At 68.2% G+C, this 56,810-nt stretch carries 50 protein-coding genes; 33 read left to right on the plus strand and 17 right to left on the minus strand.

Features of this window, described 5'->3' with window-relative positions; all coding sequences use genetic code 11:
• Positions 1 to 132 (minus strand): sugar phosphate nucleotidyltransferase (locus J2X36_RS16490; RefSeq protein ID WP_310351877.1); only part of this gene is annotated, 132 nt, incomplete at its 3' end.
• Between the two features lie 482 nt (positions 133 to 614).
• On the opposite strand from J2X36_RS16490, the gene J2X36_RS16495 reads away from it, so the two are divergent.
• The 10 genes from J2X36_RS16495 (at position 615) to J2X36_RS16540 (ending at position 13,571) form a co-directional block, all read left to right on the plus strand.
• Positions 615 to 1,310 carry a sugar transferase gene (locus tag J2X36_RS16495; protein ID WP_310351641.1) on the plus strand — a complete coding sequence of 232 codons (696 nt, stop codon included), beginning with the start codon at positions 615 to 617 and terminating at the stop codon, positions 1,308 to 1,310.
• Positions 1,311 to 1,522: 212 nt separating this feature from the next.
• Positions 1,523 to 2,929 (plus strand): Wzz/FepE/Etk N-terminal domain-containing protein, encoded by a 1,407-nt coding sequence (locus J2X36_RS16500; protein WP_310351642.1) that lies wholly within the window; start codon positions 1,523 to 1,525, stop codon positions 2,927 to 2,929.
• Positions 2,930 to 3,041: 112 nt separating this feature from the next.
• Positions 3,042 to 4,094 carry a glycosyltransferase family 2 protein gene (locus J2X36_RS16505; protein ID WP_310351645.1) on the plus strand — a complete coding sequence of 351 codons (1,053 nt, stop codon included), beginning with the start codon at positions 3,042 to 3,044 and terminating at the stop codon, positions 4,092 to 4,094.
• Positions 4,091 to 5,017, plus strand: a complete 927-nt coding sequence (locus J2X36_RS16510) for a glycosyltransferase family 2 protein (RefSeq protein ID WP_310351647.1) — start codon at positions 4,091 to 4,093, stop codon at positions 5,015 to 5,017. The genes J2X36_RS16505 and J2X36_RS16510 overlap by 4 nt, the downstream gene beginning before the upstream one ends.
• 100 nt (positions 5,018 to 5,117) lie before the next feature.
• On the plus strand, positions 5,118 to 6,395 hold the full coding sequence (locus J2X36_RS16515) for a hypothetical protein (protein ID WP_310351648.1): 1,278 nt from the start codon (positions 5,118 to 5,120) through the stop codon (positions 6,393 to 6,395).
• A 95-nt stretch (positions 6,396 to 6,490) separates the two neighbouring features.
• The gene (locus tag J2X36_RS16520; protein WP_310351651.1) at positions 6,491 to 7,966 is read left to right on the plus strand and encodes an oligosaccharide flippase family protein; all 1,476 of its coding nucleotides are present in this window, start codon (positions 6,491 to 6,493) and stop codon (positions 7,964 to 7,966) included.
• A 196-nt stretch (positions 7,967 to 8,162) separates the two neighbouring features.
• Positions 8,163 to 9,317, plus strand: a complete 1,155-nt coding sequence (locus tag J2X36_RS16525; protein ID WP_310351654.1) for a glycosyltransferase family 4 protein — start codon at positions 8,163 to 8,165, stop codon at positions 9,315 to 9,317.
• A 114-nt stretch (positions 9,318 to 9,431) separates the two neighbouring features.
• Complete coding sequence (locus J2X36_RS16530) at positions 9,432 to 10,553, plus strand: glycosyltransferase family 4 protein (RefSeq protein ID WP_310351655.1); 1,122 nt, start codon at positions 9,432 to 9,434, stop codon at positions 10,551 to 10,553.
• A 403-nt stretch (positions 10,554 to 10,956) separates the two neighbouring features.
• Positions 10,957 to 12,612, plus strand: a complete 1,656-nt coding sequence (locus tag J2X36_RS16535) for a DUF4214 domain-containing protein (protein WP_310351657.1) — start codon at positions 10,957 to 10,959, stop codon at positions 12,610 to 12,612.
• Between the two features lie 128 nt (positions 12,613 to 12,740).
• Positions 12,741 to 13,571 (plus strand): glycosyl hydrolase, encoded by an 831-nt coding sequence (locus tag J2X36_RS16540; protein WP_310351658.1) that lies wholly within the window; start codon positions 12,741 to 12,743, stop codon positions 13,569 to 13,571.
• A 252-nt stretch (positions 13,572 to 13,823) separates the two neighbouring features.
• On the opposite strand, the gene J2X36_RS16545 is transcribed toward J2X36_RS16540, so the two are convergent.
• Positions 13,824 to 14,252 (minus strand): hypothetical protein, encoded by a 429-nt coding sequence (locus J2X36_RS16545; RefSeq protein WP_310351661.1) that lies wholly within the window; start codon positions 14,250 to 14,252, stop codon positions 13,824 to 13,826.
• A 1,346-nt stretch (positions 14,253 to 15,598) separates the two neighbouring features.
• Between J2X36_RS16545 and J2X36_RS16550 the strand changes: the two genes are divergently transcribed.
• From J2X36_RS16550 to J2X36_RS16575, 6 genes are all read left to right on the plus strand, one after another.
• Positions 15,599 to 17,176 carry an HlyD family efflux transporter periplasmic adaptor subunit gene (locus tag J2X36_RS16550; RefSeq protein WP_310351663.1) on the plus strand — a complete coding sequence of 526 codons (1,578 nt, stop codon included), beginning with the start codon at positions 15,599 to 15,601 and terminating at the stop codon, positions 17,174 to 17,176.
• Positions 17,177 to 17,214: 38 nt separating this feature from the next.
• Positions 17,215 to 18,426 carry a hypothetical protein gene (locus J2X36_RS16555; protein ID WP_405029805.1) on the plus strand — a complete coding sequence of 404 codons (1,212 nt, stop codon included), beginning with the start codon at positions 17,215 to 17,217 and terminating at the stop codon, positions 18,424 to 18,426.
• Positions 18,427 to 18,431: 5 nt separating this feature from the next.
• The gene (locus J2X36_RS16560) at positions 18,432 to 20,405 is read left to right on the plus strand and encodes a glycosyltransferase (protein WP_132251212.1); all 1,974 of its coding nucleotides are present in this window, start codon (positions 18,432 to 18,434) and stop codon (positions 20,403 to 20,405) included.
• A gap of 805 nt (positions 20,406 to 21,210) precedes the next feature.
• Complete coding sequence (locus tag J2X36_RS16565) at positions 21,211 to 21,684, plus strand: GspH/FimT family pseudopilin (RefSeq protein WP_310351670.1); 474 nt, start codon at positions 21,211 to 21,213, stop codon at positions 21,682 to 21,684.
• On the plus strand, positions 21,681 to 22,058 hold the full coding sequence (locus tag J2X36_RS16570) for a prepilin-type N-terminal cleavage/methylation domain-containing protein (protein WP_310351672.1): 378 nt from the start codon (positions 21,681 to 21,683) through the stop codon (positions 22,056 to 22,058). Before J2X36_RS16565 ends, J2X36_RS16570 begins: the two co-directional genes overlap by 4 nt.
• Positions 22,051 to 22,683 (plus strand): prepilin-type N-terminal cleavage/methylation domain-containing protein, encoded by a 633-nt coding sequence (locus J2X36_RS16575; RefSeq protein ID WP_310351674.1) that lies wholly within the window; start codon positions 22,051 to 22,053, stop codon positions 22,681 to 22,683. The genes J2X36_RS16570 and J2X36_RS16575 overlap by 8 nt, the downstream gene beginning before the upstream one ends.
• Before the next feature lie 26 nt (positions 22,684 to 22,709).
• Here the strand turns inward: J2X36_RS16575 and J2X36_RS16580 are convergent, their stop codons facing one another.
• Positions 22,710 to 23,642, minus strand: coding sequence for a type II secretion system protein GspK (locus J2X36_RS16580; protein ID WP_310351677.1), 933 nt, complete (start codon positions 23,640 to 23,642; stop codon positions 22,710 to 22,712).
• Between the two features lie 87 nt (positions 23,643 to 23,729).
• On the opposite strand from J2X36_RS16580, the gene J2X36_RS16585 reads away from it, so the two are divergent.
• Positions 23,730 to 24,281, plus strand: a complete 552-nt coding sequence (locus J2X36_RS16585; RefSeq protein WP_310351679.1) for an SCO family protein — start codon at positions 23,730 to 23,732, stop codon at positions 24,279 to 24,281.
• Between the two features lie 27 nt (positions 24,282 to 24,308).
• Here J2X36_RS16585 and J2X36_RS16590 read toward each other — a convergent pair whose 3' ends face one another.
• Complete coding sequence (locus J2X36_RS16590; RefSeq protein WP_310351682.1) at positions 24,309 to 25,109, minus strand: hypothetical protein; 801 nt, start codon at positions 25,107 to 25,109, stop codon at positions 24,309 to 24,311.
• Positions 25,110 to 25,292: 183 nt separating this feature from the next.
• Here J2X36_RS16590 and gspG point away from each other — a divergent pair, with 183 nt between their 5' ends.
• From gspG to gspD, 3 genes are all read left to right on the plus strand, one after another.
• Positions 25,293 to 25,736, plus strand: a complete 444-nt coding sequence (gene gspG, locus J2X36_RS16595) for a type II secretion system major pseudopilin GspG (protein WP_310351685.1) — start codon at positions 25,293 to 25,295, stop codon at positions 25,734 to 25,736.
• A gap of 49 nt (positions 25,737 to 25,785) precedes the next feature.
• Positions 25,786 to 29,010, plus strand: a complete 3,225-nt coding sequence (locus J2X36_RS16600; RefSeq protein WP_310351687.1) for an AbfB domain-containing protein — start codon at positions 25,786 to 25,788, stop codon at positions 29,008 to 29,010.
• Between the two features lie 184 nt (positions 29,011 to 29,194).
• A complete protein-coding gene (gene gspD / locus J2X36_RS16605; protein ID WP_310351691.1) occupies positions 29,195 to 31,561 on the plus strand; it encodes a type II secretion system secretin GspD in 2,367 nt (788 codons plus the stop codon).
• Here the strand turns inward: gspD and J2X36_RS16610 are convergent.
• From J2X36_RS16610 to J2X36_RS16620, 3 genes are read right to left on the minus strand one after another with little or no spacing between them, the layout of a single operon-like run.
• Complete coding sequence (locus J2X36_RS16610) at positions 31,558 to 32,094, minus strand: hypothetical protein (protein WP_310351693.1); 537 nt, start codon at positions 32,092 to 32,094, stop codon at positions 31,558 to 31,560. The two genes, gspD and J2X36_RS16610, sit on opposite strands and share 4 nt — an antisense overlap.
• On the minus strand, positions 32,091 to 32,618 hold the full coding sequence (locus tag J2X36_RS16615; protein WP_310351696.1) for a hypothetical protein: 528 nt from the start codon (positions 32,616 to 32,618) through the stop codon (positions 32,091 to 32,093). The genes J2X36_RS16610 and J2X36_RS16615 overlap by 4 nt, the downstream gene beginning before the upstream one ends.
• Complete coding sequence (locus J2X36_RS16620) at positions 32,615 to 33,628, minus strand: hypothetical protein (RefSeq protein WP_310351698.1); 1,014 nt, start codon at positions 33,626 to 33,628, stop codon at positions 32,615 to 32,617. Before J2X36_RS16620 ends, J2X36_RS16615 begins: the two co-directional genes overlap by 4 nt.
• 193 nt (positions 33,629 to 33,821) lie before the next feature.
• Here J2X36_RS16620 and J2X36_RS16625 point away from each other — a divergent pair, with 193 nt between their 5' ends.
• The 7 genes from J2X36_RS16625 (at position 33,822) to J2X36_RS16655 (ending at position 40,030) form a co-directional block, all read left to right on the plus strand.
• Positions 33,822 to 35,555, plus strand: a complete 1,734-nt coding sequence (locus tag J2X36_RS16625) for a GspE/PulE family protein (RefSeq protein WP_310351700.1) — start codon at positions 33,822 to 33,824, stop codon at positions 35,553 to 35,555.
• Positions 35,555 to 36,766 (plus strand): type II secretion system F family protein, encoded by a 1,212-nt coding sequence (locus J2X36_RS16630; RefSeq protein ID WP_132251238.1) that lies wholly within the window; start codon positions 35,555 to 35,557, stop codon positions 36,764 to 36,766. Before J2X36_RS16625 ends, J2X36_RS16630 begins: the two co-directional genes overlap by 1 nt.
• 151 nt (positions 36,767 to 36,917) lie before the next feature.
• Positions 36,918 to 37,427 carry a DUF992 domain-containing protein gene (locus tag J2X36_RS16635; RefSeq protein ID WP_310351704.1) on the plus strand — a complete coding sequence of 170 codons (510 nt, stop codon included), beginning with the start codon at positions 36,918 to 36,920 and terminating at the stop codon, positions 37,425 to 37,427.
• A gap of 116 nt (positions 37,428 to 37,543) precedes the next feature.
• Entirely contained in the window at positions 37,544 to 37,837 is a 294-nt protein-coding gene (locus J2X36_RS16640; RefSeq protein ID WP_132251242.1) for a PilZ domain-containing protein, read from the plus strand.
• Positions 37,838 to 37,914: 77 nt separating this feature from the next.
• Positions 37,915 to 38,829 carry a collagen-like protein gene (locus tag J2X36_RS16645; protein WP_310351709.1) on the plus strand — a complete coding sequence of 305 codons (915 nt, stop codon included), beginning with the start codon at positions 37,915 to 37,917 and terminating at the stop codon, positions 38,827 to 38,829.
• Positions 38,830 to 39,041: 212 nt separating this feature from the next.
• Complete coding sequence (locus J2X36_RS16650) at positions 39,042 to 39,785, plus strand: Crp/Fnr family transcriptional regulator (protein WP_132249922.1); 744 nt, start codon at positions 39,042 to 39,044, stop codon at positions 39,783 to 39,785.
• Positions 39,782 to 40,030, plus strand: coding sequence for a hypothetical protein (locus tag J2X36_RS16655; protein WP_310351713.1), 249 nt, complete (start codon positions 39,782 to 39,784; stop codon positions 40,028 to 40,030). The genes J2X36_RS16650 and J2X36_RS16655 overlap by 4 nt, the downstream gene beginning before the upstream one ends.
• Positions 40,031 to 40,042: 12 nt before the next feature.
• Here J2X36_RS16655 and J2X36_RS16660 read toward each other — a convergent pair whose 3' ends face one another.
• Positions 40,043 to 42,385 (minus strand): Orn/Lys/Arg decarboxylase N-terminal domain-containing protein, encoded by a 2,343-nt coding sequence (locus tag J2X36_RS16660; RefSeq protein ID WP_132249918.1) that lies wholly within the window; start codon positions 42,383 to 42,385, stop codon positions 40,043 to 40,045.
• A 77-nt stretch (positions 42,386 to 42,462) separates the two neighbouring features.
• Positions 42,463 to 42,639, minus strand: coding sequence for a hypothetical protein (locus J2X36_RS16665; RefSeq protein WP_245516390.1), 177 nt, complete (start codon positions 42,637 to 42,639; stop codon positions 42,463 to 42,465).
• Positions 42,640 to 42,794: 155 nt separating this feature from the next.
• Here J2X36_RS16665 and J2X36_RS16670 point away from each other — a divergent pair, with 155 nt between their 5' ends.
• Positions 42,795 to 43,001 (plus strand): hypothetical protein, encoded by a 207-nt coding sequence (locus J2X36_RS16670; protein ID WP_132249914.1) that lies wholly within the window; start codon positions 42,795 to 42,797, stop codon positions 42,999 to 43,001.
• A 79-nt stretch (positions 43,002 to 43,080) separates the two neighbouring features.
• Here the strand turns inward: J2X36_RS16670 and J2X36_RS16675 are convergent, their stop codons facing one another.
• From J2X36_RS16675 to J2X36_RS16690, 4 genes are all read right to left on the minus strand, one after another.
• Positions 43,081 to 43,902, minus strand: coding sequence for a metallophosphoesterase (locus tag J2X36_RS16675; RefSeq protein ID WP_132249912.1), 822 nt, complete (start codon positions 43,900 to 43,902; stop codon positions 43,081 to 43,083).
• Between the two features lie 146 nt (positions 43,903 to 44,048).
• Positions 44,049 to 44,531 carry a DUF3016 domain-containing protein gene (locus J2X36_RS16680; protein ID WP_310351723.1) on the minus strand — a complete coding sequence of 161 codons (483 nt, stop codon included), beginning with the start codon at positions 44,529 to 44,531 and terminating at the stop codon, positions 44,049 to 44,051.
• On the minus strand, positions 44,528 to 44,743 hold the full coding sequence (locus tag J2X36_RS16685; protein ID WP_132249908.1) for a hypothetical protein: 216 nt from the start codon (positions 44,741 to 44,743) through the stop codon (positions 44,528 to 44,530). The genes J2X36_RS16680 and J2X36_RS16685 overlap by 4 nt, the downstream gene beginning before the upstream one ends.
• Positions 44,744 to 44,834: 91 nt before the next feature.
• A complete protein-coding gene (locus J2X36_RS16690; protein ID WP_310351726.1) occupies positions 44,835 to 45,458 on the minus strand; it encodes a helix-hairpin-helix domain-containing protein in 624 nt (207 codons plus the stop codon).
• Between the two features lie 147 nt (positions 45,459 to 45,605).
• On the opposite strand from J2X36_RS16690, the gene J2X36_RS16695 reads away from it, so the two are divergent.
• Together J2X36_RS16695 and J2X36_RS16700 are read left to right on the plus strand one after the other, a co-directional pair.
• The gene (locus tag J2X36_RS16695; protein WP_310351728.1) at positions 45,606 to 47,456 is read left to right on the plus strand and encodes an ABC transporter ATP-binding protein; all 1,851 of its coding nucleotides are present in this window, start codon (positions 45,606 to 45,608) and stop codon (positions 47,454 to 47,456) included.
• A 92-nt stretch (positions 47,457 to 47,548) separates the two neighbouring features.
• Positions 47,549 to 48,421, plus strand: coding sequence for a cell envelope integrity EipB family protein (locus tag J2X36_RS16700; protein WP_310351731.1), 873 nt, complete (start codon positions 47,549 to 47,551; stop codon positions 48,419 to 48,421).
• 34 nt (positions 48,422 to 48,455) lie between these two features.
• Here the strand turns inward: J2X36_RS16700 and J2X36_RS16705 are convergent, their stop codons facing one another.
• Together J2X36_RS16705 and J2X36_RS16710 are read right to left on the minus strand one after the other, a co-directional pair.
• Positions 48,456 to 49,793, minus strand: coding sequence for a DNA polymerase IV (locus J2X36_RS16705; RefSeq protein WP_310351733.1), 1,338 nt, complete (start codon positions 49,791 to 49,793; stop codon positions 48,456 to 48,458).
• Positions 49,793 to 50,086 carry a DUF3572 domain-containing protein gene (locus J2X36_RS16710; protein WP_132249898.1) on the minus strand — a complete coding sequence of 98 codons (294 nt, stop codon included), beginning with the start codon at positions 50,084 to 50,086 and terminating at the stop codon, positions 49,793 to 49,795. Before J2X36_RS16710 ends, J2X36_RS16705 begins: the two co-directional genes overlap by 1 nt.
• An 83-nt stretch (positions 50,087 to 50,169) precedes the next feature.
• Between J2X36_RS16710 and J2X36_RS16715 the strand changes: the two genes are divergently transcribed.
• Positions 50,170 to 50,544 (plus strand): response regulator, encoded by a 375-nt coding sequence (locus J2X36_RS16715; protein ID WP_132249896.1) that lies wholly within the window; start codon positions 50,170 to 50,172, stop codon positions 50,542 to 50,544.
• A 70-nt stretch (positions 50,545 to 50,614) separates the two neighbouring features.
• Positions 50,615 to 51,988 carry a PleD family two-component system response regulator gene (locus J2X36_RS16720; RefSeq protein WP_310351739.1) on the plus strand — a complete coding sequence of 458 codons (1,374 nt, stop codon included), beginning with the start codon at positions 50,615 to 50,617 and terminating at the stop codon, positions 51,986 to 51,988.
• 36 nt (positions 51,989 to 52,024) lie between these two features.
• On the opposite strand, the gene J2X36_RS16725 is transcribed toward J2X36_RS16720, so the two are convergent.
• On the minus strand, positions 52,025 to 53,320 hold the full coding sequence (locus J2X36_RS16725; protein ID WP_132249892.1) for an ammonium transporter: 1,296 nt from the start codon (positions 53,318 to 53,320) through the stop codon (positions 52,025 to 52,027).
• A 387-nt stretch (positions 53,321 to 53,707) separates the two neighbouring features.
• On the opposite strand from J2X36_RS16725, the gene J2X36_RS16730 reads away from it, so the two are divergent.
• Positions 53,708 to 55,555: a glycoside hydrolase family 15 protein gene (locus tag J2X36_RS16730; RefSeq protein ID WP_310351741.1), complete on the plus strand. Its 1,848-nt coding sequence runs from the start codon at positions 53,708 to 53,710 to the stop codon at positions 55,553 to 55,555.
• Between the two features lie 8 nt (positions 55,556 to 55,563).
• Here J2X36_RS16730 and J2X36_RS16735 read toward each other — a convergent pair whose 3' ends face one another.
• A complete protein-coding gene (locus tag J2X36_RS16735) occupies positions 55,564 to 56,562 on the minus strand; it encodes an HD domain-containing phosphohydrolase (protein WP_310351744.1) in 999 nt (332 codons plus the stop codon).
• Between the last annotated feature and the right edge of the window lie 248 nt (positions 56,563 to 56,810).

Consider the following 56,810-nt stretch of genomic DNA (forward strand, 5'->3'; position numbering starts at 1 on the left):
GGTGGAGGCGTGCTCGCTGACGAGGCGGGAGAACTGCTTGGGCATGCTCTCGCGCGAGGCCGGCCACAGGCGCGTGCCTGAGCCGCCGCACAGGATCACGGGGAGGATCGGAGCGCTCTGATCGAGGTCCATCACGTCCTTTCCCTCAACCGGAAACCGTCACCGCGCCGATGCCATGGCATCGAGACTGCCAGGACGAGACTGTCGCACAATGCGCCGGTCAAGGCGGCAGGCCTCCACCCTCGACCGAACACCCTCCCCGAATACCCGCTGCATTGCACACAGTCGAGCCGGCCAAGGCTCTCGAGTGAAGTCACCCGCCTGAGGCGGCGACCATGAATGGCAACGGGAATCGTGTTCGCGAGCGCGATCGGGCGCGTCGCACCACACGTCGGTAACAGATAAAGACCTCCCGCAGCTTACGCAAATGAAGTCCTCCATATTAGCCTTTCGTACGGAATCGAACATTGGTAATGAACAATAAAAATGCAATTTGCCAAAGGATTGTTCGTTATTGGTCATCTTTGGTACTTGAATGGTGCATTGCGACATGGAACGATGCCGGAAGTTAAGTGAGTGTTAACCAATAGGGTTCCTAGACCTGGGAGCGCTGCATGCTGGTGCCATCCAGAGTTGCGTCCGATGCCGAGTTGGACCGCAGCGACGTATCGCAGCACATGCCCGGTTCCGTCCGCTGCTGCGACAGTCGCTCGAAGAGGACGTTCGATATCATTGTTGCCGTGGCGGCATTGATTGTCTTACTGCCACTGTTTTTCTCGATCGCCATCCTGATCCGTTTCAGTGACGGGGGCTCCCCTTTTTACCGCCACCCGCGCTTGGGGCGCTCGAACACGCGCTTCGATTGCTTGAAGTTCCGAACCATGCATGTCGACAGTCAGGCGATACTGACGCGCTACCTGAGCGATAACCCGGCAGCCATGGATGAGTGGCGGCGGTCCCATAAGCTCAAGGACGACCCGCGTGTGACGTCCATCGGCTATCTTCTCCGGAAGACGAGCCTCGACGAACTCCCGCAGTTGATCAACGTCATCTCGGGGGAGATGAGCATCGTGGGACCACGTCCGATCGTCTCCAGCGAGATCGAGAAATATGGTCACGATGCAACGATCTACTTTTCCGTGCGACCGGGACTCACCGGTGCTTGGCAAGTGAGCGGACGCTCGGACACGACCTACGCCGAACGCGTCCGTCTGGATCGGGCCTATGTCGAAACATGGTCGCTCGCCAAGGACATGATCATCGTCGCGCGCACGATCCCAGCCGTGTTCTTCGCCAGAGGATCATACTGACGGAACCGCAGAACGCGATCTGAGCTGCCGGCGGCCGATCGAATATACCGAAGTCTTCGCGTTTCTACCGAGAGGTCGGATCATGGGCGCGTCTCCCAAGCGCGGGGAGGTTTGCCGGGTTGCGCCGCAAGCGCGACAGCTGATCCGAAACGAGGAACGATCACGCATGGCTACCGCGGCCAAGATGTGGTGGCGACCGAATGGGATCTCAGATGACTGCCGCTGACATCTTTCGAAGTGTATGGAGACACAAGCTTCTGTTCATCGTCGTCTTCTACGCCGTCGTCGTTGCGGGCGTCGCGGTCCAGAAGTTCGGAACGCGGATCTATGAAGCAGACCTCCTCATCTTCGTCGATCAGAGTCGATCCCTGAAGCAGCAGGCGGGCGATAGCTTCAGTGCGGGTACGCAGCAGGAGCGCTATCTGAAGTCGCAGGCCAAGATCGCGCAGAGCGACATCGTGCTCGTGAATGCACTCAAGCGCATGAAGACGCGTGAGACCGGGGATCCCAACCCTGCCATCCCGACGGGCGGCGAGGTGGTGGAGGCATCCAGCCTTTTCGACCAGATCACGAGCCTCTTCCAGCGCGCACCCCGCATCCATGCGAGCGACGAGAATCCTCTGGCGGTTCAGGCAAACCTGCGCGTTGATGCGGAAGCCAACACCGACTTGCTCAGGATATCCTATCGCAATCGCGACCCGGTTCGAGCGGCCGACATGGCCAATCAGATCGCGGGCAGCTTCATCGACCTTCACACAAAGCTCTCGAGCAATCCTCTCGCCTCCCAGTTTTTCCGTGAACAGGAGGACGAGTATCGCAAAAAGCTTGGCGCTGCGAATAAAAGCCTTGAAGAATTTTCCATCAACAACGGCGCCTATTCGATTGAAGCGCAGCGCAAGTTGTATCTGACGAGGCGTGACAAGATCATTACCGAGCTGTCCAACACGCGAAATCTGATTGGAAAAAATACCGGCGAGCTTCAATCGCTTCGCACGCAGCTTGCGAGCCTGAAAGCCAAAATCACGCTTCCGAGCGAGATTTTCGGCGATAACAACTTTAGCGGTCCTGCGGCCGCACCATCGGCCAGTTTCGGAGCCGATCCTCCTCTCCTCCATGTCAGGCTATATCAGGAGAGTGCGGTTCGGATCATCAATATCAATGCCGAACTCGCCGGTCTCAGACTCAAGGAGTCGAATCAGAAGCGCGACCTGGATCAGGTGAACCTCGAACTCCAGCAACTCGCCGGCAAGGCCGCCGAATTCGCTCGCTTGGAGCGAGAGGTCGAGCAGGATGAGGCGAACATCCTGCTCTATACGCGCAAGGGCGCTGAGGCGCAGATCGAGAATGCGTGGCGCTCGAACGAACGACTCTCGACGATGCAGATCGTGCACAGCGCCTCGCCGCCGATTCGACCGATCTTCCCGCGTGCCAGCATCGTCATGCCCCTCGCGGTTCTGGTCGGTCTGATGCTCGGATGCGCGTGCGCGATCCTGGCGGACCTGCTCCGGACCGGCGATCGCGCATCGGTGAAGGGTTTTGCGCCTCGGGAGGCGGTCCGGCGAGATGCCGGCTTCGGAGCCCGTTTCGGCCTTCCGGTCGAGGAGGTTGTCGGGCGGTAGCGGAAAGATGGACGGCGATCTTGCCGACTAGGGCTCAGGCCCTTCGAGCCGGCCGGAGACGGCATGTATCACGCTGAATGACGGCTCCCTGCAATTTCCGAGGTGTCGCACGATGGAAGAGTTGCTTTGCAGGCTGCCGCCGACCTCAATTGTCATCCCGACATTGAACGAGGCGGAGCACATTCGCGAAACGATCGAGCGGATTGCTCAGAATGCGCCCGAGAATATTCTTGACATCCTGATCGTGGACGGCGGCAGCACCGACGGAACCCGTGCCGTTGTCTTCGAGATGATGAAGGCAGACTGCCGGATCCGTCTCCTCGACAATCCTCGGCGCATCCAGTCGGCGGGCATCAACGCCGCTGTTCGGGCGGCGGACCCCAATTCCGAGATCATCGTGCGGGTCGATGCGCATGCGCGGTACCGGCCGTCCTTCGTGGTGGATGTCGTGCGGGAGATGGTGCGGACGGGCGCCGACAGCGTCGTCGTGCGGCTGACCACGGCAGGGCATACCTGCTTCCAGAAGGCGATTGCTTCCGTCTCGAATGGCGTCATCGGGACCGGGGGCGCCCGTCATCGCATGGATGGCGGCTCCGGTTACGTCGATCACGGGCACCACGCCGGATTTCGCCGCACGGTCTTCGTGGACCTTGGCGGATACGACGAGCGCTTTGCGGCCAACGAGGACGCCGAGTTCGATTTTCGTCTGAGATCCGCTTCCGGAAAGATCTGGCTGGCATCCGATTTGGAAGTGACCTACTTCCCGAGGCGGAGTGCCGTCTCTCTGGCGCGGCAATACTTTCGCTACGGCTGGGGTAGGGGCCAGAACTTCCAGAAGCATCGGGCCGGACTGAAACTGCGCCAAATCATCCCGGTTGGTCTGGTCGCGTATGTGGGGCTGCTGCCCCTTGCGACGCTCCTCGCGCCTCCCGCGGTCGCGGCCCTCCTGCTTGTGCCGCTCGGTCTGTACCTTGCGCTCGTGACGGCGGCGGCGGCGATCGCTTTCCGTCGGGAGAGATCCCGTTGCAGCATCGGCGCAACGGTCGCTCTTCCGGTCATGCATCTCACGTGGGGTGCTGGATTCCTGGCAAGGATTTTTCTGGCGCCGCTTGAGGGGAGTGTCTCGGGAAACCCTGTTTCGGGGGCGGAGAGGAGAGTGCGATGATCACTCTCGTCGTACCGACCCGGAACCGAGCTCACACTCTGCGGCGTGTGGCCCCCTCCTACTTCGAGCAGGATCTCGTCACCGAAATCATCTTCGTGAACGACGCGGGCAACGACCAGACGACCGAGGTCGTGCACGGGATATCCGCGCTTTCCCCACACATTGCTCTGGTCGTCATCGAGAATGCCGAGCGGCAAGGCGCTTCACGGTCCCGCAACATCGGTGTCGACCGGGCTTCCAACGAGTATATCCTGTTCGTCGACGACGATGAGTACCTCGAGGCCGGTTACGCCCGCGTGTGCCTCGCGAAGCTTCGCGCCGATCCAAGCCTCGGAGCCGTCTCCGGCCGCCGCGTCTACATGATGGACAGTGAGACGCCCGGTGAAGCCCTGGCTCGGTTCGGAACCGGACTGCGCGGAGGTCCGACGTTCCGGCCGATCCTGTGTGAATATGTCAACGGCGCACGCTTCGAGGGCGATATCCAGCAACCGATCACCAATGCCGTCATCCTGACGAGCCGGGATCTGTTGCTCAAGCATCCCTTCGACGGATTTTACGCGCGCGGGAACGGCTATCGCGAGGAGACGGACTTTCAGATGCAGATCTTCACCCTCGGGTATCGGATCGGGGTGACGAACGACGTGCATAGCATCCATCTGCCGGCCAGTCAGACGAGGCAGGGCGGGCAGCGCGTCAGGAAATGGGACAGGATTTACTGGTCGATTTACTACACAAAGTACTTCTACGATAAGTTCTTCACCGCCTATGCGCGGCAGATCAACCTGCGCTGCCCGAAGAACGTTTCGCTGGCTCTGTTCTCGTGCTTCGTTGTGTATCGGGAACTCCTCCGTCCATCCCTCCATGCGTGGGCCATGACCGTTCTGGCACGGCAGCGCATCATCAGCCGACCGAGGCAGATATGAGGGATGCAGGAACCGCCTCCGCGACCGGTCCCGATTGGCCGATAGCCGTGCCGCTTCGCGAACTTCGGCGCACTCCTGCGGTGTCCGGGGGCCTGATCCGATGACCGGCGAGGCTCTTCCGCGCCTGGCAGGTCCGGCGCTCAACGCCGGAAACCGGAACTCCGGCTATCGCCTGTGTCTCGCCATCATCCTGGCGATCACCTTGCTTCAGAAGATCGCCCTTCCGGGAACGGCGAACGCCCTCTCGGTCACGACGGCGCTCGTGCCAAGTCTTGTCCTGCTCTGCTGGCTGTGCGGCCGGCTCCGACTCGACAGCCACGCATTTGTTCTCTTCGCAATCTTCGTCCTGGCTGCTGCGGCATCATTCGTTCTGAACGCGGGTGCCGAGAAGGTCTCCCCGGCCTCACTCGCGCTCGTTTGCGCCGTTCAAAGCATCCTGATCTTCAGGCCTGTGACGCAGGGCGGTTGCCGAAGTGGGTTATCCCTGTTCCGCGACGTGATGGCCCTCTTCAGCGTCGTAGGCATAGCACAATTCGTTCTCCAAAGGATCGTCGGAACAAAGCTCGCATTCTGTGTCGATTTCTATTTTCCGGCGGGAATGTTGTTGGATAAATACAACAACATCGTTCCGATATATTATGGATCGGAGATCCTCAGAAGCAACGGGGTGTTCTTTGCGGAGCCGGCGTTCTTCAGCCAATTCGTCGGGCTTGCTACCATCTGCGAGCTGCTGACGTTGCGGCGTCCGGTCCGGCTTGGCATCTATGCGGCGGCGCTCCTCTGCAGCTATTCCGGCACCGGATTGATCACGCTCGCCTTGTTCGGCTGCGTCTGGACGGTCGCTCGAGGTCAGTTCGTCTACGTCCTCGGCGCGCTCGGAGCGATCGGCGTCGTCCTGCTCTTCGGCACTGCCCTGGAGATCGACGCGCTGACGAGCCGGATGGGCGAGTTCACGACACCGAACTCGAGCGGACATGCGCGCTTCGTGTCGGCGTTCACGCTGCTCGACCGGGTGACCTTCTCCGATCTCGCGGCCACTCTGATCGGCAAGGGACCCGGGACGATCACCACATACTATGAACGCATGCCGTTCCTGATGTTCGATCCCACCTGGGCTAAGCTGCTGTTCGAGTACGGGCTGATAGGGTTCATCAGCTATTTCGGCTTTCTATACGTCACCCTCAAACAGGCGAACCGCTCGTTCCTTCTGCCATTGCTGGTCACGTATCTTTTTCTGGGCGGGTATTTGACAGACGTGACGGTCATCAGCCTGATCTTGGTTCTGGGGATCTACAATCAAGACAATCGATCCATTCGCTTTCCCGGTTTGGAGATGCCGATCCTATCGGTCGAAAGCAGGCGCCCAAAGCCTGCCTGATCACGCCTGCGAGCAGGCTCGGGACGTTCGCGAGAATGCCCCGATCGGACCTGCCATCCGAAACACCGCGCCGCGCCGGCAGAGGTTTGTCGATCATGTCCCTGCGCCTGAAGGCAGCACGATCACTGGTCTGGACCGCCTTGGAAAGCGGAGGTCTCTCCGTCCTTTCCTTCGTCACGCTCGTCGTGGTGGCGCGGCTTGTCACGCCAGCCGAACTCGGTGTCTTCACGGTCGCGCTCGGAATCATACAGATCCTGACGCTGCCCGTGGAGATGCTCTTTCACGACGCACTCGTTCAGCGGCCCGATACGGGGGACGAACATTACGATTCCGCTTTCACCGCCTCACTGATCCTCTCGCTGTTGCTCAGCGGCGGCTGCGTTCTGTCCTCGGACGCGATCTCGTGGCTGTTCAGCGAGCCGGATGCTGGCCGCGTTCTCTCCGTGATGAGCCTGAGTCTCATTGCGTCGGCCCTCGGCGGAACTCTGATGGCGCGCCAGCGCCGCGAATTCGCGTTCCGCGTCCTCGCCCTACGCTCCCTGGTCGGACGTCTCATCGGCGCCGGTATCGGGATCATCGCGGCGCTCCGTGGGGGAGGGATCTGGAGCCTCGTCGCCCAGCAAATCGCGATGGCGGCCTTCGCGAGCGGGTTGCTCTGGTACTTCGCACCCCATCGGCCGCGCCTGCGCATCGTGCCCCGGCGTCTGGTCGAGATGATGCGGTTCGGAAGCGCGAGCCTGACCAACACTGCGCTCCAGATGACGGAAGTCCGCATCTTCATGCTGATGGTGGCGGCCGGGCTCGGTCCGACGGCCGCCGGCTACATCAACCTGGCCTTCCGCATCGTCGACATGCCCCGCGATGTACTGGCGGGCGCCGCCAGCCAGCTGGCGCTACCCTTGTTCCGAGGCATCGCTCAGGATCGCGACGCATTGAACGGCGCCTATGCAGAAGCCGTAAGCTTCACATGCATGCTGAGTTTTCCGATCTTTCTCGGGCTCGCTGCTTGCTCACCGGAGGTGGTCGAACTCGTCTTCGGCGTCCAATGGGTGCCAGCCGTTCCCTACGTGACGGTGTTCGCCCTCCTGACGATCTTCTACTTCCCGAAACTCTATGGCGGCGAACTCATCAGCGCACTCGGATCGCCGCAGAAATTCACGCCTGTCTTGATCGTGTCCGTAGCGACGATCGTGATCGGAATGTTGAGCATTGGAACCTGGGCGCTGTGGCTCGCCGTGGCGGTCTGGGTCCTTCGTCTCGCGACGAGCGTACCGGTGCAAATCGCCTTGATACGCAGATGCACGGGCCTGCCCGTTCGGGAGCAGCTTCGTGGGATCGGCGCACCGCTTACCGCAGCCCTTCTCATGATGGCTCTGGTTCGCGGCCTCGGGTGGGGGCCATTTGCCGATTGGACGATTGCGCATCGGCTCGCCGCCATGGTTCTGTGCGGCGCCCTGCTGTACACGGCCGCGCTGTTCGCGCTGGATCACCGAGCGTTGCGACGCCTCATCGCGTTCGCCCATCTCGGCCGCGGGAGGATCGCACCGGCACCTTCCCAAGGCGTCGCATGACCCGGAGAGTGCAAGGGCGTGGCCCCACAGGGGCCGGACGGAACGCGGCCCGAAAGTCCGTCTCTGCCTCTGTCACTCCCTCGTCGGGTTTGGCGAAGGAACGAGGTTTCGGTGACGTGACGATGAAGGGGACTTCCAATCACCTGTTGGGCATCGCTGAGGACGCGCCTGCCCGCGATTCGCTCAGGTCGAATTCATGAAGATCGCCCTGCTCGATCCGTCGCTGTTCACCTGGCCCTACGACAAAGCCCTCGTCGAAGGATTGCAGCAGAACGGCCATGAGGTGGTCCTCTACACCAAGCATCTCGCTCCTGCCGAACCGGGAGCAGGCCACGATTACGTGCGGGAGCTGTTCTATCCCGGTCTCCAATCGGCGGTCGCGAGACGGCTTCCGAGCACGCTGTTCCTCCTGGCAAAAGGTCTCGCCCACATAGGCGGTCTGATGTCCTTGTGGCTCAAGCTGCGCCGAGAGAAACCAAACGCCATCCATTTTCAATGGACTCCGTTGCCGGTCGTCGATCGGTGGTTCGTGCCATTGTTTCGCACGATCGCTCCCGTCATCTTGACTGTGCATGACTCGTCTCCCTTCAACAACAACCCAAAATCACGTCTGCAAGCCTTCGGCTCGATAAGCATCATGAGGAGGTTCGATCACCTCATCGTCCATACGGACGCTGCCAGGCGTACGCTGATCAGGTATGGGTTGGCGGCTGACCGGATCTCGCGGATTGATCACGGAGTGCTTGGTCAATGCGTGCCGACGGGCCTCGTTCCTCTGCAAGAAAAGAAGGCTGATGATGCTGTCGTCGTACTGCTCTTCGGGCAGATAAAGCCGTACAAGGGCGTGGACGTGCTGATCCGCGCGCTTCAATATCTGCCGGATGATGTGAGGTCCATCATACGCGTCCATATCGTGGGCAGACCACAGATGGACGTGGACCCTCTGATGGCCCTTGCTCGAACGAGCGGCGTCGAAGATCTCATTAAATGGGACCTCCGTTTCGTGGGCGAGGAAGAGATCCCCGGCATTCTGGCGGCGTCCGACATCACCGCGATGCCCTATCGCGAGATCGACGCGTCAGGTGTCTTGATGATGGCGCTCTCGACTGGCCGGCCGATCGTCGCATCCAATATCGGGTTGTTCGCAGAGATGCTCGTCGATGGGGAGCACGGATTTTTGGTCCCGCAGGAAGACGCTCCGGCGTTGGGCCATGCTTTGACGAGGCTCGTTCGGTCTCCGGCAACGCGCACGGCGATGGCGAACAACCTGCGCGCCCTCTCAGCGTCGATACCGGATTGGCGTGACATCGCGGAGGCGACATCCGATGTCTACCTCAGGATTAGGCCGTGATAAAGGTGCGAGAAGTCCAAGAGCTGGACTGTGACGGCATGGCTTCCCGCTTACTCGCTCCGTGAAAGTATCGGTCTGCCCTAGAGAAGCTGGGTCATGAGGATCCTGTTATCCGTGCACGCGCCTCTCAGCCGAAATGCAGGCGCCGCAGGGGCCGTGCTGCGTATGGCAGACGAGTATCGACACGCAGGCCACGATGTCGAAATTCTGTCCTTCGATGATCTACCTTCTTGGATCCCGAAGTCGATCAGGCAGATCATCTATCCTCTGTATTTCGCGAGCCGCGTGAGACGATGTGGCAACAGCTTCGACGTGGTTGATGCATCAACCGGCGACGGATGGTTGGCCTATAATCTGTCCTCCCTCCGCACGACGTTGCGCGTCACGCATAGTCATGGTCTTGAGCCCCTCGCCTCAAAGGTGGAGATCCAGGATGCTGATGCCCACGGGCGCAAAGTTTCCCTCAAGAAAAAACTCTGGCGTCATGGTCTGCAATTGAAGCTTGTCGAGATGTCGCTTCGCTCCTCGGATTGCGTCATTGCGCTGAATGATGATGAGGTCGGCTACATCGTGGCCAATGCCGGCCTCGGTCGCTGCGACATCCTTCGGGGGAAGTGGGGGGTGGATGTTGAGCGGGCATCACCGCCAGTGGCTCACCATCGTTCGTCACGCATCGGAATCGTTCAGATTGGCGATTATTCCTGGCGCAAGGGCGCGCATCACACGGCGAAGGCGATGAGCGAGGTCCTGAACCGTTGTCCCGATGTCAGTCTGTTGCTGATCGGAACTCAGGTCGAGGCGGACCTGATCCTGAAGGATTATCCGCCGCATCTTCATCCGCGGATCACGATCGTGCCCAGCTTCGACCGCTCGCAATTGTCGGAATTGCTTGCCAGCAAGAGAATTGCGCTGTTTCCGTCGATGTTCGAGGGCTGGTCGTTATCGAGATTTGAGGCGATGGCGCATGGCGTGGTGCCGATCGTCAGTAGCAACGCGGGTTGCTCTGTGGATCTGAGTGATGGATTCGACTGTATCGTTGTCGATCTTGACGACGAACTTGAATATCAGTCGGCAATATTGCAGCTTGTAACGGACACCGCAAAACTCGATCGTATGAAAAATGCGGCTCTTGAGACAGCCAGATCCATGACATGGCGGCGCGCGGCGCAAGATCGTCTGTCGTTCTATGCTCAACGGCGCGATCATAAATCTAAAAGCGCTCAGAAGGGCGTCTAGGCCTCTCCATAATAATCCTGGATTCCGATGATTTGCTGACACAATCGGGTGTGCAGCTTGGTCGCGAATGTAGGCCGGTTGAATGCCCTCCCATGGGGACGTCGCTGGTCATCGTGGTCCCGATATCTTTTGCGGGGCGAGCGAGCTATTGGAGCGAGTCAACCGGATCGCAGGCTCAAGGCTTCGAGGCGTGACTGGCGTCGACAAATGGCCGCCCTCCACGTCGGGACCGGGTGATCTGATAAAAATCTTGCAACGGGAATAAAAAGAAATCCTCCGCAATAATGCTGCTGGTGCAATCTCAGCAATGCAGCGCCGAAAAGGATATCTTGTTGTCTGTTTAATGAACTCTCAATCTATCGCATCTCAGAGTTGTGGGCTGTTCATGACTCGGGTTGCCAAGATGACTGCCGTCGGGATTTTTGAAGGGAACGATCCGTCCGACGTCGAGAGGTTCGAGGCTTGGTTCGGCGGGAAGCCCGACTTCATACGCGCTCACGGTGGGCGGGCCGACTGGTCTGACTACGTCAACAGTCTCTCATGGCTTGCGGGCCAGTTCTCGAACCTCAAGCTTCCCTTATACTGGAACGTTCCGATGTTTGCCAACGGCGGCACATTGGAGGAAGCGGCCTCGGGTGCTTACGATACCTATTATGTGCAGGCTGCGCAAAGGCTGCTCGCAGCCAGTCCGACGAATGAGGTCATCTATGTTCGCGTCGGAGAGGAGTTCAACAGCGGCTGGATGCCGTGGGCAGCAGAAGGTCATGAGCAGAGCTTCATTGGGGCCTTTCGGAGCTTTGTCGAAAGCTTCCGATCGGTGTCGAGCTTATTCCGGTTCGAATGGAACGTGAATATTGGCGGGACTATCGACCCGGCGAAGGCCTATCCGGGAGACGCGTACGTCGATGTTGTCGGGATGGACTTCTACTACAACGTCACCTGGGATCCGAAGGATCCGGTGCAAGCATGGAACTACATGGTCCAGCGGCCCTACGGTCTGCAGTGGCTCGAATCCTTCGCGGCGTCTCATGGAAAGCCGACCGCCTACTCGGAGTGGGGCATCAACTCGGACGCTGCGGCCTACATCGAGAAAGCCGCCGAATGGTTCCAGAGACACGATGTGCTCTACCAGAGCTACTGGGACTCGAATAGCGATTTCGCTGGGCGGCTCAGTGAGGACCAGTATTCCGCCGCCGCGGCCGCGTACAAGGCCGCCTTCGCGCCGAGCGGGATTTGGACGGGGACGCCTGCACCCGGGGCCCCCGTGGTTGCCCCGTCCACCGACCAGGAGAGGCAACTCCATTTCGGCACGATCAGTCACGATGTTCACGAGATCGGCGGAACGGTGTACGCCCTCTACGAGGGATTGCTCGGACGCGTCCCGGACGCGCTCGGCGCGGCGGATTGGGCGATGGCGCTCAGCCGGGGCGCCACGGTGCACGAGGTCGTACAGGAATTTCTCAGCGCTCCGGAGGCGCAATCCCAGCTCGGTTCTCCTGACAGTGCCGGGTTCGTCGCCCAACTCTACGACACTGTGCTCGGTCGAGAGGGAGATGCTGCCGGCCTGCAATCCTGGATCGCGGCACTGGGCCGGGGGATGGGCCGTGCCGACGTGGCGAGCGCCTTTGTCTTCTCGGAGGAACATGTCGGGCACCTGAAGCCGGCGCTCGACGCCGGCGTCTTCGTGGCGGATGCGGCTACGGCGGATGTCGCCCGTCTCTATTACGCCCTGCTGGACCGTGCGCCCGACACGGGCGGACTGAAGCAATGGGCTGGCTCGGCGCAGGGCGGCATGTCACTCTCGGCCATGGCGCAGGAATTTCTCGCCTCGGGCGAGTATGCCGCCCGGCATCCGGGCCCTCTGACGGATGCACAATACGTCGACATGCTGTACCAGCAGGCGCTCGGCCGTGCACCGGATCCGGGCGGCGCCCAAAGCTGGCTCACCGCCCTGGCTCACGGTGCGACGCGGGCGGATCTGGCGGTGGGTATCGCCGAGAGCGCCGAGGCACAGGTTCATCTGGTCCCGGTGATCGAGAGCGGCTGGCACCTCGTCTGATCCGGCTGCGCCGGCGGTCGCAGCGGGCCTGCCGCGACGGTGTGCTGGCTTTCGAACCGGCGCCCGGATTGGAGGGCTGGTCCGTCCTGTGCATCCTCCGAGCGGCCGAACCTCACACAGGAGGATCGATGGTCAAGCTCGGGATCCACAGTAGCAACGATCCTGCGGCGATCCGGGCCTTCGAAGCTTGGCTCGGGCGGCCGGTGGATCTGATCTCGCAACATACCGGCGAGGCATCGCTGAAGGATTTCGCAGGATCCCCGGGTTGGTTCGCCAACACGGTCGTCAACGCCGTCGACAGGCCTGCCGTCTGGTCCGTTCCCCTGCTGTGGTCGGGGGCGAGGCTCTCAGAGGCGGCGGCTGGAACCTATGACGACATCTATCGTGGCGTGGTGACCACGATTCTGGCGGCGCGGCCGCGCGACGCCGCGGTCTATTTCCGCACCGGCTGGGAGTTCAACGGCGATTGGATGAAATGGGCCGCCCAGGGGCAGGAAGAGGTCTTCGCGAACGCGTTCCGACGATTCTCGACCGTGCTTCGAACCTGCTCCGAGCGCGCCCGCATCATCTGGTGCCCCAACCTGGGCCAGCGTGACCCGGTGCCGTCCTTTCCGGGCTCGGAGCATGTCGATGCGATCGGCATGGACTTCTACCATCAACCGCACGATCCCCAGGGACCGCTGGCGGCTTGGCACTCCACCCGCACGCGCGACTTCGGTCTCGACTGGCTGACCGATTTTGCCTCGCGCCACCGCAAGCCGATCTGCATTCCGGAATGGGGTGTGCGAACGGACGGCATGATGCTCTACGTCGAGGAAATGGCACGGTGGTGCAGTGTCAACGGAGTTCTGTTCCAGAGTTATTGGGACAGCGATGCGGATTATCCGGGTAAGCTCAGCGGAGGTCGCTACCGCGGAACCGGCGAAGCCTTCCGGCTGGCTTTCGGTGAGAGAGCCTGACCGACGTCGCATTCAAACATCCGCGGGCCAATGCCCTTCTGCGTGAGCGAACGTCGTACAGCCCCGATGTCTCCTTGGATCAGAGATGACGCCGGCACCGCGGTGGCAGCAGACATCGTCTGCAGGAGCGTCATCACCCGTCCGGAACGGCTTCGCCTTATGCTGCGATCAGCATTGTAATTCGGATCGAGAAATCCGCATTTGGCCAGCCCCTTATAGTGAGGTTCATTTCGTTAAAAAACCCGCGCATTACTATCGGCTGCAATAATCCATGATGTTTCGAACCGGACCTAAGGTATAAACCTTCACGCCAGCCTGTTTGAGGACCAATGCCATCGACAGGGGATGAATGCTCGGTCGTTGCTGGAGCGCCGCCCTGACCAAGTCAGCGTGGGGAAGAAGGGAAAGCCGGCGCCCTCGACGCGCCCTGCTTGTGGGATGCTTTGCTTCAGCCCTGTGGCAGCTTGAGCTCTTTCCGAGTTGATTTTGGAGAAACTCGGATTGCCTTCCGGCGTGATGACTTGCTATTTCTGCAGGAGCTGGATCAAGCACCGAACTGTAAAATGCCGCTAAATCTTCCCGATCAAGGCCAGAAATCACTTCGATATCATCGGCATAGAGGCTGTAGGATCCGCGATCATTCTGTCGGATGCGGCTTGTTTCGACGTATGAGAAATTCATGACTGCCTCATGATAATTTTTTAGTCAAATTGGAAAGCAAATGAACAGTTGTCAATCAATCTACAGATTTATGTCGCTAAACGTACGCAGTGATGCTTTTGTGAAATCTGACATTGAGTTCAATCGGCGTCAGCATGGGAAAGTGAAATTTGGTTCTCAATTCCGGGCGTTAAGGAGTTTGTCGCCGGTGATCTCCCTCCTCGGCTGAGCGAGCCGGTCGCGATCGTGTACGGTGCAGCCGGGCTGCAGACACGAATTTGTGAAAGCGCAGGTGCCCGCCGGGCGGTGAAAGCCGCTCCCTCTGCCCGACCCGCTGACGAGTCGGGATCTCATTTCGCGGCGCCGTCAAGGTCAGAAGGGATCTGTTGCTCCTCGTCATGTGCGATCGGAACATCTCGGCCTTCTGCATTCGCGCTGGGCTGACACAGGATTCTCGCCGGCAACGCCGCAGGCAAGCTCGGGTCCGGGACTCATGCGGTGATGCTGGGCGATCGTCTGCTGACGGGTGGTCTGAGGGGCTGAGCCCGGCCCCATGCAGGTCGAGGGGCTCGCCAACTTCAATCGCGATCTCGCGCCGCCTCACATCGCAGTCGGGACGGTTCGCAGCCATCGGCAGATTGTTTGCCGACGGCTTGACCCCCATATCACGCCTTCCGGTGAGCGATGGTGCGCCCAAGGTCTGGCATGTCGGCAGCGGCCGGGCACGCGAAGCTGAGGGGCGTGCTGAGTCGGGCGTCGGGCGGAGCGTGCATTGCCTCCGCATCGGCCGCGCGCAGCATCGCCACCCGCTGATCCGAATTCGTCCCATGACCGCATCGCATCTCCGGCCTCGGCCCGTGCGGTTCAGTTTCACGACATGCCTGCGGCGAGCGCCGATTAATTTTTCGGAACGGTTTTTGGTGCGGTGCCGTTCCTCGGGTTGGACGACGATTAGTATCAGGTGAGGTATAGCAAAACCGACATAAAATTCATTAATTCAAGTTATATACGACAATTTTGGAAACAAAATCGGAATTAAAAATCACCTCGGACCACGATCCGATTACAATCTTATAAGCACACCTGTAATCCTAAATATTCACTTCTATGTCGTAACCGGTGCTTCACCGGATGCGGCTGTCATTGTTCTGCTTATATCAGCAAATACATTTTTGATGTGCAATTTTGCCACGGTTGTGCGCCGCAACAAAAGCTGTTATCTAAAATTCTCCTTAAAATCGGAAGTCGTGTTCAGGCCTAGTCTGTGCCGGACGTTCATCTTCCGCGCATGCCATCGACTTTGTTGGCCGTTTTGCCCGCCTCACGGCCGGGTGCCGTTTCGATCACAAGTCCTGCCGGAGCTTTCGATGCCGCAGAAGCCCATTTCAGACGCCGGCGCAGCGTCCGACCGCTCAGCGCAAGCCAACCGCCACAGGACGCACACCCGGATCGTCCGGATCTCCTCGTATTCGGTCGCGGGCGTGCTGGCCCTCCTGATGACCACAGCGACGCTGCCGCCGCTTCTCGCCGATCAATCGGACCGGGCCGTCATCAATGCGCCGATCACGCTCCTCACGGCACCCATCGCCGGCGAGGTCACCGATCTCCTCGGCCGTGTCGGTCAGCGGCTCGAACCCGGTCAAGCGGTCGCCTATCTTCATAACGGCCGCGTCGATCGCAGCACGTTGATCGGCCTCGACAGCAAGGTCGACGAACTCGAGGGCTCCCTCATCGCAGCCCGCGAGAAGAAGGAGTCCGACCTTCGCTACGTCGCGGCCCTCGATGGCGAGATCCGCCAACAGACCGAGCAGATGGCCGCCCGTCTACAGGGCGAGGTCGCCGAAGCGCGCGCTCGCGTCTCGTCGGCAGATGCGGAGGGCCAGTCGACGAAGGCTGTGGTCGACCGCCAGCAGGCGATGGTCGATCGAAACACCGCCAGCATCGATCTTCTCCGGCCGACCCAGCACAAGCTGGAGGCCGCCCGCTTCGACAAGGATGCCGAGACGGCGAAGTTGAACCAGAAGCTCGCGCAACTGGAGGGCGTGAAGAAGGGCGTCTTCGTGGGCAACGAGCTGAACAGCCTCGCGGTGCTCGCCCAGAAGCGTCGGGATCTCGCGTTCGATGCGCAGCGTCTCGCAATCGAGGAAAGCCAGCTTTCGTCGAGCCTCAAGGCGCAGAAGATGCTCCTCGACGCCGAGAAGAAGCGGCTGGACAGCCTCACCGACGCGCAGATGCGCGCCATGAACGGCGGCGTCGTGATGAACCTGGGAGTGGCGCCGGGCCGCCACGTCAATCCCGGCGACTCCGTGGCGACGTTGATCGATTGCGATCAGTCCTTCGTGGTCGGCATCTTCTCGTACCGGCAGGCGCAGGACCTTGCCGTCGGCACCCCGGTTCGGATCTCGGGATCGGACCCGGACGGTCCTCGCCGGGGCACGGTCAGCGAGATCCTGCCGAAGACGAGCGACAAGACCGACGAGCAATACGCCGTCCCGTTCCCGCAGACGGAGAGACGGGAAATGTACGTCCTCGTCAGCATCGACCGCGACCAAGCGGCCCGGCCGGCGGCGAGCGTGCTCGCGCCGACGCAGAGCAGCCCCTGCTCGGTCGGCCAATGGGTGACGATCACCCGCGAGAACAGCTGGCTGCCCTCTGCCTCCGTCGCGTGGAAGACGGTCGCGGATGGGTTGACCGGCAAGGAGGCAGGCAACGCCCTCAACGCTGTCGCCGGCGGCGTGTCCACCGCTTCGGCGTCGGTGGTGCGGACGGTCACTTCGCCGGAGGCGAAGGACGCGTGGGGGGCCGTCTCGGATGGCGCGGGCCGCACCGTGAGCTTTGTCACGCGGGGTGTCTCGGCGCTCGTCGAGAAGGCCTCGGCTCCGAAGGTGACTGCCCCGGCCCAAGCCACCGAGAAGGACGGACGTCGGGTCGAGAACGCCCGTTGATCGGCCGCGTCGCCCTCAGCCTCCTCATGCTCGTCATGATGGCCCGGCTGGCTGAAGCCAAACCGGAGGTCGGCGAGGGGCCGCTCGCGCGAACGCTCTGTGCTGCGCTCGCCTCCGCCGTCGATACGGCGGGCGGCAAGGAGGGCGGGCCGGTCTTCCTCGTGAGCTACCGGCCTGGACCCGATCAACAGGCGCTTCCGCCAGCACTGCGCCAGTCGGCCTTCACCTACGACAACGCGCTCGCCGCCATCGCGCTGACGGCGTGCGGCGCGCGCGAGCCAGCCCGACGAATCGGGGACGCATTGCTGCAGGCTCTCGATCAGGATCGGACCTTCCACGATGGCCGAGTCCGGAACGCCTACCGCGCAGGTCCCCTCGAAGCGGGCCCTCCGGCCCTGCCGGGCTGGTGGGATACGCGGCAGAAGCTCTGGGCCGAGGATGCCTATCAGGACGGAACGGCGACCGGAAACGTCGCCTGGGCGGCGCTCGCGCTGTTGACGCTCGATCAGGACTCTCCCGACCGGCGCTACCGCGCGGGAGCGGAGCGGATGCTCGGCTGGATTACGGCGAACACGCGGGATCAGCGCGAGCCCGCGGGCTTCTCGGGGGGCGTCGATGGCTTCGACCCGTCCCAGACGAAGCTCCAATGGAAATCGACGGAGCACAACCTCGACGTTCACGCCCTCGCCGCGTGGCTCCTGCGCCTGAACGGCAGCGCCGAGAGCGCCGAGGCGGCTCGCATCGCCCGAGGCTTCCTCGACGCTGCCTTCGCGCAGGGGCCCGGCCTGTTCCGGCTCGGGACGCGACCGGACGGAAGCCTGCAGCCCCTGGAGCACCTCGCCCTCGACACGCAACTCTGGCCGCTTCTCGGCGTCGCGACGCCGCCGGATGCCTGGCGTCGCGCGATTGCCGGCGCGCAGGAGCGCCTCGCGGTCCCGGGCGGCTTCGACTTCAACGAGGATCGCGACGGTCTCTGGGTGGAGGGCACGGCACAGGCCGCCCTGACCCTGAAGGCCCTGGGACGCACCGGGGATGCGCGAAGCCTCCTCGCCACGCTGTCCGGCCAGGTCTCTCCGTCCGGATACCTGTTCGCGGCACGCGAGCCCCGGATCACCACCGGTATCGCGATCGGCCCTGCCAGCCCCGAACCGGACTTCTTCTACCACCGGCGCCCGCATCTCGGCGCCACCGCCTGGGGCGCGCTCGCGGCCCTGGGCTGGAATCCCTTCACCGGACGGAGCGTGGATTAGCCGGTATGTTTCCCTCGTCTCCCGACGTCTCCGCGGTCCTGACGACCGATATCGGCATCCTGCTCGGCCTCCTCGTCATGGCGGGGCTGCTCGATCGCGCGAGCGCGGCGGCCCGCATCCTGTTCGGGTCCGCGACCGCGACCCTGATCCTCTGCTACGCCGCGTGGCGCTGGCACGACACCCTGCCGCGCTTCGAGCCCGGTCTCGATCACCTGTGGCCCTATTTGTTCTTCTCGTTCGAGATGGTGGCCATCCTCTACACGCTGATGTCGATCGTGATCCTGTTCCGCTTCAAGGATCGCGCGTCCGAGGCCGACCGCGAGGAGGCGCGGCTCACTGAGAGCGGCGACTGGCCCGCCGTCGACATCTTCATCTGCACCTATAACGAGCCTCAGGAAGTCGTCGAGAAATCGATCATCCCGGCCCTCGCGGTCGATTATCCCAACGCGACGGTCTGGGTCTGCGACGACACCCGGCGAGGCTGGCTCAAGGACTATTGCGAGCGGGTCGGCGCGAACTACGTCACGCGGCCCGACAACAAGGGCGCCAAGGCCGGCAACCTCAACAACGCCCTCGCCCACACGGCGGGGCGCACGAACGCGCCGATCATCCTCGTCCTCGACGCGGATTTCGCTGTCGCGCCGAACATCCTGCGCCGCACCGTCGGGCTCTTCCACGACGAGCGGGCGGCGGTGGTGCAGACGCCGCAATTCTTCTTCAACGCGGACCCGATCCAGCACAACCTGATGGCTGCGGAGGCCTGGGTCGACGATCAGCGCATCTTCTTCGACGTGTTCCAGCCGGCGAAGGACGCGTGGGGCTGTGCCTTCTGCGTCGGCACCTCGTTTCTGGTGCGGCGCGACCGGGTCACGGCCGCAGGCGGGTTCCCGCACGATGCGATCTGCGAAGACATCAACCTGACCTACACGTTGATGCGCGACGGCTACGAGACGCACTGGCTGAACGAGCGCCTCAGCGCCGGTCTCTCGGCCGAGGGGCTGCCGGAATACATCACCCAGCGCACCCGCTGGTGCCTCGGCACCATCCAGGTGGCGCTCCTGAAGGTCGGGCCGTTTCTGGGGCCGAACTACACGCTGATGCAGCGCCTGCATTACCTGCACGGCATACTGAACTGGCTGTGCAAGCCGTTCATCGTCCTGATGCTCGTGGCGCCGTCGATCTACTGGTTCTTCGACATGCCGGCCTTCTACGCCGACTATCTCTCCTTCCTGCGCTACGGCTTGCCCGCCCTGATGGCCCTCTGGATCTACAGCGGCTGGGTCTCGGGTGGGCGGACGCTGCCTCTGTTCATGGAGGTCACCCATACGATGACGGCGCTCGCCATAACCCTGACCCTAGTCTCGGCCGCGATCCGCCCTTTCGGGCGGCCGTTCAAGGTGACGGACAAGGGCGGAGACCGATCCGTCTCGATGGTGCGCTGGCGGATGGCCGCCGGGTTCGGCGCGATCTCGCTCCTGTCGGCCGGCTCGATCGTCTGGTCGTTCGTCTCGCCCTCCGGCGCCAGCGAGATCTCACCGCTCGACTACTTCAACCTGCTCTGGGCTGGAGTTGCGATGATGTTCACCTTCGTCGCGCTCCTCGTCTGCTTCGAGCGGCCCCGTGAGCCCGAGGCGTTCCGCATCGACGAAGCGAGTTGGATCGGCCTGGACGGCAAGGCACACGCGTGCACCATCGACCGCATCGGCATGGGTTCCGCTATCCTGCACCTTCGCTCCGGGGCACCGACGCTCGTGCCCGCGATGCGCCTGCACCTCTACGTCGAGCGTGCCGGTTGGATCGTCGCCCGTGTCGAGCATGTGAACGGCAATGCCGTGGGCCTCGGCCTCGAGCCGGAGCCGGCGCAGCGCAAGGCCCTCATCCTTCGTCTCTACACCACGGCCGTCGATCCCATCGCCCGAACGGCGAGCCTCGGTGTCGCGCTGCGAGGTCTCGCACACCGCTGCTTCCGCGCAGCTTAATGCGAGGATCAAAGCACCTAGTCCCGATCCTGGAGAAGCAGGGCGGAGCCCGTTTGGCTCTCCTCCTCGCGCTCCTCACGGAAGGACGCATCGCTCCTGCCCACCACTTGGATGCGGCGAGCGCGCTTCAAGCCCGCCTCGTGCGGCCGCGCTCGGTGCCTCTTGCTCGCATACCGCTGAGCTGAGCGCCGACGAGCGGATGCATCGGCTCGCCGGGCCGCGGCAGGTCGCGCCGCGGGCTGGCGAACGAAGCTCGCGACCTGGGTCTCGAAGGCTTTCGGTGAGGCGGCCAGGACGTCCAGCGGATTTGTGAGTGCCGATCCGCGCATGGGCCGTCCGGCTTCACAGTCCAGGCAGACCGAGGTGCTCAGGCGTGCCCAAGCCGCTCGGTCCTTCTCCTTGTCCCAGAGCCCACGTGCGGATGGTGTCAGCGCACTCGTCAGCGAGGTCACGATGGCCGCAAGAACAGCGGATGTCGCGAGAATGTTGAGTCTCATTCAGCCTCCGATCGCGAGCCTCAGCCTTCTGCCGGCCGCCCACACGCATCACGGCCGAGCCGCGACGCGTAAGTCCTCGTTTGCTGATCAACGGATCATGCTTAACGGCTCAGCTGTTGCACCGCAACAATGGGCCGCTGGATCGAGCGCGCGATGCAGGTTCTGTACGATTTCCGGCCTTGGTCTGATTGGAAAGGACTGTGCGCTGGGTCGCGCACGAGGAGCCTGCGGGCGGCCGCCCGCATCAATCGGGTGTTAGGGGCAATCTGCTCCACTTGCCGGGCCGAATCGACGCCGGTGATTCCGACGTGAGTGCTCCTCCCCCCACCCCGTTTCGCTCCGGAGAGAGCGCCTTCTCCCTCGTCGAGATGCTCGTCGTTCTCGCGATCCTGTCCCTCGCCGCGATCCTGTCCGGCCCGGTGCTGAGCCGGGTCGGGTCCGACCGGGTGGTCGAGGGGCTCGCCGAATCCCTCGCGGAGCGACTCGTCCTGACCCGTGCCGCGGCTATCCGCGGCAATGCCGTGCTGGCTCTCGAATTCGATCCCCAGGCGCGCGTCTTTCGGGGAGAGACCGGGAGCCCGCCTCTGTCCATGGGAGCCGACATCGCGGTCGTATTCGTGCCGGCGCGGAACGCACGGGTCCGCGGGCCGATCGTGCGCTTCCTGCCGGACGGCCGCAGCAGCGGCGGCATCTTCCGTCTGAGGCGGGGCGGCGAGGTCCGCGAGGTCGAGGTCGAGGGGCTGACGGGCACCGTGCGGCGTCGGCGTGGGAGCAGCGCGTGAGCGCGTCGCCCGATGGAGGCGAGGCGGGCTTCAGCCTCGTCGAGGTCTTGGTGGCCTTCGCCGTCGCCTCGCTGACGATGATCGCGGCGTTCCAGGTCTTCGGGGAATCGGCGTCCCGCCTCGTCCGGTCCGGGGACCGTCTCCGGCAGACGGAGGAGGCGGCAGCCCTGATCGCCGCGCTCGCGGCCGGGCCTCTCGTCCCCGGAGCGCGCCAGGGCCGGCTCGGCGACGGCACGCCCTACCTCCTCATCGTCGAGGATGCGGGTGCCGCGCTCGGGCGGGCGGCCATCGGCACCGGCTCGTATCGCGTGATGCTGCGCGCCGGCCCCGCGCCCGGTCGGCTCCTCCTGCGCACGATCGTCTCCAGTGGCTGAGCCCGGCGATCGGCGGACGTCCCGTCCGCGCTCCGGGACCGGGCACGAGGCGGGCTTCAGCCTCGTCGAGATGCTCGTGGCCCTCGCCCTCGTCGCTCTGCTCTCCCTCCTGCTGCTGCAGGGCGTCTGGACGGCGACGCGCGTCGCACGCCTCCTCGCCGATGCGGAACGGCAGGCTGCGGTGCAGGCTGCGCGCGATCATCTCCGCCGGACGCTGGAGGACGCCGTGGGCGAGGTGGCCGGTGGGCGCCGCGCGACCTTCTCCGGCCGGCCGGACGGCGTCACCCTCGTCACCGCGGCCGAGCGCCTCGTCGAGACCGGGGGGCAGGTTCGGGTCGATCTCGCCGCCGCGGCCGGCGCGCGCGGGCTCGATCTCTTGGAGCGGCGCGGGCTCGATCGCGGTGCAGCCGCCGAGGCTGTCCTCGCCGAGCCGCTTCTGCGCGGCATCGCCGCCCTGCGCGTCCGCTACTATGGCCGGCGCGGGCCGACGCCGCTGGCGAGCTGGGGCGAGACCTGGACCACACCGGACCGCCTGCCGGCGCTGGTCTCCGTGGAGGTCGCCTTTCCGGCGGAGGACGGGCGGCGCTGGATGCCGCTCCTCGTGCCGGTCGCGGCCGGCCGCTAGCGCCTTGTCGCGGGGGATCGGGATACTCAGCCCGCCGCCCCGAACACGGCGACGATCGGTCCGCAGGCCGCATGGCCGGCAAGCGGCTCGCCCGCGCTCCACTCCGTGGGACGCCGCCAAGAGAGGAGCGCGCCCGCGGGCCGGGCGGGGTCGTCGAGGGCAACGATCCCCGCCCGAATCGAGCGGGCGCCGCGGCCGGCCTCCACCATCGCCGTCACCTCGAACCGGATGCCGTCGGACGGGCGCGAGGCCGCCACTGGGCCGAGCGCGTCCGCCGGCAGGAGCGGCGCGAGACGCCACTCCATGCGCGCGGCGTCGAAGCCGGCTGTTCCGCCGTGCACGGTCAGCGCGGGCCGCAGGCGCGCGTAGGTCGCGGGCGTCATGGCCGGCAGCTGGTCGATCTCGTCGGGGCTCGCGAAGGGTGCGTTGCGCGGCCCGTAGCCGAGGCGCTCCTCGCGGTAGCGGCGGCTCTCGGCGCCCCCGTTCGGCTCGGGGATGTCGTCCGGGTCGCGGAAATCAACGATCTGCGCTGCGACCGCCAGAGCGTCCCCCGCACCGATCCCGAGCCGGCGCAGCGCCTCCTCAAGCACGGGGCGCGGGCTGGCGTTCAGGTCGATCAGGCCCCCCTGGTCCTGCACGGCGACCGTGACCGTGCGGCCTGCGTCGAGGGTGCAGCGGACCGCGCGCCCGTCGAGCGGCAGGCCGGAGGCCGGAGCCCGCCCGCGCGCCTCCTGTGCGAGCCAGAGGCCGACGAGGTTCACGATCCCGTCCGTCTCCGCGTCGAGCACGATCCGGTCTCGGGCCGCCGCCGTCAGGGCGATGGTGGCGCGGGTGCGCAGGGTGATCGCCGCGGCGAGTCCCGACACGACGATGAGGACCGCGAGCACGGTCGGCAGGACGAACCCGGCTTGCGACGTCTCCCGCGTGTCCGGTCCGGTCGCGGCAAGCGGCCGCCGCACGGCCGGCGGACCCGTTAACCGGCCGCTAACCATGCCGGCGGGACCCTCGGCGCGCACCCGCCCGTGACCGGGCGCTGGACGAATCCGATGCCGCTCGCCCGCCTCCGCGCCCTCATCGTGGCCGCCGGCCTCGCGCTGTCCTGGTCCGCTGGAGCCGAGACGTTTCCCTCCGGCCTCGTCGATCAGAACGGCGCGCCCGTCGCGGCGGAGGCTTTCGCGGGCCGGCTTCGGATCCTCTACGTCGGCTACACCCACTGCCCGGATGCCTGTCCGACCGCGCTCGACACCTTGAGCCGCGCCCTCGACAGGCTGCCGCCGGAACTCGTCGAGCGCGTCGCGCCGATCCTCGTTGCCGCCGATCCGGTGCGGGACACGCCGCCGGTTCTGCGGGCCTACCTCGACGCGTTCCACCCGCGCATCCTCGCCCTGACGGGATCCGTCGAGGCGATCGACGACCTCGCCTGGGGCCTCGGCGCGCTGATCGTCCGGCATCCGGACGGAGGCGCGGCGGGCTACGCGGTCGATCACACCACCGACCTGTTTCTGCTGCGCCCGGAGGGCGGGCGCCCGGAGCGGGTGCGCCACGACCTCGCGCCGGACGCCCTCGCGGCGCGCATCCGGGCGGCTCTCGGCGGGTGATCGAGGTCGGCGCGCGCTCATCACCGATCAGGCCGTCGCTGCCGCACCGGGCCGCTCCCGCACGCTCACGAACCGGTGCGTGGGGATTGAGTCGGGGCGTGGCTCCCGCTCGTCGAGGGGCGATCGGAGGCGGGACCCGCGCGCCGCGGCGCGGCGCAGGTGCCGCCAGAGGATGGCCGCCCCCAGGCAGGCGGCCGCGAGCGCCGTGAGCCAGAGGCCGAGGAGCAGCGCCATCGGCACCCGGTCGTTCAGCTCGCGCACGAGGCCGAGCGCGAAGGCGGTGTACCAAGAGACGCCCGAGATCGCCCCGGAGGCGAGGAAGACGCCCGTCTCGACGCGGGAGACGCCGGCCAGCATCGGGCGCCGCACGTCCTGCAGGACGCTCGGCAGGACGAGGGCGTGGATCAGCGCGCCGTTGACCGTGAGCACCGCGACGATCGTGACCTTCGCCCACAGCTTCGGGTTGGCGAGCTTCTCGGGCGACTCGACGCTGTAGAGAGCGAGGAAGCCGAGGCCTGAGAGCCAGAGCAGGCCGATCCCGACCGCGACGACCTTGCTGATGAAGTGGAACGTTCGCTCGATCTCGGGCGGCATCCCGCCCCAGCGCATCCAGCGCAGGATCCAGAAATCGAGCATCGTCGCTCCGCCGAGGCCGAAGCAGAGGCCGATCAGGTGGAGGCCGACGAGCAGCGTGAGCAGCCGCACGGGCGGCAGGGGGTCCGGAAGGGGCAGGGCGAGCGGGGCGCTCAGGGCCGCCGAGCAGGCCGGCAGCCCTGCAGCGAGGCCGGCGAGGAGCGCTGCCGCGAGGAAGAGCTGTCCCGTCCTCATCGTGCCGCCGCGCTCCCCTCGCCCCCGCCGACCATCGGCCCGAGCCCGTGAACAAATCTCCAATACCGCGTTCCGAGTCGGCGTAAGCCGGAAGATTATCGGGCTTTGACCAGAGAGTTTGTTTACGGGTGTCTGGTATAAAAGTTGAAATACAGAAGTAATTCAACCTTTGCGTGTGGATGGATGATGAAGCGGATTGCGAGAGGGCGGCGCGAGACATCCGAATCCGGCTTCTCGCTTGTTGAACTCCTGGTTGTCCTCGCGATCATCGGGATGATCGCGACGATGGTGACGCCACAGGTCCTCGGCTATCTCGGACGGGCCAAGGGCGAGACGGCGCGGATCCAGGTCAAGAACATCGCCCAGGCGGTGGAACTCTACTACCTCGACAGCGGGGTATATCCGACGACGGGTCAGGGACTTGCCGCCCTCGTCACGCAGCCGCCCGGCGGCTCCGGCTGGCGCGGCCCCTATCTGCGCGATGCGCGCGGCCTGACCGACCCGTGGGGCCATCCGTACCTCTACCGCTCGCCCGGCCTCGGCGGCACGCCCTACGAGGTCTACTCGCTGGGATCCGATGGCAAGGCGGGCGGCTCCGGCGACAGGGCGGATGTCGCGAGCCACTGACGAATGCTCATTCCCCGATCCGAATGATGTCCAGCGTAGGAATCCGGCCATGACCAAGCGGAATTCGGCCCCGATGCGATGGGCGGCGCTCGGCGCGTCCGCGTTCGCCGCCTGCCTGCTCGCGGTCCCCGTCGCCGAGGCTGCCTCGCTGGGTCGCTGGTCCGGCGTGATCCCCTGGCCGCGCATCCCGATTCACGCGATGATCATGCCGGACGGGCGCCTCCTGACCTACGGCTCGCCGGCGGGGGATTATCAGTCCGGGCTCGAATTCGATCTCTGGGACCCGAAGCGTGGAATAGGGGCCGATTCCCATCTCACGCTCGCGAACAACCTGAACTTCGACAGCTTCTGCGCCGGCCTGATGCTGCAGCCCTGGGACGGCGTGGCGATGACGGCGGGCGGCGTCAGCCTCACCGGGACAGCCCTCTACGACTCGCAATCCCTGAAGACGCGCACGGTCGGCTCCATGCGCTATCCGCGCTGGTACGCGACGCTCACGACGATGCCCGACGGCCGCATCGCGATCCAGGGGGGCATGACGATCGTCGGCTGGGACACCCACTCGATCGTCCCGGAGCTCTACACGCCGGGCCAGGGCTGGGCGGAACTGCCGGGCGCCGCGAATGCGGATGCCTACGGCCGCCTCGCGGCCGACGGGCGCGCGAACTATGTCCACGCTTGGCCCGTCTCGGGCTCCAAGCTCTTCACCATCGCCGGGCAGGCGATGTTCTACCTCGACGTCGCGGGCCAGGGCAGCATCTCCGGGCTGCAGCCGTTCAACCGCTCGAACTGGGGCGCGACCTCGACCGCCGTCATGTACCAGCCGGGCAGGATCCTCCAAGCCGGCGGTGGCAGCCCCTACAACAACGCCGTGACCACGGAGGGCAGCCGCGCCGCGACCCTCATCGACATCACCGGCAGCGCCCCGGTCGTCACGGAGACGGAGCCGATGGCCTTCCCCCGGCACTGGGGAACGGCCACGGTCCTGCCGAACGGCGAGGTCCTGATGACCGGGGGCTCCGCGGGAGACAACGACGGGCGCGGACCGGCCTACGTGGCCGAGATCTGGAATCCCCGCACCGGCACGTGGCGTCAGGACGCGCGCCAAGCGAAGATGCGGCTCTACCACTCGGTCGCGATCCTGCTCCCGGATGGCCGCGTCCTCTCGGGCGGCGGCGGCATCCCGGGGCCCGAGACCAACCGCGACGTCGAGATCTACACGCCGGGCTACCTTCTCGACGATGCCGGCAACCCGGCCCCTCGGCCCGCGATCACGGCCGCGCCCGGATTGCTGACGCTCGGCCAGAGCTTCCAGGTCAGCGCGACGGGCAGCGGCGGCATCTCCCGCGTGACCCTCGTCAAGGCCGGAGCCGTCACGCACTCGATGAACTTCGACCAGCGCTTCATCGAACTCGGCTTCCGCGCGAACGGCAACACGCTGAGCGTCGATGCGCCCGCCAACACCGTCGTCGCGACCCCCGGCTATTACATGCTGTTCGTCCTCGACGGTCGCGGAGTCCCCTCCGAGGGCCGGATGGTCAAGGTGCCGGTGCCGACCGGCGCCGACGACCGGATCGCGCCGGGCTCGCGCCTCTCGAACAGCTGGACCGCCGCCGTCGGGACCACCCGGGGCGGCCTCTGGAACATCCGGTGCGAGGACGGCGAGGTGATGGCCGGCCTCTACGGGACCGCCGACGCGGGCATCGGCGGAGTTGGCGCGCGCTGCGTCACGGCGGCCGGAGGCCGGTGGACCGCCAATCCCCGGAGCTTCGGCGCCGGCCTCGATGGCCGCCCGCCCTTCACGCGCGACTGCCCGCGCGATCAGGCGATCACCGCGATCGGCGGCCAGGCAAGCGAGCAGGCGACGCAACTCGTGGTCACCTGCAGCCCCATGAACGCCGCCAACGGCTCGGCCGGCGGCGGCGCGAAGCTCGCGGCCGTGGGCAATGGCGGCGGCAATGCCGCCGCGGATTCGCCGTGCCCGGAGGGCGGCTCGGCCTATGGCCTGTTCGGCGAGGGCAATGCCAACGGCAACCGGATCGGCCTGCTCTGCCGCAACGGGACGGTGGCTGCGGCGAACGCCCCTCCGTCGACCGGCTCGGGCATTCCGCCGCTCCCGACGAATGCCGTCAGCCTCGAATCGGCGAGCACGCCCGGCTACTACGCGCGTCCCGTCGATGCGAATCTGACGGTGGCCGCCGCGCAGGCGACGAGCGCCGCCGACAAGGCCGCGGCCGCCTACACGCTGATCCCCGGATTGTCGGGCTCCGGGGTGAGCTTCCGCTCGGTGGCGAAGCCGGCCGAGCATCTGATGCACGCGTGGTTCACGATCTACCAGCGCGGCGAGACGGCCGGCGGGACGTTCAAGGCGGATGCGAGCTTCACGCGCCGCGCCGCCCTGGCCCCATCCTGCGGATGCGCCAGCGGCGCCTGCCTGTCCTACGAATCGGTCAGTTGGCCGGGCTATTTCATCCGGAACCGCGGCGGGCAGCTCGGCATCGACCCGAGGCAGGATTCCGCCGATTTCATCCAATCCGCCTCCTTCTGCGAACGGGCCGCCCTCGGCGGCGAGGGGGGCGCGAGCCTCACCGGCCCCCTGAGCCTGCAGAGTAGCGCCGACCGGGCTCAGTACGTCACGAGCACGGATGCGGGCGTGCGCCTGACCGCTCCCGCGACGCGTGCGGATCGCAACCGCGCGACCTATCGCAAGGTCGCGGGGCTCAACGGCAGCGGCGTCTCCTTCGAATCCGCACTCAATCCCGGCCAATACCTGAGGCACGCGGCGTTCCAGATCTGGCAGGGGCCGAACGACGGCGGCGCGATCTTCAAGGCGGGGGCGACGTTCACGCCGCTCCCGGCGCTCGCCGGCGCCTGCTCCTGCAGCGGCAGCTGCCAAAGCTACGAGTCGGTCGATTGGCGGGGCCATTACCTGCGCCGGGAGAATGGGGGCGTGTTCATGCGCCAGAACGACGGCACCGTCGCGTTCCGGCAAGACGCGTCCTTCTGCGAAGCGCCGCCGCTCTCCGAGACCCCGGGTGCGACACCGGCCTCACCGCCCGCGAGCGCGCCGGCCGCGAGCTGGACGGCCTGCGCCCCGGAAGGGGGGACCTGCTCCGTCACGGGCACGCAGACGGTTCGCTACGGGGCAAAGGGCCAGTACGCCACGCGGACGGTGAACGGCTCGGTCGGCTGCAACAACGGCGTGTTCGGCGACCCCATCTACGGCACCGTGAAAAGCTGCGAGGTCATGACCGCGACCGCCGCGGCGCGCTGAACGAGTGCGGGCCCTGTCCGCATCGCTCGAGTAGTTGATGGGCAATGATATGCAACCGAAAATAGTACATCGCCTCTTCTGAAGGCTGAATGCTTGGGATGGGGGCGCAATTAAAGCCAGATTAACCATAAATCTCTAGTACTGGACTGAGGCGAGGTACGGTTTGGTCGGTGCGAGGGAGCGGATGGGACGGTCAGCACGCGCCCTTCTCCTCGCGCCCTTCCTCCTCGCGACCCTCCTCGGCCCGACGGCGAACGCAGCCGAGCCCGAGGCGATCGGCGCCCCCGGACTCGGGCCGGCGTCGGGGCGGCCGCTCCTGCGCCGCGGCACCGACCAGTTCATCGGCGGCGAGGCGGCGCAGGCGGCCCCGATCCCCGGCGGCGCCGTCAGCCTCAACCTCGTCGAGGTGCCGGTCGCCGTGGCGGCCAAGGCCGTCCTCGCCGACACCCTCGGCTGGGGCTACACCATCGACGAGCGGGTGACCGGCAGCCTGACGCTCCAGACGGGCGGTCCGGTCCGGCGCGAGACCCTCCTCGCCCTGTTCGAGACGGCCCTCGCGAGCCGCGGCGCCGTCCTGCGGCGGCGCGGCGGCAGCGCCCAGATCCTGCCGGCCGGAGCGCCGGGCGGCCTCGCTCCGGTCCGCCGCCTCGCCGAAGCAGCGGAGGCCGGGCCGGGCTCCCACGCGGTTCCCCTGCGCTGGATCTCCGCCGCGGAGATGCAGGCGATCCTCGCCGCGGTGGCGCCCCGCGAGGTGGTGCTGCGGGCCGACCGCGCCCGCAATCTCCTGATCCTGTCGGGCGATGCCGCGCAGATCCAGGCCCTGCGCCAGACCATCGCGGTGTTCGACGTCGATTGGATGCGCGGCATGTCGACGGCGATCCTGCCGGTGCGCAGCGCCAACCCGGCGGCGATCGCCCGCGATCTCACCCAGATCTTCGCCGCCGAGGCGACCGCCAGCGGCGACATCATCCGCTTCGTGCCGAACGAGCCGCTCAGCGCCATCCTCGTGGTGAGCGCGCGGGCCGCCTATCTCGACCGCGCCCGCGAATGGGTGGCGCGCCTCGAGGATCTCGCCGCCGAGCGGGAGCGCCAGCTCTTCGTCTACAGGATTCAGAACCGCTCGGCGAAGGACCTCGCTTCCGTGCTCCAGGGCGTCGTCGCCGCCGAGACCGGCGCCGGAATGGCCAATCAGGGCTACGGCGGCCAGGGCTTCGGCGGCCAGGGCTTTGGGCTCGCGGGCGCCACCTACGGCGCCCCGGGAGGCGGGGGCTACGGCTGGAGCGGCCCCGGCTCCGCAGCGGTCCCGCTCGGCGGGGCGCCGGGCCTCGGCAACGGCCTCTCGCCTGCGGGCTTCGGCGGCACGGGCGGCCTCTCCGCGACGCCGCCGTCGCGCGGGCTCGACTCCCTCGGCGCGGCGGGCACCGGGTTCGGGCCGAGTGCCGGCTACGGGATCGATCCGCCGGGGGCGCTGGCCGGGGCAGGCGGGTACGGCGGGGCGGGATGGGCGGGCTCCGGCAGCGACCCTGGAATCGGCGCGGGCGGAGCCGGCCCCCGGCGCGACCTGATCGGGATCGTGGCCGACGAGGCCAACAACAGCCTCGTCATCTCGGCCACCCGCAACCAGTACGACAAGATCCTCAAGATCCTCGGCCGCCTCGACGCGATGCCGACGCAGGTCCTCCTCGAGACCGTGATCGCCGAGGTGACCCTCAACGACAGCCTCGAATTCGGCGTGCAGTGGTTCCTCGCCAACGGCGGCTCGCGCCTCAACCTCGCCCAGGCCGCCACCGTCGGGGCGGCGAACGCGGCGACCGGGGGCGCCGCCGGCCTGATCACGGCCGCCGCACGGGGCGTGACGGGCTTCAACTACCTGCTCAACAACGCCGATTTCAACGTGGTGCTGAACGCGCTGCGCGGGGTCACGCGCGTCAACGTGATCTCCTCGCCCAACATCACCGTGCTCGATAATCGCACCGCCAAGCTCCAGATCGGCGACCAGGTGCCGATCGTGAAGCAGACGGGCCAGAGCGCGCTCGCCGGCAACGCCCCGATCCTCAACCAGATCGAGATGAAGGACACCGGCGTGATCCTCTCGGTGACGCCGCGGGTCAACAAGAGCGGCCTCGTCGTGCTCGACGTGAACCAGGAGGTCAGCGACGTCGTGCCGACGACGACCTCGGCCATCAACTCGCCGACGATCCGCCAGCGGCGGGTGGCGACGAGCGTCGCGGTCAATGACGGGCACAGCCTCGCCATCGGCGGCCTCGTGCAGGAGAAGGCGCAGATCGGCACCGAGAGCGTGCCGGTGCTGGGCGACCTGCCGCTGCTCGGCGCCGCCTTCCGCAACCGGACGGACGCGCGCGTGCGTACCGAACTCATCGTCTTCATCCGCCCGAAGGTGATCCGCGGCACGGCGGATGCCGATCGCATCGCCAGCGACTTCCGCGAGCAGTTCCGGGCGATGATGCCGATCCGCCCCGTCCCCGCGCCGCCGCCGCTGGCCGACCTGCCGCCCGGCAGCCAGGGGATCCTGCGCCGGATGATCGATTAGGGCGAGGGTCCGAGGCTCGTTCTGAGGGCGGGCGCCCCGGACCGGGCGCGGCGAGGAGGGCGCAGCGACACCGGCTCGCCGAGGAACTCCGCCGTCAGCGTCCCGGCCCCGTCCTCGAGCGTGACCCGGTCCGGCGTGATCGCGATGAGGCGCCAGGCCCCGCGCCCGGCGCCTTCCGCGACCCAGGCCGGATCCCCGATGCCGTCGTCGATCAGGGCGCGGCGGGCGCTCCCGTCGACCAGGATGCCGCGGACCCGGAGGCGGGCGGCAGGCGCCGGCGTGCCGACCACGTCGGAGAGGTCGCCGCGCGCGGTCCAGGCCCGCCGTCCCGGGTCGAAGAGGGGGCGGGCGAGGGCGGCGTCCGCGGCCGGGGCGCGAGGCTGTGCCATCTCCTCCGGTAGGGGAGGGGGCTCGGAGCGATCGAGCGGCGAGACGGCGGCGGCGAGGACGCCGATCATGCCGATGGCGACGGCCGCGCGCGGCAGGCGGCCGGTCGCGCCGAGTGCCGAGGAAAGCCGGCCGCCGCGCATCACCGCGGCCCCTCTGCGGGCAGGAGCACGCCGCGCGCCGCAAGCCCGAGGCGCAGGATGGCCGGGTGCTCCCCGGCCTCCTCGGCGGAGCGGGCGACGCCGATCTCCGCCGTCTCCACCACGACGACCGGCGGGCCGGTCTCAAGGTCGCGCAGAAGGCCGTGCAACCCCTCGGCCGTCCCGCGCATCTCCGCGTGGAGGAGGGGCATCGTCGGGCTGCCGGCATCGGGTCCGACGCGCAGCCCGTCGACGACGACGGCGCGCCCGCTCGCCAGTGCGTCGAGCCGGCCCCGGAACGCGGCGAGCAGCCCCGCCTCGTCGGTTGCGGAGAGCGGCGCGCCGGGCGCCGGGCGAAGGGAGGCAGCCTGCAGGCGCCCCAGATGCGCGCGAGCCGCGGAGACCTCCGCGCGTGCATCGATGAGCCCCGCGAGGCCCTGGCCGGCGAGCGACAGGAGCCCGAGCAGGCATCCCGCCGCCGCGAGCATCGCTCCGGGGCGGCCCATCCGCTGAGCGAGGGGCGCGATCACGGCGCGAGCCCGGCGGCGAAGGGCAGGGACACGACGATCCGTCGGGTGCCGGGACCCGCCTCCGTCTCCTCGCGCAGGTCCGGCCGTCCGAAGCCCGGCACGGCGCCGAGGGCGGCGAGCGCCGCCGCGCGGTCCGGTGTCCGCAGCGTCAGGGTCAGGGCTCCGGGCTCGAAGCGCAGCCCCTCGGCGTAGGCGGCGCTCGGCAGGAACGCGGAGACAGCCTCCCAGCTATGGGCCAGCGAGGGGCGGCCGGCCCGCTCGGCACCGAGGCGGTTCGCCGCCGCGAGGAGCGGCGGCGGAAGCCCGGGAGCGGCGGCGCGGCGCGCAGCCAGGATATCCGCGTCGAGGCGGGCGAGCGTCGACTCATACCGGCTGTGCGCCAGGGCGAGGGCGGCACCCGCGAGGAGAACGGCCAGGGCCAGCAGCGCGAGATCCGCGCCTTTGAGCCCCCGCAAGGCCCGCGGCAGCGGGCGGCGCCCGAAGCTGAGCAGGTCCACGGGCATGGCCTGATCCTCGGCCCGCCCGACCGCGACCGGGCCGGGTTCGAGCCCGGCCCGGCGCAGCGTGTCGAGGAGCGGGTCGAGGCGGGCGCGCTTCAGCACCACGTGCCGCACCCTCAGGCTGCGCGCCGCCACATCCTCACCCTCGACGTACCAGTCGCTGTAGACCCCCTCCGCCCGGAACGGCGTCGCCGCCTCGAGTTCCTGTTGCAGCACCTCCCGCATCCGCGGCAGCGCCGCCGCCGGCAGGGTGAGCGTGCGCACGAAGCAGGATTCCGGCTCGATCAAGACCCTTGCCGAGACGCGGCTCCGGCCACTGCCCCGGATCGCGGAGAGGCGGTCGGCGAGATCCTCCGCGTCCCGGTCGAGCCGGAAGCTGCGCGGGACGGGCTCGCGCCGGTCGATCACGCCGAGATGCGTGCCGCCGGGCGGGCCAGGCCGGATGGTGAGGTCGCTCGTCGCCCGGTCCGGCCGCGCCTCGGCCTCCCCGAACAGGTCTGCGAGGCCCACGAGCCAACGCCCCGCAAACGCGCGCGCGGATCCGAGTTGCGACTTCTGAGGATGGTAATTCTCAAACACAGTACTGAAAGTTGTGGTGTTGGAGCAATATTCGCAGAGACCGATCATGTCTCCGCGAATGTTTCGAATGCTTTAAGCCGGTCCGGCGAGACTGGGGTGGATACGGGCTGGTTCGGGATCGGACATGCTGAGCATCTGGGCCGGGAAGAGCCGCCCCCGCCGACCGCGCTCCGACAGGCGCGCCGCCGAACGGGGAGTCCGGGACCCGGCGCGCCGGTTCCTCGACGGGCTCGCCGAGGCGCAGGTGCTCGATGCGGCCGGCCACGAGCGGGCGCTCGCCGCCCTCGACCTGCCGGGACGGCGCCCGCTCCCCCTGCTGCTGGCCGAACTCGGGCTCGTCCACGAAACCACCCTCGTCAGCGCGCTGGCGGACGCGACGGGCCTGCCCTTCCTGCGCGAGGAATGCCTGCCGGGGGAACCCGTCCTGCCGGACCTGATCGGCGCCGAGTATTGCGCCCGCGCCCGCGTGCTGCCGCTTCGCGCCGACGCGGTCAGCCTCGACGTCGCGGCGGTCGACGTGTTCGATCCGGAGATCGCGGCCGCGCTCACCCACCTCACCGACCGCCGGGTCGCGCTGAGCATCGTCGGGCCGGGCGCCTTCGAGCGGGCGCATCGGGCCGTGTACGGGGACGCGGCGGCCGAGGGCCACGACGCTCTCGGCGCCGACGACGACCTCGCGCGCCTTCAGGACGTGGCGAGCCAGGCGCCGATCGTGCGCCTCGCTGCACGCCTCGTGCGCAAGGCGTTCGAATTGTCGGCGTCCGACATCCACGTCGAGGCCGGCGAGGCGGACGTGCGCGTGCGCTACCGGGTCGACGGCGTGCTGGTCGAGGCCGAGCGCCTCGCCCGCTCCGTGCAACTGCCCCTCGCCACCCGCATCAAGATCCTGGCCGGCCTCAACATCGCGGAGCGGCGCCTGCCGCAGGACGGCCGCATGACGGTGCAGGACCGGGGGCGGAACGTCGATATCCGCGTCTCGACCCTGCCGACCGCCCATGGCGAGAGCGTGGTGCTGCGCGTTCTCGACGGCGCGGCCCGCATCGACGATTTCGCCGGCCTCGGCTTCGACGTCAGGGCGATCGGCGAGATGGCCGCGATGATCGCGCGGCCGAACGGCCTCGTTCTCGTCACCGGCCCCACCGGCAGCGGCAAGTCGACGACGCTCTACGCGGCGCTCCGCCGCCTCAACGGCAGCCACCTCAAGGTGGTGACCGTGGAGGATCCGGTCGAGGTCCGGATGCCCGGGGTGAATCAGGTCCAGGCGCAGCCGGGCATCGGCCTCGACTTCGCCGCCGCCCTCCGCTCCATCCTGCGCCAGGACCCGGACGTGGTGATGGTCGGCGAGATCCGGGACGGCGAGACCGCGCGGATCGCGGTCCAGGCGGCGCTGACCGGCCATCTCGTCATCTCGACGCTGCACACCAACTCCGCACCGGCCACGGTGACGCGACTTCTGGACATGGGCGTCGCGCCGTTCCTCATCGCCGCCGTGCTCAACGGCGTCGTCGCCCAGCGCCTCGTGCGCCGCGTCTGCACGGCCTGCGCCGAGGAGAGCCCGGCCACGCACGGGGAGCGCATCCGCCTCGGCCGCCCAGCCGCGCCGCTCACCCTCAAGCGCGCCCGCGGCTGCCCGGAATGCAACGGTTCGGGATATCGGGGGCGCATGGTCGTCAGCGAAATCATGCGTGTCGATGCGTCGCTCCGCGCCCTGATCAGCGAGGGGGCGGACGAGCAGAGTCTCGGTCGGCAGGCGCGGGCCGCCGGCATGGTCTCCCTCGCCGAGACCGCCCGGGCCCGCGTCGTCGACGGCGACACGACGCTCGACGAGATCGGCCGCGTCTTCGAGGGCCTGCTCTGATGCCGGCCTTCGCGTACCGCGCCTTCGCCCCGGACGGGCGCATGCGCGCCGGCCGCATCGAGGCGGAGGCCCGCGAGCGCGCGGTCGCCGCGTTGCGCGCCGAGGGGCTGCAGGTCTTCGAGATCGCGCCCGCCGCCGCCGGGCTGCCGATCTGGCGCCGCGACCTGTTCGGGCGCGACCGGGTGAGCGACGCCGCCCGGATCGCCTTCCTGAAGGAATTCGGCACGCTCACCGGCGCCGGGTTGACCGTCGACCGGGCGCTGCGCCTCGTCGGGCGCCAGGCCGCCCCGGCCCTCCGCCCCGTTCTCGCCGATCTCCTGGCCCGGGTGCTCGGGGGCGCGAGCCTGTCACGGGCGATGGCGGCGCATCCTGCCGCCTTCCCGCGGGACATGGTCGACGCGATCCGGGCCGGCGAGGCGACGGGCACGCTCACGACGGTGATCGGCACGCTCGCGGCCTCGCTGGAGCGCCGCGACGCGGTGCGCCGCCACCTGCGCTCCGCGCTCATCTATCCGGCGCTCCTGATCCTGATGGCGCTCGGCACCCTCGCCCTGGTCGTCGGCGTCCTCGTGCCGGCCCTCGCGCCGCTCTTCGAGGGGACGGGCCGGTCGCCTCCGCTCGCGATCCGCCTCGCGGCCGGGCTCGGCGACGGGCTCGCGGCCCATTGGCCCCTCCTCCTCGGCGGCCTCACCCTCGCCGCGGCGGGCATCGCCGGGGCCTGGGGCCGCCCCGGCTTCACGGCGGGGCGCTCGGCCCTGGCCCTGCGCCTGCCTGGCCTCCGCGAGATCGTGGTCGGCGCCGAGCTCGGACGGATCTGCCGCGTGCTCGGAACCCTCCTCGTCGCCGAAGTGCCGGTGCCCGACGCCCTCGCCGCGGTCCGGCCGCTCCCGCGCAACCACCTGTTCCGCGACGCCCTGCGCGAGGCCGGCCAGCGGCTGACCGAGGGAGGCTCCCTCGCCGCGGGCCTCTCGCGGCTGCAGCCCTACGCGCCCTCGACGCTGAGCCTGATCGCGAGCGGCGAGCAGGTGAACCGGCTCGGGCCCGTGCTGCTCCACGCCGCGGAGATGCACGAGGCGCAGACGCGCGAGCGCGTCGACCGGGCGCTCGCCCTGCTGACACCCCTCGTCACCATCGCGATCGGAGGGTTGATCGGGGGCCTGATCGTCTCCGTGATGGGCGCGATCCTCGGCGTCGCCGAACTGACGCAGTAGAGCCCGGCGGCACCGCACATTGCGTCGGAGCGCGAACGCCGGCGCGGCGACGCAATGGATGACGGAATATGCGCGTAACGGTTGTGCCTCACAGGGTTAACGCAACGCTTCGAGAGCGAAGCGAGCGGACAAGAACTCCAAGGGGCCATCCATGCGCTCGGAAGTCATCGCCTTCTCCATCGCCGCGACCTGCGCGATCCTCATCGCAACGGCGCCCTACGCCCGTGGCACCCTGACCGAGGCCCCGTCCCGGGACGCCGGGACGCTGACCTGCACCCGCAACGCGGATCTCGGCCTCGTCGTCGGCCTCACGCCGGTGGCCGATTGCCGCTTCGTGCCGGCCGGTGGCGGCGCGGTGCAGACCTACCGGGCGATGTTCGAGCGCGGCGCCGCGCTGCCGGCGGACACCGTGGCGTGGCGCGTGATGACGGAGACCGGGACGAGCCGACCCGGCCAGCTCAACGGCCTGTTCACGGCGGCAATCGGCCTTGCCGAGGGGGCTCGGCACCGCCCCGCGCAGGACGCGGCCGTGGTGATCGACCTCAGGGGCGAGGGCGCCGTGCTCCGGCGCGTGGATCGCGGCGCGGCCGAGGCCGCCACGTTGCTCCCGCCGCGCCTGCGCCTCGCGGCGGACACGATGCCCGACCGAGCGGGCAACTGACGCAGCCGAGGCCGCCGGTACGGGACCGCCCCATCTGTTGATGGCCCCGGCCCCCGAAACGGCTCGTCAACCGTGCTGAGCGAGCATCACGGCTTCTCGCGCACGAGAGGCGCGCCATGGCATGTCTCGGCACGGACCGGCGGCGGACGGAGCGGACACCGGTCGATCTCCCAGCCTCGGTGGGCCTCGCGAACGGGCGGCGGCTGCCCTGCGCCGTGACCGATCTCTCGTCGATCGGCGCCCGGCTCGCCTTCGCCGAGATCGGCCTGCTCCCCGTCCGCTTCGTGCTGCGTCTGGGCGCCCTCGCGGCTCGCCCGGCCCGCCTCGTCTGGCGGCGCGGCCCGGAAATCGGCGTCGCCTTCGAGGTGCCCGACGCGGACCGGATCCCGCCGGCATCCGGCTGCGTATGAATTCGCACCCTTCGTGGACGCTCCCGCACCCTCGCAGTACTGTCCAAGACCTGATCGGCCGCGTTCAGGATCTTGAGATGTCCCGTGCCGCGCTCCTCCTGGTCTCGTTGTTGGCGCTGCCGGTTCCGGCCTCCGCCGACATGATCATCGACCAAGCCATGATCACGGGCGGGGAATTGCGGGTGAGCGGGCGCATCAACCCGGCCCACACTGCGACCGTCCTCCTCGACGACCGCAACACGATCGTGGCGGACAGGGAGGGGCGCTTCCTGTTCCGCCTGGCCTACCATCCGCCGAGCTGCATGGTGACGATCAAGGCGGGGCAGGATGTGCGGCAGGCCGTAATCGGCTTCTGCGGCCAGCGCGGGCCGGAGGGGCCGGGCACCGCCGCGCCGGCCGGCCAGCGCGCCGCCGTGCCGATGGTCCTTCCCGCGGCCATGCCGGGCGCGGCCCAGATCGGCGCGACGGGCGGCCCGCAGATCGGCCCCCAGGTCGGACCGCGCGGGCCGCAGGGGATCGCCGGTCCGCAAGGCCCGGAAGGTCCGCAGGGCGCGCGGGGCGAGGTGGGGCCGGCCGGCCCCGCAGGCATCACCGGTCCGGCCGGTCCGGCGGGTCCCGCCGGGCCCGCGGGTCCGCCCGGTCCCCAGGGCGAGGCAGGCCCCGCCGGACCGCCCGGACCGGCAGGGCCCCCCGGCACCGACGGCCGTGCCGGCGCCACCGTCGCGGCCTTGCGGGTGCAGACGACGAACTGCGCCGACGGCGGACGCTGCGTCGCCAGCTGCGGCGGGGACGAGTTCGCGGTGAACGGCACCTGCAGTGCGGGCGATCGGCCCGGCATGGACGAGAGCAGCATCTACTGCCTCTCGATGGGCACGAAGCCCGGCCCGATCACGGCCCGCGCCATCTGCGCCAAGAAGCAGATCCTCAGCGAGGCCGAGGCGCAGCCGACGCCCTTCGCGCAGACGGCGCGGGATAAGACCCGCCGGCCCTGACCGCTCCCTGAACCGGAGCCCATCGTCGGGTCGATCGAGGCTGGGCTTTTCCTGTCGGACGGGTTCCGGGGCGCCCGACACCTTGCAGTAACACAGCGCAAGGACGGACCGTCGGCTTGCAACTAGGTGATGATGGATCGCCACGCGGGGCGTGATGCCGCCGCGTCCTGGCGGCGCGCTCCCATCACCTCGCAAGCCGGCGGGCAGGATTCATGGCCTCAGCTTCCAACGCCGAGTTGGCTCCGCTCATCCGCAAGCTGGAGAGCATCGCCACGCTCTCGGACGAGGCGCGGCAGGCCGTCCATGCGCTGCCGATGGCCGTCCGCGTGGTGGAGCCGCGCCAGGACCTCGCCCGCGACAAGGACAAGCCCGCCCATTGCTGCGTCCTCCTGACGGGCTGGGCCTATCGCTACAAGCTCCTCGACGAGGGGCGGCGGCAGATCCTGTCCTTCCACGTTCCGGGCGACATCCCGGATCTGCAGAGCCTGCACCTGCACGTGATGGATCACAGCCTCGCCACCGTGACCCAGTGCCGGGTCGGCCTCATCCCGCACGAGGGCCTGCGCGCGCTGTGCCTCCGCTTTCCGGACGCGGCTTTCGCGCTCTGGCGCGACACGCTGATCGATGCGGCCATCTTCCGCGAGTGGATGATCGGGATCGGCCGCCGCAACGCCCACAGCCGGATCGCGCACATCTTCTGCGAAATGTACGTCAAGCTCCAGGCCGTGGGCCTCGCCGAGAACCATCGCTGCGCGTGGCCAGTCACGCAGACCGATCTCGGGGACGCGCTAGGCCTGTCGAACGTCCACGTGAACCGCGTGCTGCAGGATCTGCGCGCCCAGGGCCTGATCGGCCCGCAGGACAGGGACCTCGTCATTCTGGATTGGGACGCGCTCAGCGCCCTGGGCGAGTTCGACGAGACCTACCTCCACCTGGAGCGAAGGGCCGCTGCGTGAGCCTGCACCTCGAACCGATCCGCGTCGCGACGGGCAGCGGAGACGAGGAGGGCCGGCTCGTCCTGATGCAGGATCGTCTCGTCGCGGTGCTGGTGCGCCTCTCGGAGCAGCACGGTCCGGATGCGGGCCGATGGTTCCTGGAAGCGGGTCTCGGGCCGCTGGCAGGCCCGGACCAGCCGAGCTTCGCCGGCCTGGACGAGGCGCAAGACTGGATCCTGCGCCGCCTCGACGGGCTCCGCACCTGACCCGCCGCGGCGTCACTCCCGCATCACGTAGGTGTGGAAGCGGATGCGCCCGTCCGGGTCGACCTCGCGGTAGACGCCCTGGATCTCGGCCTCGAAACCCGGGAACAGGTTCGCCGCGCGCTCGAACATCTTGAAATAGTCGAGCATGGGCTTGGCCCGCGCGTCGAGCCTCTCGCCGGGCAGCACGGTGCCGATGCCGGGCGGGTAGACGAGCAGCAATGTCGTGGCGATCCGCCCCTCGGCCTCGCCGATCGGCACGTAGTCGACCTGGTTGCGGGTCAGCATCTGGGCGGCGGCCTTCGGGGGCAGCACCATCTCGGGCAGGTGCTCGGGCGCGAATTGCTTGCGCTGGAGGGCCGAGGTGCCCGCATCCCGGTGGAAGGCGTGGAACTCCGCGCAGAGGTCGCGCAGGCGCACGCCGCGGTAGCGCTGCGGCCGGCGGCGCACGAATTCGGGCATCGCCTCCTCGAGGGCCACGTTGTCGTCGTGCAGGCGCTTGAAGGCGACGAGCCCCGAGATCAGCGTGCCCGCCTTCGAGGATTCGACGCCGGGCGTCAGCAGGAAGAGGAGCGAGTTGAGGTCGTTCTTCTCCGGCACGATCCGGTTCTCGCGCAGGTATTGCGCGACGATCGGGGCCGGCACGCCGTGCTCGGCATAGGCGCCGGTCCGGCGGTCGAAGCCGGGGGTCAGCACCGTGAGCTTGTTCGGGTCCGTCATCGCGTAGCCGGGGCTCACGTGGCCGAAGCCGTGCCAGGCGGCGCCGGGGGCGAGTTCCCAGTGGCGCGGGTCGGCCGCGAGCTCGTCTGTCGAGAGGCTCTCCCAGGCGACCTCGCCCCCGTCCTGCCCTCGCACCACGTCCGGCACGAAGGGGTCGAAGAACCAGCGCTCGCGCGGGTCGCCGTCCCGCTTCTCCTCGAATTCGCGGCGGATGGCGCGCACCTTCTTGCGCCACTCGATGCCGAGGCGGATCGTGTCGTCCCAGAGCACCACGCCCGAGCGGCCCTTCATCATCTGGGCGCCGACGTCGAGGGAGGCGAAGAGAGGGTAGAAGGGCGAGGTCGAGGCGTGGACGAGGAAGCTCTCGTTCATCCGCCGGTGCTCGACGCGGCGGGTCTGGCCGCGGATGTGGCTGTCCCGGGTGTGGATCTGCGAGGCCTGGCTGAAGCTCGCCAGCTGCTTGTGGGTCGATTGCGTGGCGATGATGCCGGGGGAATCCGGCCCGAGACCCTTGAGCCCCATTGCGAAGCGGCCCGCGAAGAGCGGGTGGAACTTCATGAAGCCCGCCCAGGCCTCGTCGAACAGGATGTAGTCGCAGAGGTGGCCGATCCGCTCCAGGATCGCCTGCGCGTCGTAGATCGTGCCGTCATAGGTGCATTGCTCGATCACGGCGACGCGGAAGGGCCGCTCGCGCCGCCACGCCTCGCGGTCGGTGACGAGCGGGTTGGTGCGGATCTTCTCGCGGATCGCCCGCTCGTCGAGGGCTTCCGCGTAGATCGGGCCGATCAGCCCGTAGGCGTTGCGGTCGGTCTCGAGGAAGATCGGGATGCCGCCGCCGAGGAAGAGCGCGCCGTGATGCGCCGCCTTGTGGTTGTTGCGGTCGAACAGGACGAGGTCGCCCTCGGCGACGAGGGCCGAGAGCACGATCTTGTTCGAGGCGGAGGTGCCGTTGAGGACGAAGTAGGTCTTCTCCGCCCCGAAGATCTGCGCCGCCTCCTTCTGCGCCTTGAGGGCCGGCCCCTCGTGGGTCAGGAGGTCGCCGAGGTCGAGGACGGAATTGTCGAGATCGTCCCGGAAGATCGCCTCGCCGAGATGCTCGACGAAGATCCGCCCGATCGGCGAGCGGTTGTAGAAGATGCCGCCGTTGTGGCCGGGGCAGGTCCAGAGCTGGTTGCCCTTCTCGGCATAGTCGACGAGCGCGCCGAAGAACGGCGTCTTCAGGGTCTCTGCATATTGCTTCACCCGGGAGACGAGGCCGCGGGCGATGAATTCGGGGGTCTCTTCCGCGAGGAAGATGTAGCCGTCGATGAAGTCGAGGAGCTCGACGGGGATGTCCTCGAGCCGCTTGCGGCGGACCATGATGACGATCGGCATCTCCAGGCCGCGCTTGCGCATCATGTTGATGAGCGCGGCGGCCTTGCCGTCGAGGCCGCGCTTGCCCCAATCGACCACCATGCAGCCGATGGCGGCATCCGTCTGCACGGCGATGGCCGCGTCCTCGACGCGGCGGGCGCGCACCACCTCGAAGCCGCGGCCCTCCACCGCCGCCACGATCTGCTGCACGCGCACGCCCTCGAGATCGTCCGGATCGAAGGCCGGCGCGCACATGAGCACGGTGAAGCGGCGGTGGAAGTCCATGCGGAGGCGGGTCCCTCAAACGAGGCGCGCAGCCTCAGTGGCGTCCATGACGGGCGGATGACGCCGCGGGCCGGGGCTCAGACCTTCTCGGCCTCCTGCGCGAGCCGCATCGCCCGCAGCCGCTGCGTCCGCTCCTCGATCGCGCGCTGCTCGGCCTCATGGTCCTGCCACGCGGCGGCGCCCGCGATCTCGCGCTCCCGCTGCTTGGCAGCACGGGTCTCGGCGCGGTCCCGGGAGCCACTGTCGTTCGCCATCACGATTCCTTTCGGTTCGGTTGCGGGAGAGGAGAGATAGGGCGGAAACCCGGAAAGGCTCGGCCGAAGCGTCACGGTTCATGGCCGCGCACCCTGTCGGAACCCTTGTCCGGCGTGACGCCTTCACTCAATCGATGGTTGCAACGGAGACAGTCATGCAGAGGCAGGACGACGGCAGGCCGGCCCCGGATCCGCGCGTGGAGCGCGCGAAGGCGCAGGTCGCGCGGGACGGCGAGGCCGGGCCGCATTCTCCGCCGCCGGCAGGCGGGAGCGGCCGCGAGAGCCGCCCGAGCGGCGGCTACGAGAGTGGCCAGCGCGACGACGCACCGGCCAACCGGAAGGGCGGCTACGGGGCAGGCTGAGCCCGACGACGCGGGGGCCGCGCGGGTCCCCGCTCCCGCATCGGGAGAGGGGGCGCGTCGCACTGCCCGCGCGACGACCCTACCGCGCCGACGCATCCTCCCAGGCGCTGCCGTTCCACAGGCGCACCGTGACGGTCGCGAGGCCGTTCTCGATCGCGATGCGGTTGTAGGCGTTCGGCTCGTTGCCGCGCAGGCGCGTCGAGGTGGCGGAGCCGGCCTGCACGGCGAGAAGCCGGCCGTTCCCGCCCCGCATCCGGGTCCGGTCGACTTCCTCGTGGCCGCCCTCGCTGCCGTCGGCCACAGCGAAGCGGGCGTAGTGCCGGTGCAGGTGGCCGGCGAGCGTCAGCCCGACGCCGCAGCGCCGGAAGGCATCGAGCGCCTTGTCGGCGCGCCCGACGAGTCGGGCCTCCTCGTCCCAGGGCGGCGGCATGAAGGGGTGGTGGCCGACGACGATCTTGAACAGGTGCGCGGGCATGCGCCGCAGCCGCGCCTCGGCGGCGAGGATCTGCCAGCGGCGGATCTTGCCCTGCGACCAGTCGCGCTCGGGCGCCCAGGTCCGCACCGTGTTGAGGCAGACGATGCCGATCTCGTCGTCCTGAAAGACCGGCTCCGTCTCCGGCGCGATGAAGCGCTTGTAGCGCGAGAAGGGCCGGACGAAGCGTTGCACGAGGTGGTAGGGCGAGATGTCGTGGTTGCCGGGCACCGCGACCCAGGGCTCGGGCAGCCGGGCGAGGAAGGCCTGTGCCTCGGCGTATTCGCGGCGGCGCCCCGCCATCGTGAAGTCGCCGGAGATGATGGTGAGGTCGGGCCGGTCCGCATTCAGCTCGGCGACGAGACCCTCGACCACGGCCGGGTCGGTGCGGCCGAAATGAAGGTCCGAGATCTGGCTGATGCGTCTCATGGATGCTCCCGCTCGCCGGCCTCCGCGCGATCCGGCGGGACCATAACGAGGGAGCGCGCCGGAGGATGCGAGCGCGAGGCGCCCCCGCCTCGAGGCGCCTCGCCGCCATTCGTCCCGCGCAGGGTCGCCCGGGCGTCGAGGGCGGCTCACCCGGTCGGGAAGCGGCGGCTGAACCAATCCCGCAGCAAGTCCCGCTCGTAAGCGAGCGGGCCGCCGGAGAAGCGGGCATTGCCGGTCAGCAGGAAGTTGATGTCGGTGAGGGTCTCCTCGCCCTGCGCCAGGGGGCGGCCGCCGCGCCGCAGGGTGTAGGCGAGGCGGATGCGGGGCGGCGAGGAATCGCGCACCACCCGCAGGGCCTGCGTGGTGCCGAAGCCCGGCTGCTCGATGCCGGCGAGGTCGATGTCGAGGATCGCGAGGTCGAGGGTCTCGCCCGGCCGGAGATGGCGCCGCCCGAGATCCTGCAGGATGCGGGTCATCTCCGCGAGGGCGAGCCGCAGCGGCAGGCCGGAGCCGATCCGGTTCTCCGCGTCGGTGAAGCGCTCGGGCGCCACGTAGCGGACGCTCACCTGCGCGGCGGCCGGCCCGGTCAGTCCCGCAAGGAGGGCGAGGACGAGGGCGGCACGCCTCACTGCTTGCTGCGGTTGATCACGGCGAGCAGCGCGTGGGCGACGGGCTCGGTGACGTTGCGGCGGTACTTGCGATGGACGAGCTGCCCGTTGTGGTAGACGTCGTGCTCCACGTAGAGCCGCTCACCGTCCCAGCGGACGATGTTGTCCGTCTCTGTCGTCTCCTGCACGCCGAGATCGTCGCGCAGGATCGTGCTGCCGGTCGGGGTGAACATGCGGGTGTCCTCGGCCTGTCGACGGGTGTGATCACGCCCGCCGCACCATAGGCATCCGCGACATCCCGCGCCAGAGCGCAGGCGGGCAGAACTACTGGACCGTCACCTGATCCTTGATCCGGTCGTAGGTCGCGCGGCTGAGCACCCGCTTCGAGAGGAGCTGGTCGACCGAGGCGTAGGGCCGCTTCTGGATGATGGCCCGGCCGATCGCGCCGCCGCCGCGCAGGTGGTTCAGCTCCGCCAGCGAGCCGGTGTTGAGGTCGACGAGGTTCACGGCGCGCGGGGCAGCCTCCTCCGGAGCCGGGTCGGCGGCCTGCGGCTCTTCCACGGGGGCCGGGACCGGGAGTGCGGGCGGCGCCTCGGGCGCGAGGGGGCTCCCTGGAGCGGGTGGGCTCGCCGGTGCGGGCAATTGCGGCGCCGGGTCGAGGCCGGCCATCGGGCGGGGGGCGGGCGCCGGTGCCGGGGGCGCCTCGGGCTGCGCCGCCGGAGGGGCAGCTTGGGAGGGCGCGGCCTGTTGGGGCGCCGCTTGGCTCGGCACAGGCGCGGGACGCGTCTCGACGCGCCGTGCCGGCTTCGCGGGTGCGGTGACGGAGGCCTGCGGCGCCTCGGCTGGCTCCGTCCCGCGATAGGGCCAGACGTGCTGCACGAAGGCCGCGAGGGCGCCGGCGACGATGAGAAGCAACGAGACCCGCAGGACTGCCGATCCGCTGAGCATCGCTCCTCCTTGGGCCGTGCGGAATTCTCTTTTTATTAACATAGACCTATTCCCAGCCTGGGCAAATTGCGCAGGGCGTTGGCTCGTTCGCCGTCCGGGGGCCCGGGATCGACGGGCGGCAGGGGCGGCCCCATATGGTCGGCGCCGATGGACCTCCCCCTCCGCTCCTGGCTCGACCGGCGCCTCGGCGCCCTGCGCTACCTCCCGGCCCTGTTCCGCCAGGTGCGCGCCGCGAGCCCGCGCCTGTTCGCCCTCGGCCTCGGCGTGCGCCTCGTCCGTGCCTGCCTGCCCGTCTGCCTCCTCTACGTCGCCAAGCTCATCCTCGACGCGATCGTGGCCGAGCACGCCCGGCCCCGGCCGGTCCCGCTCGCCCTCGATGCGTGGCTCGCCGACCCGCACCTCGCGCGGCTCGCCGGGCTCGTCGCGCTGGAACTCGCCCTCGCGGTCGCGTCCGACCTGCTTGGCCGCACGGCCACGCTGCTCGACGGGCTGATCGCAGACCTTTACGGCAACGCTGCGACCGTCCGCCTGATGCGCCACGCGGCCGAACTCGACCTCGCGCAATTCGAGGACAGCGCGCAGCAGGACCAACTGGAGCGCGCCCGGCGGCAGGTGACGGGCCGGGCGAGCCTGATCGGGCAGGTGCTCGGCCAGGGGCAGGATCTCATCACCCTGGCCGCCTTCGCCGCGGGGCTCGCGGCCTTCACGCCCTGGCTGATCCTGCTCCTGGCCGCCGCCCTCGTGCCCGCCTTCCTCAACGAGATGCACTTCAACCGGCAGGGCTACCGGCTCGCCTGGACGCGCACGCCCGAGCGGCGGCAGCTCGACTACCTGCGCTACCTCGGGGCGAGCGTCGAGACCGCCAAGGAGGTGAAGCTGTTCGGCCTGAGCGGCTACCTCGTGGAGCGCCTCGAAGCGGTCTCGCGTCGCTTGATCGCCGACAATCGCGCCCTTCTGGTCCGCCGGACACTCTGGGGCGGCGCCTTCGCGGCCATGAGCGCGATCATCTATTACGGGGTCTATTTCGTGATCGTTTGGCGCACCGTCGCGGGCACGTTCTCGATCGGCGACCTCGCCTTCCTGGCGGGCTCCTTCCAGCGCCTGCGCGGCCTGATCGAGGGCCTGCTCCTCGGCTTCTCGCAGATCGCCGCGCAGGCCCAGTACCTCGAGGACCTGTTCTCCTTCTTCGAGATCCGCCCGGCGATCCGCTCGCCCGAGCACCCTCGGCCGGTGCCCGTGCCCATCACCCAGGGCCTCGTCTTCGAGGAGGTGGGCTTCCGCTATCCGGGCAGCCCGACCTGGGCGGTGCGCCACCTCAGCTTCCGCCTCGGCGCCGGCGAGGTGATCGCCCTCGTCGGCGAGAACGGTGCCGGAAAGACCACGATCGTCAAGCTGATGACCCGCCTCTACGATCCGAGCGAGGGCCGCATCCTGCTCGACGGGCAGCCGCTCTCGGCCTACGCCCTCGACGACCTGCGCGCCCGGATCGGCGTCATCTTCCAGGATTTCGTCCGCTTCGATTTCACCGCCGGGGAGAACGTGGCGGTCGGGCGGGTCGTCGACCGAGCGGACGAGGCCCGGATCCGTCGCGCCGCCGGGCGGAGCCTCGCCGATACCGTCATCGCCCGGCTGCCGCTCGGCTACGCGCAGCCCCTCGGCAAGCGCTTTGCGGAGGGCGTCGACCTGTCCGGCGGCGAGTGGCAGAAGATCGCGATCGCCCGGGCCTACATGCGGGAAGCCGAGATCCTGATCCTCGACGAGCCGACGGCCGCCCTCGACGCCCGGGCCGAGTTCGCCGTGTTCGAGCGTTTCCGGGAACTGACGCGGGGGCGCACCGCGGTGCTGATCTCGCACCGTTTCTCGACCGTGCGGATGGCCGACCGCATCCTCGTGCTCGAGGCGGGGCAGGTCCTCGAATCCGGCACCCACGCCGCGCTCCTGAGGCTCGGGGGCCGGTACGCCGAATTGTTCGAGCTGCAGGCGGCCGGCTACCGCTGAGGGGCGCGGCCGGCCCGAAGTTTGCCCCGATCGGGGAACAACCTATCTGAGACGCGCACCCGATTCCGGCCCGCGCCAGTTCAGGAGTTCGCATGACGCCGCGCCTCGCCTCCGCCTGCCTCGTCCTTCTCTCGACCGGCACTGCCTGGGCCGCCCCGGCCGCGCCCGCCGCTCAGGAGCCGCCGGCCAAGGCCGCGCCCGTCACGCTCGCGAGCCACCGCGCCGTCTACGACCTCACGCTCGCCTCCAGCGGCGGCACCCGCGCCGTCGAGAGCGCCCGCGGCCGCATCGTGATCGACTTCAAGGGCGACGCCTGCCGCGGCTACACGATGCAGACAAGGCAGGTGACGATGCTGGAGAGCGGCGAATCCGGCAGCCGGACCTCGGACCTGCGCAACACCACCTTCGAGAGCGGCGACGGCCACGATTTCCGCTTCAAGACGACGACCGTCCTGAACGGAGCCCCCGGAGCCTCCGTCGACGGCACGGCCGACGTGAAGGACGGGCTCAAGGTGCGGCTGAAGGAGCCCAAGCGCGACCAGTTCCAAGATCGCGACACGGTGCTGTTCCCGAGCCTGCACATGCGCCGGCTGATCGAGGCGGCGCGCGCCGGCCAGACCACGCTGTCCACCAAGGTGTTCGACGGCTCGGACGACGGCCGCAAGGTCTACGACACGCTGGCCGTGATCGGGCGGCAGGTGACCGCGCCGACGACCGCATCGGGCACCGAGCGCGACAAGCCTCTGCGGGAGGGCCCGATCTCCGCGGTGGCCCACTGGCCCGTGACGTTGAGCTACTTCACGCAAGGGGAGGGCGAGCGCACGCCGATCTACACGCTCACCTTCGATCTCTACGAGAACGGCGTCAGCGGCGCGCTCAAGCTCGATTACGGCGATTTCGCCATCAACGGCGACCTGACCCGCCTCGACATCGACAAGGTGCAGCCCGCCCCTTGCACGCCCTGATCGCGGCCCGGCGGGAGCCGGCGCGGGATCAGCCCTAGCCGGCGCGGTCGCCGTGCCCGCCCGGCGGCTCCCCGGTGCGGCCAGCGGAGGCGGACGCGACTGGCTCGGGTCGCGGCGCTGCGGTGAAGGCGAGGCCGCGCTGAATGACAGCCGCCCCGAATTTCTCGCGCACCCGGTCGAGAGCCGCCTCGCGGCGTGCGGTCTCGCGGACCGTCGCGTCGACGAGATCCCCCCGGTCGGCGTGGGCCGCGTTGCAGAGGTCGCCCGCGCCGATGCCGATGAGGCGGAAGGGCGTGCCGTCGCAGGATTCCCGCAGCATCGCCTCGCCCGCAGCGAAGAGCCGCGCGGCGAGCTGGGTCGGCGCGAGGCCGCCCCGGGTTCGGGTGCGCAGGGCGAAGCTCCGGTCCTTCAGCTTCAGGGTCACGCTCGCTCCAGCGAGGCCCGAGCGCTTCAGGCGCCCCGACACCTTCTCGCAGAGACGCCACAGGATCGGGCGCAGCTCCGCGAAGGCGGCGATGTCGGCCGAGAAGGTCGTCTCCGCCGAGACGCTCTTCGCCTCCCGCTGACTGCGCACGGGCCGCGCATCCTCGCCGCAGGCAAGCGCCAGGAGGCGCTCCGCGTCCCGGCCGATCGCGCCGTAGAGGCGGCGCGGATCTGTTCGAGCGAGGTCCCCGACGCGCGTGACGCCGAGATCGGCGAGGCGCGCGGCGGCCGAGCGGCCGATGCCGGGCAGGATCGTCACCGGCTTCTCGGCGAGGAACGCCTTCGCCTCGGTCCGACCCAGGACCGAGAAGCCCCGCGGCTTGTCGAGGTCGGAGGCGATCTTGGCGAGGAACTTGGCGTCGGACAGGCCGATCGAGACCGTGATCCCGATCTCGCGCTCGACGCGTGCGGCGAACCGGGCGAGCGTCACGGCGGGGCTCGCCCCGTGCAGGCGCTCGGTGCCCGCGAGGTCGAGGAAGGCCTCGTCGATCGAGACCGGCTCCACGGCGGGCGTCAGCGCCAGCATCATCGCCCGCACCTCGCGGCCGACCCGGGCGTATTTCTCCATGTTCGGCCGCAGCACCACCGCGTCGGGACAGGCCTTCATGGCCTGGAACATGGGCATGGCCGAGCGCACCCCGGAGATGCGCGCGATGTAGCAGGCCGTCGACACCACGCCGCGCCGGCCGCCGCCGATGATGAGCGGCCGGTCGCGCAGGCTCGGGTCGTCCCGCTTTTCCACAGCGGCGTAGAAGGCGTCGCAATCGACGTGAGCGATGGTGAGCCGGTCCCGCTCCGGGTGCACCAGGAGCCGCGGCGAGCCGCAGGATCCGCAGCGGCGGGTTCCCGCCTCCTGCGTAGCCAGGCAGTCGCGGCAGATCGGCCGCATCAGAACGCGTCGGGGGCCTGCGGCGACAGGCGCTGCCAGGCGGCCGCGATCGTCTCGGGCTTCCGGTCGAGGTCGCGCGCGCAGGCGAGAAGGAGAGCCTCGTCGCCCATCACATGATCGAGAACGCCCGCGAGGAATCCCGGGTCGCGGGCGCTTGCCCGGAGGTTGTCCGCGCTCAGTCCGCTCGCGTTCAGGAAGGGATAGAGGCGCTCCTCGTCACCGGCGAGCCAGCCGAGAACCGCCACGGCCACCGCCTCGGCGGAATCATCCTCTTGAACGGATTTGCGTTTCATCAACATGTGTCACTTACAAAGCCATGAGACGGACGAAGAGTCCGTAAACTAATGAGCCGCCAGCGCACCGGGAACAATGGGCCATGACGAAGACGGTGCTCATCGTTGAGGACAACGAGCTCAACATGAAGCTCTTCAACGATCTCCTGGAGGCGCATGGCTACGCGACGCTCAAGACCGCCAACGGGATCGAGGCGATCGAGCTCGCGCGCAAGCACCACCCCGACCTGATCCTGATGGACATCCAGCTCCCCGAGGTCTCGGGCCTGGAGGTGACCAAGTGGCTCAAGGAGGACGACGACCTCAAGGATATCCCCGTCATCGCCATCACGGCCTTCGCCATGAAAGGAGACGAGGAGCGCATTCGCGAGGGCGGATGCGAGGCTTACCTGTCGAAGCCCATCTCCGTCGCGAAGTTTTTGGCAACGGTTCGGACGTATCTTGGTGAGGGCCGCTGAGTCTCGGCGGAACATCTGTACTCGCTAAGCGTGTCAGAAATCCAGTTGCACAACTTCAGCGAGAGGGTCGATGTCGGCTCGGGTCCTGATCGTCGATGACCTGTTCCCGAACGTGAAGCTTCTCGAAACGAAGCTCGCGCTGGAATATTTCGACGTGCTGGCCGCGATGAACGGTCCGGACGCGATCGCGATCTGCGAGCAGGGGCTGTGCGACATCGTCCTCCTCGACGTGATGATGCCGGGAATGGACGGCTTCGAGGTCTGCCGGCACCTGAAGAACAATCCGGTCACCGCCCACCTGCCGGTCGTCATGGTCACGGCTCTCGACCAGCCCTCCGACCGTCTGCGCGGCCTCGATGCGGGGGCCGACGATTTCCTGACGAAGCCGATCGACGACACCGCCCTGTTCACCCGTGTCCGCAGCCTCGTGCGCCTGAAGGCCGTGACGGACGAGTTGCGCAGCCGCGCCATGGCCTCGCGCGATTTCGGCATGGGCGATCCGCTCGCGCTCGCGACTGCCGAGACCGGACTGAACGCGAATGTCCTCCTCGTGGAGGATCGTCCGGGCGCGGCCGAACGCATGGCCTCAGCGATCGGCCAGCACCACGCCGTGATGGTCGAGGCGGACCCGCACCGCGCCCTGCTGCTGGCCACCGAGGGCGCCTACGATGCGATCCTCGTCAGCCTCGATCTCGACGGCTCGGACGGGCTGCGCCTGTGCAGCCAGTTGCGCTCCCTCGACCGCACCCGCAACGTGCCGCTGATCATGATGGCCGAGCCGCACGAGCGGGCGCGCATCGTGCGCGGGCTCGATTTCGGCGTGCACGATTACCTGCTGCGGCCGATCGACCGGAACGAGCTGCTCGCGCGGGTGCGCACGCAGGTCCGCCGCAAGCGCTTCTCCGAGGTCCTGCGGGGCGCGGTCCACGCCTCGATGGAGCTCGCGATCACCGATGGGCTGACGGGCCTGCACAATCGCCGATACCTCGACAGCCATCTGGGCGCCCTGTTCGGCGACGCGGCGTTCCGCCAGCGGCCGATGGCGGCCCTGATCCTCGACATCGACCGCTTCAAGGCGATCAACGACACCTACGGCCACGAAGCGGGCGACGAGGTCCTGCGCACCTTCGCGGAGCGCCTGCGGACGCACACGCGCAACATCGATATCGTCGCCCGCTACGGCGGCGAGGAGGTGGTGATCGTGCTGCCGGATGCGGGTCTCGCCGAGGCGCAGGCCATTGCGGAGCGCATCCGGGAGCGGGTGGAGGCGCTGCCTTTCGCGATCCAGCGCGCCACCCGCAGCGTCTCCGTGACGGTCTCGATCGGCGTCGCCGTGCGCGAGCCCGCGGACGCGACGCCGGGCGACATGCTGAAGCGGGCCGATCTCGCCCTCTACCGCGCCAAGGCGGCCGGGCGGAACCGCGTCGAGGCGCAGGCGGCCTGAGGCCGCCAGCGCCCCGTCCTCGGCGGGACGGCGGCCTCAGGTATATTCGTAGGCCCGCTCGCCGTGGCTCGCGATGTCGAGCCCTTCGTATTCCGCCTCCGCGTCGACTCGCAGCGGCGTCACCGCGCCGAGCAGCCGGGTCAGTCCGAAGGTGACGACGAGGGACCACAGGGCCGTCACCCCGATCGCCAGAGCCTGCACCCCGAGCTGGCGCAGGACCGTGCCGCCCTCGCCGAGGCCGGCCCCGCCCAGTTCGGGCAGGGCGAAGACCGCGAGCAGCAGCGAGCCCAGCATGCCGCCGACCCCGTGCACGGCAAAGACGTCGAGGGAATCGTCGATGGCGAGCCGCTGCTTCACGAACAGCGTCGCGTAGAAGCAGACGAGGCCACCCGCGGTCCCGATGACCATCGCCGCGCCGGGCGAGACGAAGCCCGCCGCCGGCGTGATCGTGGCGAGGCCCGCGATGCAGCCGGTGACGATGCCGATCGAGGTCGGCTTGCGGATCTTCACCCACTCCGCCGCCGTCCAGGCCAGAGCCCCGGCTGCCGCCGAGAGGTGCGTGGCCAGGATCGCGTTCGCCGCGCTGCCGTCCGCGGAGAGGGCGCTGCCGCCGTTGAAGCCGAACCAGCCGACCCAGAGCATGCCCGCTCCCGTCATGGTCATGCCGGGGCTGTGCGGCGGCAGCAGCGTCGCGGGGAAGCCCCGGCGTTTGCCCACCATCACCGCGAGCAGAAGCGCCGAGACGCCCGCCGTCGTGTGGACGACGATGCCGCCGGCGAAATCCAGGGTGCCGAGGCCCGCGAGCCAGCCGCCGCCCCAGATCCAGTGGGCGACGGGCACGTAGACGAGCATCAGCCAGAGCGCCGAGAACAGCGCCACGAACGGAAAGGCGACCCGCTCGGGGAAAGCGCCGATGATGAGCGCCGGCGTGATCACCGCGAAGGTCATCTGGTAGAGCGCGAACACGCTCTCCGGCAGGAGGGTAGGCGCCCGCACCGCGTCGAGATGGGCGAGGAAGGCCTTGTTGAGGGTGCCGATCAGCGGTCCCCCGCCGTCGAAGGCGAGGCTGTAGCCGCAGATCGCCCACAGCAGCGAGGCGATGCAGCAGATCGCGAAGCACTGCATCAGCACGGAGAGGACGTTCCGTGCCTGGACGAGGCCTCCGTAGAACAGGGCGAGGCCGGGCAGGGTCATGAACAGGACGAGGGCGGAGGCGGTGAGGATCCAGGCGACCTGACCGCTGTCGATCGAGCCTGCGGCGGCGAAGCTCGGGCTCGTGAATAAAAGGGGCAGCGCGAGGCCGGGAAGCCCGCGTCGGACGAGGAAGTGCATGAAGGGCCTCTCGGTCGGCAACCCTGCCGCTCGATGCGGCGTGGTGCCTTTCTGGTGTGCAATCAGTGCCGGTTGGACAGGCAGGATTCGTTGGTGTTCAGGTGATGCAGCGATCGGAGGGAGGGCCGGGTGTCACAGAGCCGTCTGACCGAGTCTGTGAGCGCGACGGCATCTGCACAGGAAGCAATCATCTTGCCGAATCCTGTGGCAGTATTGCATCGCAGGATGCCAATCTGCCCGGATCGCCGGCATCTACCTGCCCGGCCATGATTTCTCGCCGGCACCTTCGCGGGCCGGGGCAGGCGTGTGTGGCAGATTGTCGATCCGCATCGAACCCTGGTCCGGCGGCGCTACCTCGTGCTCGTTCTTCTTGCGAGCACCAGCCCCTTGCCGAAGCCCATCAGCGACTACGCCATCGTCGGCGACACCCACGCGAACGCTTTGATCGCGCGCGACGGCTCCGTCGACTGGCTATGCTGGCCACGCCACGACTCACCGGCCTTGTTCCTGCGCCTGCTCGACGACGTGAAGGGAGGTGCCTGCACCCTGGACCTCGACGGCCGCTCCGAAATCGGGCGCCGCTACCTGCCGGGCACCAACGTCCTGGAGACGAGCTTCGCGACAGTGACCGGTAGCGCCCGCCTGACCGATCTGATGCCGGTGAACCCGCCTGCGGCCGAGCCCGACGAGGGTCCCGACGGCGAGGGACAGAGTCGGCTGATCCGCCTGCTGACCTGTGACGAGGGCAGGGTCAGTGGCCGCTTCACCGTGCGCCCGACCTTCGACTACGCTCGCCGCTCCTGCACGCCGCGGCCGGAGGCCGGCACCGTCCTGTTCGAGGCCGGTGACCAGCGCCTGCGGGCGAGCGCGTCGCACCCGATCGCCGTGCGCGGCGAGGCGGCGGATTGCACCTTCACGCTCTCGGCCGGCGAGACGCTCTACCTCATCCTCACGCACGGCGAGGACGGGCAGGCAGCCGCGATCGAGGATCTCGAGGGCGCGCGCGGCTGCCTCGACCGGACGGTCGATTACTGGACCCGGTGGAGCGACCGCTGCACCTACCGCGGCCCCTATCGGGAGGCGGTGCTGCGCTCGGCGCTGTGCCTCAAGCTCCTCACCTACGCGCCGAGCGGGGCCATCGTCGCCGCCGCGACCGCAGGCCTGCCGGAAGCGGTGCCGGGCAACCGCAATTACGATTACCGCTTCACCTGGATGCGGGACGCGAGCTTCACCGTCACCGCCTTCGTAATGCTCGGCTACGTGCGCGAGGCCGCCGAGTTCCTGCGCTTCCTGCGCGAGGCCGACGGGAGCTTCGGGCGCCACACCCGCCTCCTCTACGGCATCGCCGGCAAGCCGCCGCCGGAGGAGCCGTTGCACCATCTCTCGGGCTGGCGGAACGTCGGTCCGGTGCTGATCGGCAACGCCGCGATCCTTCAGCAACAGCACGACATCTACGGCGAGCTGATGCGTGCCCTGTGCGGATTCCTGGAGGCCGTGAACTACGATCCGCCCGAGAAGGTGAACGACCGCCTGCCCGAGGTGCTCGACAACCTCACGGCCCGGGCGCTCGCCTGTCGCGACGAACCGGACCACGGCATCTGGGAGTTGCGGACGGAGCAGCGCCACCAGACACACACCAAGGCAATGATCTGGGTGGCGCTCGACAACGCGGCACGGATCGGGCGCAACATCGAGGGCGTCCCGGCGGAGAAGATCGCCGCCTGGGAGGCGGCTGCCGCGGAGATCCGGGCGGATTACCTCGACCGTGCCTGGAACGAGGAGAAGCAGGCCTTCGTCGGTACCTACGAGACGGGCGACCTCGACGCGGCCGTGATGCGGGTCGTCCTGTTCGGAGCGATCGACGCCGACGATCCGCGCATGCTCTCGACGCTCGCCGCGATCGAGCGCGAACTCGGAGAGGGGGACCTGATCTACCGCTACCGGATGCCCGACGGGTTGGAGGGGCGCGAGGCGACCTTCACGCCCTGCGCCTTCTGGCGCGTCAGCTGCCTCGCGCTCGCGGGCCGCACCGACAGGGCGAAGGCGATCTTCGAGCGCCTGATCGCTCGCGGCAACGATGTCGGGCTGTTCGCGGAGGAGATTGACGCGGCGAGCGGCGAGCAGCGCGGGAACACGCCTCAGGGCTTCACGCACATGGCGCTGATCAACGCCGCGATCCGCCTCGAGACCTGCATCGCGCGCTTCGGCCTGCGCGAGACGCCGGACGGCGTGTAGCCTCGCCGTCAGGCCAGCCCTGCGCCCGCCGGGCGGTCGTGCATCAGCCCGACGATGTCGTCCCAGCGGGACAGGAACGCGTCGACGCAGGCCGGATCGAAATGGCTGCCCCGATGCTCCACGAGGTAGGCCCGCGCCTTCTCCAACGGCCAGGCCGCCTTGTAGACCCGCTCGGAGATGAGCGCGTCGAACACGTCCGCCACGGCGATGATGCGTCCGCAGAGCGGGATATCGGCGCCGGACAGCCCTCTCGGATAGCCGGTGCCGTCCCAGCGCTCGTGGTGGGTCAGGGCGATCTCCGAAGCGAGCTGGAGCAGGCGCGAGGGAGAATCGTGCAGCATGCGGTATCCGCGCTCGGCATGCCGCTTCATCTCCTCCCGCTCCCCGTCGGTCAGCGGTCCTGCCTTGAGCAGGATGCTGTCGGGAATGCCGATCTTGCCGATGTCGTGCATCGTGGAGGCGAGGGCGATGTCGTTCGCGGCCGCCTCCGACAGACCGAGGCCTTCCGCGATGGCGATGGCGCAGCCTGCGACGCGCGTCAGGTGATCGCCCGCCTGATCGTCGCGGAACTCGGCCGCGAGCATCAACCGCTGGATGATCTCCCTCTCGCGAGACTCGGATTCGGCGCGGATTCCCGCGACGTGCCGGTCCATCAGGCTGGCCGTCTTGTCCGCCGCGAGGCGCGCGCGGGTGAGATCGATCAGCGTCCGGGCCCGGATCTGGAGGTCGAGGGGATCGACGGGCCGCACCAAGACGTCGGTCGCGCCGGCCTCGACGGCGACGCGGCGAAGCGCGCGCGCCTCGCCCGAGGCGACGAGCAGGACCGGGATGTGCCCATGGGCCGGATGGGCGCGGATCGCGCGCAGAAGAGCGGCCCCGTCGAGGCCGTCACCATCCACGATCAGGAGATCGGCCGCGCGGGCCGGCAGGTCGGGCCATTGCGCGGCCGGGAGGACCGGCGTGTCGCAGCCGAGGGGGCGCAGGGCCAGCACGAGCTGCAGCGGCATCCCCGAGGCCAGAATCGGGACGAAGGGCGGTCCCGCCTCCGGGACGCCGCGGCCGGCCGCCTCCGCGCTGCCTGGCGCATGCCGGAATCTGTGAAACTCAGCGCCCATGCTGTCATCCGCTCGATCGGCAGGATGATGCCAGTCTGCACGTTAAGCGAGCTTGAAGACGGGATCGTCTCAACCAGTACGGGCAACACCGTCAGCAGGCAAAAACTGCCATCGATACCGTGCTCCGCACGCAGCCTTGA

It is taken from the genome of Methylobacterium sp. BE186, assembly GCF_031457035.1.
Taxonomy (GTDB): domain Bacteria; phylum Pseudomonadota; class Alphaproteobacteria; order Rhizobiales; family Beijerinckiaceae; genus Methylobacterium; species Methylobacterium segetis.

Coding starts and splice junctions, on each gene's coding strand:
- J2X36_RS16710 (WP_132249898.1), bottom strand. CDS start 50,086: ATGAAACGCAAATCCGTTCAAGAGGATGATTCCGCCGAGGCGGTGGCC.
- J2X36_RS16650 (WP_132249922.1), top strand. CDS start 39,042: ATGGCCTCAGCTTCCAACGCCGAGTTGGCTCCGCTCATCCGCAAGCTG.
- J2X36_RS16495 (WP_310351641.1), top strand. CDS start 615: ATGCTGGTGCCATCCAGAGTTGCGTCCGATGCCGAGTTGGACCGCAGC.
- J2X36_RS16665 (WP_245516390.1), bottom strand. CDS start 42,639: ATGGCGAACGACAGTGGCTCCCGGGACCGCGCCGAGACCCGTGCTGCC.
- J2X36_RS16590 (WP_310351682.1), bottom strand. CDS start 25,109: ATGAGGACGGGACAGCTCTTCCTCGCGGCAGCGCTCCTCGCCGGCCTC.
- gspG (WP_310351685.1), top strand. CDS start 25,293: ATGATGAAGCGGATTGCGAGAGGGCGGCGCGAGACATCCGAATCCGGC.
- gspD (WP_310351691.1), top strand. CDS start 29,195: ATGGGACGGTCAGCACGCGCCCTTCTCCTCGCGCCCTTCCTCCTCGCG.
- J2X36_RS16640 (WP_132251242.1), top strand. CDS start 37,544: ATGGCATGTCTCGGCACGGACCGGCGGCGGACGGAGCGGACACCGGTC.
- J2X36_RS16720 (WP_310351739.1), top strand. CDS start 50,615: ATGTCGGCTCGGGTCCTGATCGTCGATGACCTGTTCCCGAACGTGAAG.
- J2X36_RS16685 (WP_132249908.1), bottom strand. CDS start 44,743: ATGTTCACCCCGACCGGCAGCACGATCCTGCGCGACGATCTCGGCGTG.
- J2X36_RS16735 (WP_310351744.1), bottom strand. CDS start 56,562: ATGCCGCTGCAGCTCGTGCTGGCCCTGCGCCCCCTCGGCTGCGACACG.
- J2X36_RS16715 (WP_132249896.1), top strand. CDS start 50,170: ATGACGAAGACGGTGCTCATCGTTGAGGACAACGAGCTCAACATGAAG.
- J2X36_RS16515 (WP_310351648.1), top strand. CDS start 5,118: ATGACCGGCGAGGCTCTTCCGCGCCTGGCAGGTCCGGCGCTCAACGCC.
- J2X36_RS16690 (WP_310351726.1), bottom strand. CDS start 45,458: ATGCTCAGCGGATCGGCAGTCCTGCGGGTCTCGTTGCTTCTCATCGTC.
- J2X36_RS16660 (WP_132249918.1), bottom strand. CDS start 42,385: ATGGACTTCCACCGCCGCTTCACCGTGCTCATGTGCGCGCCGGCCTTC.
- J2X36_RS16695 (WP_310351728.1), top strand. CDS start 45,606: ATGGACCTCCCCCTCCGCTCCTGGCTCGACCGGCGCCTCGGCGCCCTG.
- J2X36_RS16670 (WP_132249914.1), top strand. CDS start 42,795: ATGCAGAGGCAGGACGACGGCAGGCCGGCCCCGGATCCGCGCGTGGAG.
- J2X36_RS16560 (WP_132251212.1), top strand. CDS start 18,432: ATGTTTCCCTCGTCTCCCGACGTCTCCGCGGTCCTGACGACCGATATC.
- J2X36_RS16725 (WP_132249892.1), bottom strand. CDS start 53,320: ATGCACTTCCTCGTCCGACGCGGGCTTCCCGGCCTCGCGCTGCCCCTT.
- J2X36_RS16675 (WP_132249912.1), bottom strand. CDS start 43,902: ATGAGACGCATCAGCCAGATCTCGGACCTTCATTTCGGCCGCACCGAC.
- J2X36_RS16520 (WP_310351651.1), top strand. CDS start 6,491: ATGTCCCTGCGCCTGAAGGCAGCACGATCACTGGTCTGGACCGCCTTG.
- J2X36_RS16705 (WP_310351733.1), bottom strand. CDS start 49,793: ATGCGGCCGATCTGCCGCGACTGCCTGGCTACGCAGGAGGCGGGAACC.
- J2X36_RS16500 (WP_310351642.1), top strand. CDS start 1,523: ATGACTGCCGCTGACATCTTTCGAAGTGTATGGAGACACAAGCTTCTG.
- J2X36_RS16585 (WP_310351679.1), top strand. CDS start 23,730: ATGCCGCTCGCCCGCCTCCGCGCCCTCATCGTGGCCGCCGGCCTCGCG.
- J2X36_RS16550 (WP_310351663.1), top strand. CDS start 15,599: ATGCCGCAGAAGCCCATTTCAGACGCCGGCGCAGCGTCCGACCGCTCA.
- J2X36_RS16510 (WP_310351647.1), top strand. CDS start 4,091: ATGATCACTCTCGTCGTACCGACCCGGAACCGAGCTCACACTCTGCGG.
- J2X36_RS16545 (WP_310351661.1), bottom strand. CDS start 14,252: ATGAATTTCTCATACGTCGAAACAAGCCGCATCCGACAGAATGATCGC.
- J2X36_RS16635 (WP_310351704.1), top strand. CDS start 36,918: ATGCGCTCGGAAGTCATCGCCTTCTCCATCGCCGCGACCTGCGCGATC.
- J2X36_RS16625 (WP_310351700.1), top strand. CDS start 33,822: ATGCTGAGCATCTGGGCCGGGAAGAGCCGCCCCCGCCGACCGCGCTCC.
- J2X36_RS16525 (WP_310351654.1), top strand. CDS start 8,163: ATGAAGATCGCCCTGCTCGATCCGTCGCTGTTCACCTGGCCCTACGAC.
- J2X36_RS16700 (WP_310351731.1), top strand. CDS start 47,549: ATGACGCCGCGCCTCGCCTCCGCCTGCCTCGTCCTTCTCTCGACCGGC.
- J2X36_RS16535 (WP_310351657.1), top strand. CDS start 10,957: ATGACTGCCGTCGGGATTTTTGAAGGGAACGATCCGTCCGACGTCGAG.
- J2X36_RS16630 (WP_132251238.1), top strand. CDS start 35,555: ATGCCGGCCTTCGCGTACCGCGCCTTCGCCCCGGACGGGCGCATGCGC.
- J2X36_RS16600 (WP_310351687.1), top strand. CDS start 25,786: ATGACCAAGCGGAATTCGGCCCCGATGCGATGGGCGGCGCTCGGCGCG.
- J2X36_RS16505 (WP_310351645.1), top strand. CDS start 3,042: ATGGAAGAGTTGCTTTGCAGGCTGCCGCCGACCTCAATTGTCATCCCG.
- J2X36_RS16555 (WP_405029805.1), top strand. CDS start 17,215: ATGGCCCGGCTGGCTGAAGCCAAACCGGAGGTCGGCGAGGGGCCGCTC.
- J2X36_RS16540 (WP_310351658.1), top strand. CDS start 12,741: ATGGTCAAGCTCGGGATCCACAGTAGCAACGATCCTGCGGCGATCCGG.
- J2X36_RS16645 (WP_310351709.1), top strand. CDS start 37,915: ATGTCCCGTGCCGCGCTCCTCCTGGTCTCGTTGTTGGCGCTGCCGGTT.